Consider the following 53,360-nt stretch of genomic DNA (forward strand, 5'->3'; position numbering starts at 1 on the left):
AGCGCCCGGACGGCCGCCCGGATCGAGGGGCGGCGGTCGGCGTCGGCGCGCCAGACGACGTAGACATGGCGGGTGACCCGCTGTTTGAGCGGGACGGTGACAACGCCGTGCGGCATCGGGTGGCGGCCGAGCAGGGGGGCGATGCAGACGCCGAGCCCGGCCGAAACCAGGCCGAGCTGGGTGTGGGTCTCGGCGGCGCGATGGCCGAGGATCGGCTCGACACCGCGCGAGCGCAGGGTGAAGACCAGCCACTCATGGCAGAACTCGCCCTCCCCCCAGGTGATCCACTCGTCGTCCGGGAACTCGGCGAGATCCACCTCGTCCCGGTCGGCCAGCGGATGGTCGGCCGGGAGCGCCACATCCGCCGGGTCGTCCAGGATCGGCGCCTTGACCAGGCCGTCGGGCAGCGGCAGCGGCTTGTTGTACCAGTCGAGGACCACCGCGAGATCGAGGTCGCCGCGGACCACCGCGCGGATCCCGCCCTCGGGCTCCAGCTCGCAGGAGCGCAGCCGCAGCCCGGGGTGCTCGGCGCGCAGCGCGGACAGGGCGAGCGGGAACAGCCCGCGCGCGGCGGTCGGGAACGCGGACAGCCGCAGCTCCCCCACCACCTGCCCGCGCTGGGCCTCCAGATCGGACTGGGCGAGCTGCACCTGCGACAGGATGCGGGCCGCGTGTTCGGCGAGCAGCCGCCCGGCGTCAGTGAGCCGGACACCCCGGCCATGCTTGGCGAGAAGCTGCTGTCCGACCTCCCGCTCCAGCTTGGCCATCTGCTGGGAGACGGCCGAGGTGGTGATGTGCAGCCCTTCGGCGGCACCGCTGACGGAGCCGTGCCGGGCGAGCGCGTCGAGGGTCCGCAGCCGTTCGAGATTCAGCATGCCCCCAGCGTACGCACGATTAAGCGCTGCTACGAGATAAAGGGCATTAGATTTCGATTGTGCTACGAGGTTGTCCCGCGCGATCGTGGACGCCATGACCGCAGCCGCCCGCACCACCACCGCCGCCAATACCACCACCGCATCCGCGACCGTGGGCCCCTCGGCCCCGGCCCGCCGACGGCTGGACTGGCGGCTGCGTTTCGCCGCGCTGTCCCTGATCTGGGGCTTCAGCTTTCTGCTGATCAAGGTGGGGACGGAGGGCTACCCCCCGTTCCAGGTCACCCTCGGCCGGCTGGTGTTCGGTACGGCGGTGCTGGCGGTGGCGATGGCCGTGAAGCGGCAGCGGCTGCCGCGCGGGGCCCGCACCTGGGCGCATCTGACGGTCGCCGCCCTGCTGCTGAACGCGCTGCCGTTCTCGCTGTTCGCGTACGCGGAGCTGACCATCCCGTCGACCCTGGCCGGGATCTGCAACGCGACCTCACCCCTGTGGGGCATGGCGCTGTCGCTGGTGGCGCTCTCCGAGGACCGGCCGACGCGGGTCCGGGTCGCCGGGCTCGGCATCGGCTTCCTGGGGGTGCTGACCGTGCTCGGTGCGTGGCAGGGCTTCCAGGGGCTGGACGCCACGGGTACGGCGCTGGCGCTGCTGGCCTCGCTGAGCTATCCGATCGGCTGGATCTACGTCCGGCGCACACTGGCCGGGTCCGGCGCGTCGCATCTCTCGCTGACCGGGGCGCAGTTGCTGCTGGCGACCGTGCAGCTGGCGGTGGTGACACCGCTGTTCACCTCGGCGCCGGACGGGTTCCATCCGGTGCCGGTGCTGGCGATCGTGGCGCTGGGGGCGCTCGGCACGGGGTTCGCGGTGCTGGTGCAGTACGGGCTGGTGGCGGAGGTCGGTCCGACGACGGGTCAGATGGTCACGTACTTCATCCCGGTCGTCGCGACCGGGGCGGGGGTGCTGGTGCTCGGCGAGTCACTGACCTGGTCGACACCGGTGGGCGCGGTGATCGTGGTGGCGGGGGCGGCACTGACGCAGATACGGACCGGCGGCGCGGGTGCCCGCCGGGCCGACTGAACGCCGGACGGGGACACGCCCCCAGGTGAACACCGGGCCGAAGGGCGCCCCCATCTGAACGCCGGTCCGGGACACGCCCTTCAGGGGCGCGGGGAACTGCGCGACCAGCCACAACGCACCCGCCACGTGCTCCCGCACCCGCACCCGCCACCTGCTCCCGCCACCCGCTTCCGCCACCCGCTTCCGCACCCGCACCCGCACCCGCACCCGCACCCGCACCCGCCGCCAACCACCCGCCACTCACACCCGACACACACGCCCACCACTCACACCCGACACACACCCGCCCTAAGCCGAATGACGAGGCACCCCGGGACTGACCGCCCGCGCGATCGCATCCGCCAGCACCCCCACCTCCCCCGGCATCAGCGTCGTGATCGTGACCCGGACCCCCGGCGGAGCCGACATCCGGAACCGGGCCCCGGGCGCCACCGCCCACCCCGCGTGCAGCAGCCGCGCCACCGCCCCGGTCTCATCAGGCACCGGCACCCACACATTGAGCCCGCTGCGCCCGTACGCCGGGACCCCCCGCTCGGCGAGCGCGGCGATCAGCGCGCCGCGCCGCTCACCGTAGACCGCCGCGACCGTACGGGAGTCCACCGCGCCGCTGCTCCAAAGCCGGGCCACCGCCCGCTGGGTGAGCCGGCTGACCCAGCCGGGGCCGAGGCGCTGGCGTCCGCGCACCCGGTCGAGGGTGACGGCGTCGCCGGTGAGGACGGCGAGCCGCAGATCGGGACCGTACGCCTTGGCGGCCGAGCGGACGAATGCCCAGGAACGGGTGGCCCCGGCCAGCGGATGGAGCGGCAGATCGACGATGCGATGGCCGTGGTCGTCCTCGATGAGCAGGGTTCCGGGGTGGGCCGCGAGGATCTCGCGCAGGGCGCGGGCGCGCTGGGCGCCGAGGGCCGCGCCGGTCGGGTTCTGGGCGCGGTCGGTGACGATCAGGGCGTGGGCCCCGGCGGCGAGGGCGGCGCGCACGTCACCGGGGAGGGGGCCGTCGTCGTCGACGCCGACCGGGACCGTGCGCAGGCCCAGGGCCGGGATCAGATCGAGGAGGCTGCCCCAGCCGGGGTCCTCGACGGCGACCGTGTCACCGGGTTTGAGATGGACGGCGAGGACGCGTTCGACGGCGTCCAGGGAGCCGGAGGTGACGGCGGCGGGCCCGGCGGGAACGCCGTCGGCGTCCAGATCGGCGCGGGCCAGGCGGACCAGGTCGGGTTCCTCGGGGTCGGCGCCGTACAGCACCGGGTCGCGGTCGGCCTGCGCGGCGGCCTCGGCGAAGACCCCGGCGAGGGCGGGCAGCAGCGCGGGGTCGGGGTTGCCCGCGGACATGTCCCGGACGCCCTCCGGGACGTCCACCCGGAGTTGCTCGCGCCCGGTCGTGGCCGGTTTCGCCCGCACCCGGCTGCCGCGCCGCCCGGCGGTCTCGATGACGCCGCGCTCGCGCAGGACCCGGTACGCGGCGGCGACGGTGTTCGGGTTCACCCCCAGGAGCCCGGCCAGCTCCCGCATCGGGGGCAGCGACTGCCCCGGCCGCAGCTCGCCCGCCGCGACCGCGCGCTCCACGCTCGCGGAAATCTCCGCTGCGCCCCGTCCACTGATCGGATATTCTGCGTACTCTACTAGCACAAACGACATTATGCACTAGTGCAAGGGAGGGCGCCATGTCAGCCGCCAGTCCGGCCACGCCGGGAGCAACCACCCCGGGGACGACCACCCCGGGAACGACCCCGACACCACCGGGTACCGCCTCCGCCTACACCCCGACCGAGCGCACGGTCCCCACCCGTTCCGCCGACCGCGCCCGGTACGACCGGGAGATGGTCCACGCGATCCTCGACGAGGGCTATGTCTGCCATCTCGGCTTCGTCCGCGACGGCGCCCCGGTCGTGCTGCCCACGCTCTACGGCCGGGTCGGCGAGCGGCTCTACGTCCATGGCTCGACCGGTTCGCGTCCGCTGCGGATGACCGGCAAGGCCGAGCCGGGGCTCCCGGTCTGTCTCACGGTCACCCATGTCGACGGCCTGGTGCTGGCCCGCTCCGCCTTCCACCACTCCATCAACTACCGCTCGGTGGTGGTGCACGGCATCGCCCATGACGTCACCGACCCCGACGAGAAGCGCGCCGCCCTCGACGCCCTGGTCGACCATGTCGTACCGGGCCGCGCCGCCGACTCCCGCCCCGCCAACCGCAAGGAACTGGCCGCGACCGCCGTCATCCGCCTCGACCTCGACCAGGTCTCCGCCAAGCTCCGCACGGGCGGGGTGAACGACGAGCCCGAGGACCTCGACCTCCCCCACTGGGCGGGGGTGGTCCCGCTGTGCAAGGGCTACGAGGCCCCGCTCCCGGACGCGGATCTCGCCCCCGGCACGGCCCTGCCGGACTACCTGGCGGCGGTGCGGTGATGCTGATCCACCCTTGGGACACCGCTCACGACGACACCGAGTGGCGGACCTGGCTGGCCGCCCACGACTTCGGGCAGCTCGCCGTCAACGGCCTGCCCGGCGACCCCCCGTCCGTCCAGCCCCTGCACTTCGTCTACGACGCGGGCGCCGGACCCGGCGCGTACGGCGAGATCGTCACCCACCTCGCCCGCCCCAACCCGCTCTGGCCCGCCCTGGAGGCGGACCCGGGGGTGCTGCTGAGCGTGGTGGACGACTACGCCTTCGTCCCCGGCCCCTGGCAGGCGTCCCCCGGCGAGCCGCCCGAGCACGGCACCCCGACCAGCTTCTACGCCGCCGTGCAACTGCGCTGCCGGGCCGAGATCGTGGACGACCCGGCGGTCAAGGCCGCCCTCCTCAACCGGCAGATGGCCCATTTCCAGCCGGAGGGCGGCTCCGCCCCGGTGGCGGCGGGGGAGGCACCGTACGGCCGGATGCTGCCGGGGATCCGGGGCCTGAGGCTGGAAGTGATCGAGGTACGGGCGAAGTTCAAGTACGCCGGTCACCGGCCGACCGAGGTGCGGTCCCGGCTCGCGGACGGCCTGGCGGCCCGCGGCGGCCCCGGCGACCGGGCGGCACGGGAGCATCTGCTGCGACGGAACCCGGTGTAGAGCGGGAGCATCCACTGGGACGGATCCCGTGCAGCACGCGGAACCCGGTACGGCACGGGAGCACCCGCCGCGACGGAACCCCGTGCAGGCGCGGGCACAGGCACGGGCACTCACCCGCCCGTTCACCCCCCGGCCACGCCCCCGCTCCCCCGGGTCTCCGCCCACGCCAGGCCGGCCACCGAGCCCAGCATCAGCAGGGTGCCGGCGACGGTCGCCGCGGTGAGGTGCTCGCCGAGCAGGACGACCGCGAGGGCCGCCGCGCTGACCGGCTCCAGCAGCATGATCACCGACACCGTCGCGGACCGGACGACGGCCGCTCCGGCGAAGTACAGCGCGTAGGCGAGGGCGGTCGGGATCGCCGCGATGTAGACGACCAGCCAGACCAGCCGGACCGGGTCGGCGGTCTGCGGGACCAGCCCCTCGGCGAGGGCGAGCGGCAGCAGCAGCGCGGTCGTCACCCCGAACGCCCACACCGTCGTACCGGAGGCGTCGGTGTCGCCGTGGCGGCCCCACCAGCGGGTGAGCAGGGTCATCGCGCAGTACCCGGCCGCCGACAGCAGCGCGAGCCCCACGCCCCAGGGCCGTACGGAGGTGTCACCGCCGCCGAGGACCAGCACCCCGAGTCCGGCGAGGGCCCCGGCGACCGCGACCGCTCCCCCGCGGCCCAGCCGCTCGCCCAGGGTGAACCGGGCCCCGAGCGCGATGAGGACGGGCCCGGCGCCGAGGGTGACGACGGTCGCGACGGCCAGCCCGGTGGCGGAGACGGCGGCGAAGTAGGCGGTCTGGAACACCGCGAGGGCGAGGCCGACGGCTGAGGCACGCAGCACCTTGCGGCGCAGTGGCTCCGGCGCGGCGGGGACGGGCCGCGCGGTGCGGGGGCGGCGCAGGGCGCGCACGGCGAGCAGCAGGACCAGTCCGGCGGCGCAGCGCCAGAAGGACAGGGCGATCGAGCCCATGTCGCTGGTCCGGTAGACGAGGGAGGCGGCGGCACCGGCGGTGCCCCAGGCCACTCCGGCGACGATCAGCTGGAGCAGCCCGCGCCCGACGGACAGCCGCCCGGCCCGGCGCTCACCGGCACCCGCCGGGGAAAGGGAACGGGAACGGGGACCTGAACGGGAACCTGCACGGGAGCGGGGGTTCTCGACAGGGGAAGGAGGAAGGGACACGCGTTCTCTCCGCAGTCGCGCCCGGGGCGCGGAAGTTCGGGAAGGGACCACCGCTGGAGCGGGGTCCGCGGACTTCGTCTGCGGGCAGCACCGTCACGCCCGGCGGGTCACGCGGGGCGCGGGTTCCGGAGGGCCCGCCTCAGGCGGCCGGAGGCGGAAGGACGAGTGCGTTCGCATGCATGATCGATACCCTATGTCGTGGTTCCACGGGCCGACAACTCCCGTTCGGTTCCCGCACCGGCCACCGGCCGCGCCCCGGAGCCCTTGGCCGGGGTGGCGGACTGGGCGATGAACGCGCCGGTCAGCACGATCGCGCCGCCGATGAGCTGCGGGGCGGACAGCTGCTCGCCGAGCAGCACCCAGGCCAGCCCGGTCGCGATGACCGCCTCCAGACAGGCCACCACCCCGGCGACCTGCGGGGAGAGCCGCCGTACGGAGACCACGCCGGTGATGTACGCGATCACCGTGGCGACCAGCACGATCCAGCCGAGCAGGGCGAGGGCGGGGACGGCGGTGCCGTCCATGGCGGCGGTGCCGGCGAGGACGCCCCAGTCCATGCCCCAGGGGCGGGCGACGACGGTGAGGACGGCGGCGCCGATCAGCAGTCCGTAGGCGATCACCCCGAGCGGGTCGGGGGCGTCGGCGCCGGAGTCGCTGCCCTGGTCGGCGAGGACGAAGTAGCCGACCTGGCAGCAGGCGGCGCCGAGCGCGAGCAGCAGCCCCACGGCGTCGAAGCTCAGCCCGGCCCACACCTCGACCACACAGGCCAGCCCGCCGACCGCGAGCACCACCCCGACAGCCGCCGCCCGGGTCACCGCCCGCCGCTGCACGAACCGCACCCAGCCCAGCACCAGGGCGGGCGCGAGGTACTCCACGAGCAGGGCGACGCCGACCGGGATCCGGGAGATGGAGGCGAAGTAGAACGCCTGGACCCCGGCCACGGCGAGCAGCCCGAACCCGGCGAGCAGCGCGGGGCGGCGGCGCAGCAGGGCCCGGTGGCGCACGGCGAGCGGCAGCATCACCAGGGCGGCCCCGGCGACCCGCAGCCACACCACGTGCAGCGGGTCGAGGCCCGCCTCGATCAGCGGCTTGGCCGCGACGCCGGAACCGCCGAAGGCGACGGCGGAACCGAGCGCGAGGCCCAGTCCGACGCCCTTGCCACGGCTGCCGTGGCTGCTCTGTGTCGTGCGCACCGGCACATGATGACAGGGGAGGACATGAGCGTCACCCCCATTGACACCTGTCTCATCGAGTGGACGGACCCCCGTACCGGCCACCCGGGGGCTCAGCCGCCCTGGACGGACTCCAGCCGCTTGACGAGTTGGTGGTGGTCGATGCCCGCGCGGGTGAGGACCTCGACCGCGCGGGCCTCCGGGTCGGCGGTGAGCCCGGCGAGCAGATCGAGTCCCCGGGGCTGGTCCCGGCCCCGGCGGGCGGCGCGGTCCCCCGCGAGTTCCAGCGCGGCGGCGGCGAGCGGGGAGTAGCCGTCGGCCATGGTCACCACGGGGAGGGCGCCGGAGTCCTCGACGGTGCCCTGCCAGCGCAGTCCGTAGCCGATGCTCCGCTGTACGAGATAGCCGAACAGCCGGGCGAGCCGGGGCCCGTCGTCCTCGCAGGCCGCGCGGACCTCGGGGTCGGCCTCCAGCAGGGAGTGCAGCAGATGCGCGGTGTCGATCTGGCGGTCCCCGTCGCGGACCGCTCGCCGCCGCGCCCCCGCGAGCACCGTCGTCAACTCCGCGCCGGGCCCGGCCCCGTGGTCCGCGCGCCGGGCCGCGGAGGAGGCGGTGTCCTGGTCGGAGGCGGGTTGACGGGGGATTCGGTGGTGCACAACCCCTACCCCATCAGCCCCTTTGGCGTAAGTCATCCCCGGCGGGAAGCATCTTCGCGTCCCACGCAGAGGGGACGTCACCGGACGGAATCTCCTCCTTACGGATGAGATCACGCCGAAACCGGCACAGGGCGCACGCGTGCGCGGGCCGCGCCCCCGACCGCAACCATCACCCAGTGTCGCTCGTCCGACACAGACATGGACCACGATTGCTGGCTGGTGGCGCTGCCGGCGGTCGACGGCAGGGACTATGTGTACCGGGTGTACGCCCCGGTGGACGCCCTGCTGGCCGACCTGTTCTGGGAAGCCTGGCACTGCCACGACGAAGGACCGTATCCTCGCGCGTGGGATCTGTTCGACGCGGCGGAGATCCGCAGGATGGGCTGATCCGATGGTCCATCAGCACGGAGCGCCGCGCGCCGCGGTGGCCCATCAGTGCGGTTAGTGCCGTCAGTGCGGTCAGTACGGCCAGTACGAAGCGCCGCGCGCCGCGCTGTCCCTGACGGCGGGCCGAACGACTCGGCGACGGTGGCCCCGTACGCGTCCCCGCGCGAGCCGGAGGGCCCGGTCACCTGAGCCGGACAGGGCGGCGCCCCCGGGGGACCTGCCTCCCGGGGGCACCGCCGACCGCCGCGCGCCGACGGCCGGGCCTGACCGTCAGTCCTCATCGGCGAGAATCAGATACAGCTTCTTGCGCGCGTCGTTGACGATGGTGAGCGCCTTGTCCCGCTGCTCCTTGTTGCCGGTCTTCCAGACCTGGCCGAACGCCTCCAGCAGACCGAACCCGGCCGACCGGATCTCGTTCAGCGTGTCCCAGTCGACCCCGCGCGAGGCTTCCTCCCACGGGGCGTCCGGCCCCTCGTCGGCAGCCTGGCGCCCGGTGTCGGTGAGCGAGAACAGCTTCTTGCCGCCCTCACTGGCGCTGGCGATCAGCCCCTCGTCCTCCAGCAGCTGAAGGGTGGGGTACACCGAACCCGGGCTGGGCTTCCACGCCCCGCCGCTGCGCTCGGCGATCTCCTGGATCATCTCGTAGCCGTGCATCGGCCGGTCCTTCAGCAGGGCGAGGATCGAGGCGCGTACGTCACCGCGCCGCGCCCGTCCCCTGGGTCCGCCGCGTCCGCGGCCTCCCCAGGCTCCGGGGCCGAAGCCCTGTCCGCCGAATCCATGACCGCCGCCCGGCCCGAAGGGCCCGAAGGCGGCCCGGCGGCCGTCGTGTCCGCCCTTGCCGCGGCGGCGTCCGTGCTCGTGCTCATATCCATGCGTGTGCATTGTGATCACTCCATTTCGGATGTCTTCGTCGCGACTGCCATGACCTTCGCCGGTCATCTCATTGACTCAGTCGCGATGCGTCAACGATATATCGGAACCAGAAATGTGGCAAGCCCCGCCCGGCACGCGGCTCAGCCCGGCGCCAGGGACACCCACCCCGACACACCTCCGCACAGCCGTACGAGAGGTCACTCGTTGGTGGTTTCCCCCCGCTCGCCCGCCCTCCCCGCCGCGATCCTCGAAGCGGGCGGCGCACGACCGGCGCCGCCCGGACGCGTACCTGTGGGGGGACGACATGACGGACGGCACGACCTCGCGGCGCCCGGCACTGGATCAGCAGGCGGTTCTGCTGGCCGCCGGGCTCGCCGACCTCGCGCTCAGCACGGTGGGCACGGCCTTCGGCACGTTACGGGGCCTGCTGCGCCGCTCGGACGGAGCGGAACTCGCGGAACAGGCCGAGCAGGACCTCGTGGCGCGCGGACGCCTGGTCCTGGACCGGTACGCCACCGCGCCCCCGGCCCACCTGGAGATCCTGGCCCAGCACTCACGCCACACCACCGGCACCACACCCGCCTCCGCACCCTCACCCGCATCGCCACCCGCCTCCGCACCCGCCCCCGGCGTCCCCGCGTCCCGGCGGCCCGGTGCCCATGCCTGACCGCTGGGACCCCGCCGTCTTCCGCACCCGCGTCGACGAGGTGCTGCACGCCTTCGTCGCAGAGGAGGCCGACCGGTTCGCCGAGATCGATCCGCTGCTGGCGCCGGTCGCCGCACAGGTCGAGGCGGCCGTCGCGCACGGCAAGCGGCTGCGCGCGGCGTTCTGCTACTGGGGCTGGCGCGCGGTCGGCCAGCCGGACAGCGAGGCACTGCTGCGGGCCGCCGCCTCCATGGAACTGGTGCACGCCGCCGCCGTGGTGCACGACGACCTGATCGACGACAGCCCGCTGCGCCGCGGTCTGCCCACCGCCCATCGCGCCCTGCGCGGCGCGGTCCGGCGGCGTCCGCGCGCCGACGCCGCCGCCCGTTCACTGGCGATGCTGGTGGGCGATCTGCTGATGGCCCTGGCCGGGCAGCTCTTCGCGGCCAGCGGTCTGCCCGCCGCCTATCTCGCGCGGGCCCGCCCGCTGTGGACGGTGATGGCGCGGGAGCTGATCGCCGGCGAGTGCCTGGAGATCCTGCGCACCGGGACCGGCGCGGACACCGAGGCGTCCCTGAAGGTGATCCGGTACAAGACCGCCAAGTACACCGTCGAGCAGCCCCTGCTGATCGGCGGCGCGCTGGCCGGGGCGGGCGCCCGGCTGCGGGAGGGCTACTCGGCGTACGCGCTGCCGCTCGGCGAGGCGTTCCAGCTCCGGGACGATCTGCTGGGCCTGTTCGGCGACCCCGCGCACACCGGCAAGGCCAACGCCGACGATCTCTCCGGCCGCCGCCCCACCGCCCTGCTCGCCGAGACCCGGCGCCTCGCCGACGCCACCGAACGCGACGGGCTGGACGCCCTGCTGGGCCGCCGCGCCCTGGACGCCGGGGCGCTGGACACCGTCCGCGAGCTGATGGTCCGTCTCAAGGCGCCCGACCGGATCGAGGACATGATCGCCGTCCGCGTCGAGCAGTCCCTCGACGCCCTGCACGACCTGGACGTCCCGGCGTCCGCCACCGGCGCGCTGACCTCCCTCGCCCACTCGGCGACCGCCCGCACGTCCTGACCCCCGACTCCGCCCGCTCAGGACAAGCTCAGGACAAGGAGCCACCCCATGACCCCGGAACACCCCTCGTCCCCCGCCCCCGGCGCGACCCCCGGTACCGGCCCCGCCCCCCGCTACACCGACGCCACCCTCGACGCCCTGCGCCACCCCGGCGACGAACTCGCCGACGCCACCGTCGCCACCCTCTTCGAACGGGGCGAGGTCGGCACGTTCAACACCCTCATGCGGTACGTCTCCACCGCCGGGGCCCCGCTGCCGGACGGACTGCCCGAGGTGGCCCGGGAGTATCTGGCCGCGACCGCCGCGCCGCCGCCCTGGGTGGACTGGGCGGAGATGGAGAAGGCCCGGCTGTTCTTCATCGACAACAACGTCCACATCTCCACCGCGCTGTCCTTCGCCTCGATGCCGGCCTGCTATGTCGTCCCGCATGTGGCGAAGCTGCTGTCGGCGACGCACGGGCTGAAGTACCCGTCGAAGCGGATGGCGGAGACCGGTCAGTTCACCGTCTATCTGATGCAGCCCGGCGCGTTCGAGGCGGGCAGCCGGTTCATCCCGGCCGCGCAGAAGGTACGGCTGCTGCACGCCTCCATCCGGCACCATCTGCGCCGCGAGGGCCTCTGGGACACCGCCGCCCTCGGCACGCCGATCTGCCAGGAGGACATGATCGGCGGCCAGATGTTCTTCTCGATGCTGGTGCTGGACAGCCTGCACCGGCTCGGCATCCATATGTCCCAGAGCGGCGCGGAGGCGTACTACTACGCGTGGCGGGTCGTCGGCGCGATGCTCGGCGTCGACCAGGACGCGGTCCCGCGCACCCTGGACGAGGCCCGCCAGTTCCTGGACCTCTACATGATCCGGCACATGGGCCCGTCCCCGGAGGGATCCCAGCTCACCCGCCAGCTCATCGACCTCTACGAGGAGGTCGTGCCCGGCACCTTCTTCGACCCGATCGTCTCCGCGCTGATCCGCCATCTGGTCGGCGACACCAGCGCCGACTGGCTCGATGTGCCGCGCACCGCGTGGGACTCGGTCGTCAAGGCCGTACCGCATCTGCTGGGGGTGCTGGAGACCGTCGAGGACCGCTCGCCCCTCGGCGCCTGGGCGCTGGACCGGCTCGGCCAGCTGACCACGGTGCTGGAGCTGTCCTCACTGACCCGGGGCCGGGTCATGCACTACGCGATCCCGGAACAGCTCCGCAAGGACTACGGCGTCTCGGACGCCCTGCCGCCCCATCGCCGCTGGACGCCTCCGGCACCGACCGTCGTCTGACCACCGGCGCGGGGAGACCGACTCTCCAATATTCCATGGATATATGGATAATGGGCACTCGGCAACGCACCACCACCCCGACGCGCCCCGGAGACGGACATGCCCAGCCCCGGCACCCCGGCCGAGACCAAGCCAGAGAACGAGCCCGAGCCCGAACCCGAACCTGAGACCCAGCCCGCACCCGCACCCACTCCCACTCCCGCTCCCCCCGGCGGCAAGGCACGCCTCTACGACGCCTTCGCCGCCGGAGGCAAGGCCCTGGCCAGCGGAAAGCGGCTGGAGCTGCTCGATCTGCTGGCCCAGGGCGAGCGGACCGTCGACGCCCTGGCGAAGGCGGCCGGGCTGAACCTCACCACCGCCTCGGCCCATCTCCAGACCCTCAAGCAGGCCGGTTTCGTGGCCACCCGCCGGGAGGGCGTCCGCGTCCACTACCGGCTCGCGGGCGAGGACGTGGCCCGGCTGTTCGCGCTGCTGTGCAAGGTCACCGAGGCCCATCAGCCGAACGTACCGGCGGCGCGGGACGCGTATCTCGGCGCGCACGACCCGGCCGAGGTCAGCCATGAGGAGCTGGCGGCGCGGGTGGCGGCCGGGGAGGTGGTGCTGCTGGACGTCCGCCCGGCCGAGGAGTACCGGGCCGGGCACATCCCCGGCGCCCGTTCCCTGCCGGTCGACCTGCTGGCCGAGCGGATCGCCGAGGTGCCCGAGGAGACGGAGATCGTCGTGTACTGCCGGGGCGCGTACTGCGTGCTGGCGTACGACGCCGTACGGCTGCTCACCGAGCGGGGGCGGCGGGCGGTGCGGCTGCACGACGGGATGCTGGAGTGGCGGCTCGCCCAGCGGCCCGTGGCCGCCGGGGACCCGGCGTGACCGGGCCGGCCGAGGCGGCGGACACCCCCCTCATACCGGACGCCGAGCAGGCCCAGCGGCGCATCCTGCGGGCCCTCGTCATCTCACAGATCCTGAGCGGCGCCGGACTCGCCGCGGGCGTCACGGTCGGCGCGCTGCTCGCCCAGGACATGCTGGGCAGTACGAGTCTGGCGGGGCTGCCGAGCGCGCTGTTCACCGCCGGTTCGGCGCTCGCGGCCGTGATCGTCGGCCGGATCTCCCAGGCCCGGGGCCGGCGCCCCGGACTGACCGCCGGCTATCTCACCGGGGCGCTGGGCAGCGCGGGCGTGATCACCGCCGCGGTCCTCGACCACCCGGTGCTGCTCTTCTTCTCGCTGTTCGTGTACGGCGCGGGGACGGCGACCAATCTCCAGGCCCGGTACGCGGGCGCGGATCTCGCGCGGCCGGACCACCGGGCGCGGGCCGTGTCCCGGGTGCTGGTGGCCACCACGCTCGGCGGGGTCGCGGGCCCCAATCTCGCCGCGCCGATGGCGGATCTCGCCGAGGGGCTCGGGGTACCGGGACTCGCGGGGCCGTTCCTGCTGTCGGGGACGGCGTATGTGCTGGCCGCGCTGGTGCTGGCCGTCCGGCTGCGCCCCGACCCGCTGCTCACCGCCCGCGCGCTGGCGGACGCCGAGCAGCGCAGCGCCGCGGCGGCGGGCACCGGGAAGGAGCCGGAGGGGCGGCGCCCCGGAGTCGTCCTCGGCGCCCTGGTGATGATCGTCACGCAGTTGGTGATGGTCGCGGTGATGACCATGACGCCGGTCCATATGCACGACCACGGCCATGGCACCGCCGCCTCCGGGCTGGTCATCGCGCTGCACATCGCGGCGATGTATCTGCCGTCACCGCTGACCGGCTGGCTGGTGGACCGGTACGGACGGATCCGGATCGCCGGGGCGTCCGGGGTCACCCTGCTGGCCGCGGGCGTCCTGGCCGCCGTCGTGCCCGGCGACTCGATGGCGCTGCTCGCCCTGGCCCTGATCCTGCTCGGCCTCGGCTGGAACCTCGGTCTGATCTCCGGCACGGCCATCATCACGGACGCGCTGCCGCTCGCCACCCGGGCGAGGACCCAGGGCCTGGTGGACGTCTCCATCGCCATCGCCGGCACCACGGGCGGCCTCGCCTCCGGGGTGATCATGGCCACCACCAGCTATCCGATCCTCGCCCTGACCGGCGGAGTCCTCGCCCTGGCGATCCTCCCGGCCATCGCGGCGACGGCGGGCGGGGAAGGGGACGGGGAAGGGGAAGGGGACCGAGGCCGAGACAAGGGCTTTGCATGACCATGCGAGATGCTGCATACTCTTCCTATGTCCAAGGTCCTCACCTCCCTCCCCTCCGGCGAGCGCGTCGGCATCGCCTTCTCCGGCGGCCTCGACACCTCGGTCGCCGTCGCCTGGATGCGCGACAAGGGCGCCGTCCCGTGCACCTACACGGCCGACATCGGCCAGTACGACGAGCCCGACATCGCCTCGGTGCCCACCCGCGCGAAGGCCTACGGCGCCGAGGTGGCCCGGCTCGTCGACTGCCGGGCGGCACTGGTCGAAGAGGGCCTGGCGGCGCTGACCTGCGGCGCGTTCCACATCCGCTCGGGCGGGCGGGCGTACTTCAACACCACGCCGCTCGGCCGGGCCGTGACGGGCACCCTGCTGGTCCGGGCGATGCTGGAGGACGACGTCCAGATCTGGGGCGACGGCTCGACCTACAAGGGCAACGACATCGAGCGGTTCTACCGCTACGGTCTGCTCGCCAACCCCAACCTCCGGATCTACAAGCCGTGGCTGGACGCCGACTTCGTGACCGAGCTGGGCGGTCGCAAGGAGATGTCCGAGTGGCTGGTCGCGCATCAGCTGCCGTACCGGGACAGCACGGAGAAGGCGTACTCCACGGACGCCAACATCTGGGGCGCCACCCATGAGGCCAAGACCCTGGAGCACCTGGACACCGGGGTCGAGACCGTCGAGCCCATCATGGGCGTGCGGTTCTGGGACCCGTCGGTGGAGATCGCCGCCGAGGACGTGACGATCGGCTTCGACCAGGGCCGCCCGGTCACCGTCAACGGCAAGGAGTTCGCCACCGCCGTCGACCTGGTGATGGAGGCCAACGCCATCGGCGGGCGGCACGGCCTGGGCATGTCCGACCAGATCGAGAACCGGATCATCGAGGCCAAGAGCCGCGGCATCTACGAGGCCCCGGGCATGGCCCTGCTGCACGCGGCCTACGAGCGGCTGGTCAACGCCATCCACAACGAGGACACCCTCGCCCAGTACCACAACGAGGGCCGCCGTCTGGGCCGGCTGATGTACGAGGGGCGCTGGCTGGACCCGCAGGCGCTGATGATCCGTGAGTCCCTCCAGCGCTGGGTCGGCGCGGCCGTCACCGGCGAGGTGACCCTGCGGCTGCGGCGCGGCGAGGACTACTCGATCCTCGACACCACCGGCCCGGCGTTCAGCTACCACCCGGACAAGCTCTCCATGGAGCGCACCGAGGACTCCGCGTTCGGCCCGTCCGACCGGATCGGCCAGCTCACCATGCGCAACCTGGACATCGCCGACTCCCGCGCCAAGCTGGAGCAGTACGCCGGAATGGGCCTGATCGGTACGGCCCACCCCGCGATCGGTGCCGCGCAGGCCGCCGCGACCGGCCTCATCGGCGCGATGCGGGAGGGCGGCGCCGAGGCCATCGCCTCCCGGGGCGAGGTCTCCGAGGAGGACGAACTGCTGGACCGCGCGGCGATGGAGTCCGGCACGGACTGACTCCGCCGGCACCTCAGCCACAACACCCGGCGGCGACCACCCCGCCGCCCCGCACACGCACGAAGGCCGGCCCGGCCCCGAGGACCCCGGGCCGGCCTTCGCCGTACTCACCCCCGTACCCGTACCCACGCCCACGCCCACCCCCGCACCCACGCCCACGCCCACCCCCGCACCCGCACCCGCACCCGCACCCGCACCCACCGACCCCGTACCCCCACCCACCCGTGGCCCACTCCCGTGCCCACCCGCGGCCCCGCTGCCCCGGGGCCACCCGCCGCACCCCGTGCCCATCCGCCGCCGCCCCCACAGACACCCGGCTGCCACCCCCCGCGTCATCCTCTGCCGCACCGCGTCCACCCCCCGCCGCCCCATGTCCGCTCGCGGCCACCCGCCGCCACCCCGCGTCCGGAGGCCGCCGCCACCGAATCCACCCGCACCCGAACCCATCCCCACCCCCTCCAGGTCCACATCCCCGCCCCCTCCAGGTCCACATCCCCCGAATTGGCCTTGGCCCGCCCCACCCCCCGCCCCCTACCGTCGACGGCATGCGGATTCGAATCGTCGATGCCTTCACCGACCGTCCCTTCGCGGGGAACCCCGCCGGGGTGATGCTGCTGGACGCGTTCCCCGAGGACGCCTGGCTCCAGAGCGTGGCGCTGGAGGTGAATCACGCCGAGACGGCGTTCGCGCATCCGCTGCCGCCGGGCGGGGACGCGGACTGGGCGCTGCGCTGGTTCACACCGGTGACGGAGGTCGCCCTGTGCGGCCATGCCACCCTGGCCACCGCCCATGTGCTGCACAGCACCGGCGTCCACGAGGGACCCGTGCGCTTCGCGACCCGCGGCGGGACACTGACCGCCACTCCCCGGCCGGACGGCTCGATCACCCTGGACTTCCCGACCGCCCCGCTGACCCCCGTCGAACTGCCGGACGGGGTCGCCGAGGCGCTGGGCGCGAAGCCGCTGGCCGCGGTCGACACCGGCCCGGACGTGGGCGACCTGCTCCTCGAACTCGCCGACGAGCGCACCATCCACGCCCTGGCCCCCGACCACCGGGCACTCGCCCGCTACTCCGCCCGGGGCGTCATCGCCACCGCCCGCGCCGAGGACCCGTCCCGCGGCTACGACTATGTCTCGCGCTGTTTCTTCCCCAATGTCGGGATCGACGAGGACCCGGTCACCGGCAGCGCGCACACCGCCCTCGCCCCGTACTGGTCGCCCCGGCTGGGCGGCCCGGATCTGACCGGCCTCCAGGCGTCCCGCCGCCGGGGCCTGGTCCGCACCGGACTGCGCGGCGCGCGCACCCTGCTGACCGGCCACGCGGTGACCGTCATCGACGGGGAACTGCTCGCCCCCTGACGGTCGCCCCGCACCGCCACCCCGCACCGCCACCCCGTACCGCCGCCCCGCACCGCCGCCGCCCCGCTCAGGCCGTAGGCAGCCAGCTCACCTTGCCCGCCAGCAGCGCGTAGCCGACGAACGCGCCGATGTCGAGCAGGGTGTGGGCCACGACCAGCGGCCCCACCCGGCCCCAGCGGCGGTACAGGTAGACGAAGGCCACGCCCATCGCCATGTTGCCGATGAACCCGCCGATGCCCTGGTAGAGGTGGTACGAGCCGCGCAGTACCGAACTCGCGGCCATCGAGGCGCCGGGCGACCAGCCGAGCTGATCGAGCCGGCGCAGCAGATAGCCGACGACGATGACCTCTTCGACGATGGAGTTCTGCGCGGCGGACAGGATCAGCACCGGGAACTTCCACCACACGTCGGGCAGCGCCTCCGGCACCACGGTGAGGTTGAAGCCGAGGCCGCGCGCGGCGAGGTAGAAGGCGATGCCGGTGCTGCCGATCCCGGCGGCGATCACCGCGCCGCGCCCGAGGTCGGGCCAGGGGCGGGTGCGGTCGAAGCCGATGACGCGCAGGTTCGCGCCCTCGCGGATCAGCAGATGGGCGACCAGCGCGACCGGCACCAGCGCGGTGGTGATGCCGAACAGCTGCCAGGCCAGGTCCAGCCAGGGGCGGCCGGGCGCGGCGGAGGCGTTGAGGGTGGCGGCCTGGTCGCTGAGGCCGCCGGGCCGGGTGGCCGAGCCGATGAAGCTGATCAGCGCGGAGACCCCGCTCGCGCCCAGGGACAGGGCGAGGACGAGCAGCGTCTCGTCGCGCAGGGTCCGCCGCGAGAGCCGTTCCAGCGGCTGTGCCTGGGCCGCCGCGCTGTCCTCCGCCTGCACAGGTGCCTCCCGTGGGTGCCAGTGGGTAGAGCCGTGAAGGATCACAGCTTGCCCCATGAACCTGGGAGCGGGGATCCCAGGGTGCCCGCGGCCCGTGCGACGGAGGCGTCCGGCCGGGATCAGCGCGGGACGGGGTCCGGCAGGCCGGCCGGCCAGGTGTGGACGGGCTCGCCCAGCTGGGTCAGCTCGCAGTAGCGGCGGGTGGTCGCGGCCAGCGCCCGGTCGCGGCTCAGGCCGCTCTCCAGCGCCCGGTGGAAGGTCGCGACCTGCCAGGACGCCCCGTTGATCCGGCGCCGGCAGCGTTCCTCGACGACCCCGAGGTAGAAGTCCCGGTCGGCGGGTTCGATGCCCCAGGCGTCCAGTCCGGCGGCGGCCAGCGGCAGCAGTTCGTCCCGGACCAGGGTGACGGCGTCCACCTCGGACGTTCCCCCGTACCGGCCGCGGCGGGGCCAGCGGAAGCGGGCCTCGATGCCGTGGCGGCAGGCGGCGTCGAAGTTCTCCGCCGCCTGCTCGAAGGGCAGCCGGGTCCAGACCGGCCGGGACTCGTCGGCGAGGGCGCGGACGAGGCCGTAGTAGAAGGCCGCGTTGGCGAGGACGTCGGTGACGGTCGGTCCGGCGGGCAGCACCCGGTTCTCCACCCGCAGATGCGGGACGCCGTCGGCGATGCCGTAGACGGGCCGGTTCCAGCGGTAGACCGTGCCGTTGTGCAGGACGAGTTCGGCGAGGGCGGGGATACCGCCCGCGTCCAGGGTCTCCAGCGGCTCCTCGTCGTCGACGATGGGCAGCAGGGCCGGGAAGTAGCGCAGATTCTCCTCGAAGAGGTCATGGGCCGAGGAGATCCAGCGCTCACCGAACCAGGTGCGCGGGCGGACGCCCTGCGCCTGGAGTTCGGGCGGCCGGGTGTCGGTGGACTGCTGGAACAGCGGCGGCCTGGACTCCCGCCACAGCTCCCGCCCGAACAGGAAGGGCGAGTTGGCGCCGACCGCGATCTGCGCGGCCGAGGCGACCTGCGCCGCGTTCCACACATCGGCGAACCGCGCCGGGGTGACCTGGAGATGCAGCTGTACGGAGGTGCAGGCGGCCTCCGGGGCGATGGAGCGGGAGGTGCAGACCAGATGCTCCACCCCGTCGATGTCGAGGGTGAAGTCCTCGCCGCGGGCGGCCACTATCTGATCGTTGAGCAGGGTGTAGCGGTCCACCTCGGAGAGATTGGACGAGACCAGATGGTCCCGGTCCAGGGTCGGCAGAATCCCGATCATCACGATTCCGGCGTCGACCTCGACCGCTTTCCGGTGGGCATAGCCGAGAGAGGTGCGGACTTCCTCGGCGAGCCGGTCGAATACCCGGCCGCTCAAGCGGTGGGGGGCAATGTTCACTTCCAGATTGAACATGGCGAGTTCTGTTTGGAAATCCCGACTGGCGATGCGTTCCAGGACTTGCCCGTTCAGCATTCTCGGCAGACCGTCGGCACCGACCAGATTCAATTCGATCTCCAGGCCCATGAGGTTCCTGGGCCGGTCGAACCGCTGCTCCGCGAGCAGTCGCTCCAGGCCGGTCAGACAGCGCCGGAGCTTGTCCCGGTAGCTGTGCCGATCGGACAGGTCGATACCGCCTGCCACGACCTTCTCCCCCATCTAAGCGTCCCTCCTCGGATGGGCGGGCCCGGACCCGGGTCCGCCGGGGTGCGCGGACCGGGTACGGGCCCGGGTGGATGTCAGGGTGGATGATGCCCAGCCCGGACGATCCATAACGCCACCCGGCGACCCGTACGCCCGCTAATCTGGTCCGTGCCGGGCACTTTTGTCCGGGGGCACATACCCCTGGCATACGGCATTCGGGTTGCACCGCCTCCGCGTTACTCGTGAAAAACGCCGACGACAATTGGCCCACCACAGGACGCACACAACCCGAGGTCAGCACCGGGGCGCCAACGGGGAATCGGGATGTTTCACCCTGAATCCATGACCGAAATCGACCTTGTCCGGGTGCCCCGGAACGGCTAGCCGAAACACCGCCCGAACAGCGGTCGTATAAACTCCGCGAGCGAGGCTGAAGGCCGGCGCCGGCTCCCCGGGATATTCGCCGTCACGTTCATCCGCACGGGATCTGTCCCGTCGCGCCCCCCGGCACCCCGGCGGGTCTTCCCTCGACCGTGAGCAGACAGCGCCGTCCGCCCCCGCTCTCACGCACCCCTGCCTGTCTAATGAGAGGCGACCCACCATGCCGCTGCATGTCCCGCCGGCTCCCGCGCCCGCTCTTCGCACCGTTCTCACGGCCCTCGGTTCCCCCACCGCGGTCCGTGAGGCCCGAACACCCTCCCTGCGCACCGCCGACGGACCCGTCACCCCCGAACTCCCGCTGCCCGTCCACGTCCTGGACCGGGTGACGCCCGGGGGAGTCTTCGCCACCCGGCTGGCCGGCTGGCGCTTCCTGATCCACAGCGGCGGCCGTGCCGTGGCCGCCGCGGAGACCCGGCTGACCGCCGACGGCTGGGCCTTCTCGCACTTCTTCGAGGGCCCGTACATCGCCTCCACCGAACTCGCCCTGCGCCAGGCGGAAACGCTGCCCGGCCCGTACCAGCCGCGACTGCTGTCCGTACCCAGCCTCTACATGCTCACCCTGTGGCTGCACGGCGACCCCGGCGCGGACGCGACGGCCGGGCACCCCGCGGCGGCCGATCTGCTGGTCCCACTGGCCCCTGCCCCGCCCGGCATCCCCGCCCACCGCCCGCACCGGGCGGGCGAGTTGCTGCCGGTCCTCACCCAGCGGGTGCCCCCGGCCCCGCTGCTGGGCTCACCGGCCTGAGCCGCGCCCTCCCCCGTCGGGCACCCCCACCCCCGCCACGCCCCTCGTACCCCGCCGCCGGACCACCGGCCGCGGGGTACGGCGCTTTCTCCCGCCCCACCCTCACCCCTGCCGCGGCTCCCTTGTGGCATTTCCCGCTCATACGAGCCTCCCCCTCCGCTGAACCCGAGCGGACTAGCCCCATCCGGTCACTGCGAATCACCCGAAAGGGCAGCGCAGTTGAACTGAACCGTCCGGCCGGGTGATGCGTCCTCAACCTGTGAGAAGCGGTGCTGCGAAATCCCTGCGGATCGACGCCCGTGGGGCAACACTGGGTTCGGACCGACTCATCACAACGGGGGGCGGCCATGAACGACGCTTCGAGCCGCGGGACAGCCACACCGACCAGAACTGACACCCCATCCTTCACGACAGAGCGAAAGATCCCACCCATGTGCCAGCACACGCCTCCGTGCCCCACAGCCACCTCCGCCGACCGGGACTCCGCCCGCCTTGTGGCGCACCACCCGGAACAGGGCTGGAGCCTGCTGTGCAACGGGGTGCTGCTCTTCGAGGACACCGGCGAACTGCTGCCGGACGGCCAGATCATCGCCCCGCACCGCCCCCAGGTGGTGACGGCGGCCTGAGCCGGACCGGACGGCCGGACGACAGCACCGCCCGGGAACAACAGGGGCCGGACCGCGGACACACCGCGAACCGGCCCCGACGTGTCTCCAGGGACCGTCACCGCGTGTAGTCGACCGTGTCGGCGGCGGCGTCGGGCATCAGGGACACGCAAGGATCCGCCAGGCCCGCGCCAAGAAGCCGCTACTGCCCTTCATCGCGCGCCCGCGCACGGGTGAGATGGGACCGGCCCCCTCCCGGGCCCGGCCGTGGACACGAGGTCCGCCGCCGCGGGCGACGAACGGTGGAGCGATGTCCGGTAGCGGCGACGGCGGCACAGGTGTCCCTCGGGTCGTGGTGGGGGTGAGCGGTTCCCTCGGCAGCCGCACCGCGCTGTGCCGGGCGGCCGACGAGTCCCGCCGCCGGGGCGCGGAGCTGTGGCCGGTGCTGGCCTGGGAACCGCCGGGCGGCGAACTGGGCGTGGGCCGCAACCCGGCCCCCTGCGTGCTGCTGGACGAAGGGCGCCGGCTGGCCGGACAGCGACTGCTGGGCGTGCTCGCCGACGCGTTCGGCGCCGACGGGCCCGGCGTTCCGATGCGGGCCGTGGTCGCCCGGGGCACCCCCGGTGTCGCCCTGGTGGGGGCGGCCGACCGTGCGGACGACGTGCTGGTCGTCGGGGCGGGCCGACGCAGCCCCTGGCATCGCGCCTTCTCCCGCTCGGTCAGCCGCTACTGCCTGACCCACGCCCTCTGCCCGGTCCTCGCCATCCCGCCCTCACCCCTGGAGGCGGAGCTGACGGCGGTCCACCGCCGGAACACCTGGCGACTGCGGCTGGACACGGGCCGGTTCACCGGCGAACACGAGGACAGACACCAGCGGTCGTGACGCCGGAACCCCGAACGGGACCGGACCACGGCAACACCGTCGCTCCCAGCGGCGGCCCCCCTCGGCACCACGCCCCCAATCCGCCGCCACCCCCACCCCGCAACCCGACCCGCCGCCCCCTACGAAACCCCCGCCACCCGCCCCTCCGGCTCCCCCGGCTCATCCGGCACCCCCGCCGCCTCCCCGGCCACTCCCACCCCCACCGCACCCGAACCTCCCACAGTCCCGACAGTCCCCGCAGCCCCCGCACTCCCCCCGCTCCCCCCACCCCTCCCCACCGCCCGCCGCAGACTCAGCACCATCGTCAACCCACCCCCCGGCGTGTCCTCCGCCGTCAGCGTGCCCCCCATCGCGTCGGCGAAGCCGCGCGCCACCGCCAGCCCGAGACCGACCCCCGTACCGCGCGGGGCGTCACCATGGCGCTGGAACGGCTCGAAGATCCGCTCCTTCGCCTCGTCCGGCACTCCGGGCCCCCGGTCCACCACCCGTACCTCCACCCGCTCCCCCAGCGCACTGGCCGAGACCATGACCACCTCGCGGGTGCTGTACTTCACCGCGTTCTCGACCACATTGGCCACCACCCGCTCCAGCAGCCCCTTGTCCACGACGACCATCGGCAGGGTCTCCGGGATGTCCAGCTCGACGCTGTCCTCGGGCACCCCGCCGAGCGCCATCGGCACCACCTCGTCGAGGTCGATCTCCCGCACGATCGGCGTGACGGTCCCGGTCTGGAGCCGGGACATGTCGAGCAGATTCCCCACCAGATGGTCGAGCCGGTCGGCGCCCTCCTCGATGGCCGCCAGCAACTCCGCCTGATCCTCCTCCGACCAGGCCACGTCGTCCGACCTGAGCGACGAGACCGCCGCCTTGATCCCGGCGAGCGGGGTCCGCAGATCATGGCTGACAGCGGCCAGCAGCGCGGTGCGGATGCGGTTGCCCTCGGCCAGCGCGCGGGCCTGGTGGGCCTCCTCGCGCAGCCGGCGCCGGTCCAGGACCACCGCCGCCTGCGCGGCGAACGCGGCCAGTACCCGGCGGTCCTCGGCAGGCAGCACCCGCCCGGTGAGCGCGAGCGCCATGTGGTCGCCGACGGGGACGTCCACGTCGGCGTCCTCCGGGGACTGGCACGGCCCGCTGCCGACACTGCCCGCGCAGGTCCAGGGCGCGACCTCGCTCTCCCGCTCCAGCAGCGCCACGGACTCCATCGCGAAGGTCTCCCGGACCCGCTCCAGGAGCGCCTCCAGGCTGGTCTCCCCGCGCAGCACGTCCCCGGCGAGGAAGGAGAGTATCTCCGACTCGGCCCGCAGCCGGGCCGCCTGATGGGTGCGCCGGGCGGCGAGATCGACCACCGAGGCCACCGACACGGCGACCCCCACGAAGATCGCGATGGCGACGATGTTCTTGGGATCGGCGATGGTGAGGGTGTGCACGGGCGGGGTGAAGAACCAGTTGAGCAGCAGCGAGCCGGCCACCGCCGAGGCCAGCGCGGGCACCAGTCCGCCGAGCAGCGCCGCCGCCACCGTGAAGGTGAGGAAGAGCAGGACGTCGTTGGCGAGGCCGACGTCCGGGGCGAAGCCGTCGAGCAGGGCGGTGAGCAGCACCGGGCCGAGGACCCCGACGATCCAGCCCCACAGGATCCGGCCCCGCCCCAACCGGGCGCCCCGGGCCACGGGCAGCCCGCGCCCCTTGCCTGCCTCGCCGTGGGTGATCAGATGGACGTCGAGGTCGGGTCCGGACTCGCGGGCGACGGTCGCGCCGACACCCGGCCCGAACGCGTACTGCCAGGTCTTGCGGCGGGAGACGCCCAGCACGATCTGGGTGGCGTTGACGCCCCGCGCGAAGTCCAGGAGGGCGGCGGGGATGTCGTCGCCGACGACATGGTGGAAGGTGCCGCCGAGATCCTCGACCAGGGTGCGCTGGACGGCGAGTTCCTTCGGGGAGCCCCCGGAGAGGCCGTCGCTGCGGGAGATGTAGACGGCGAGGACCTCGCCCCCGGCGCCCTTCTCGGCGAGCCGGGCGGCCCGGCGGATCAGCGTCCGCCCTTCCGGGCCGCCGGTCAGCCCGACCACGATCCGCTCCCGCGAGCCCCATATCTTCGAGACCTGGTGCTCGCTGCGGTACTCGGTCAGATACTCGTCCACCCGGTCGGCGACCCAGAGCAGGGCCAGCTCCCGCAGCGCGGTCAGGTTTCCCGGGCGGAAGTAGTTCGACAGGGCCGCGTCGACCTTGTCCGGCTTGTAGATGTTGCCGTGGGCCATCCGGCGGCGCAGCGCCTCCGGCGACATGTCGACCAGCTCTATCTGATCGGCCCGCCGCACCACCTCGTCCGGCACGGTCTCCTGCTGCCGGACACCCGTGATGGACTCCACCACATCGCCCAGCGACTCCAGATGCTGGATGTTCACGGTCGAGACGACATCGATCCCGGCGGCGAGCAGCTCCCCCACGTCCTGCCACCGCTTGGCGTTGCGCGAGCCCGGGACATTGGTGTGCGCCAGCTCGTCCACGAGGGCCACCTTGGGATGGCGCGCGAGGACCGCGTCCACGTCCATCTCCGTGAACGTCGTGCCCCGGTACTCCAGCTCTCGGCGCGGGATCTGCTCCAGGCCGTGCAGCATCACCTCCGTACGGGGCCGCTCGTGGTGCTCCACGAAGGCGACCACGCAGTCCGTGCCCCGCTCGATGCGCCGATGGGCCTCCGACAGCATCGCGTACGTCTTGCCGACGCCGGGAGCGGCGCCGAGGTAGATCCGCAGCTTGCCGCGTGCCATGTTCATCCTTCGAAGCGGTAACCCATGCCGGGTTCGGTGACGAGATAGCGGGGATGGGAGGGGTCGCTCTCCAGTTTGCGCCGCAACTGGGCCATATAGACCCGCAGATAGTTGCTCTTGTTGCGCTGGGACATCCCCCAGACCTCCTGGAGCAGGAACTTCTGGCTGACCAGCCGCCCGGGGCGGGTCACCAGCAGCTCCAGCAGATGCCATTCGGTCGGGGTGAGCCGGATGTCCCGGCCGTCGCGGACCGCCCGTTTGGCGAGCAGATCGATGGTGAAGTCGGGGGTGGTGACCACGGTGGAACCGGGCGCGGGCACGGTGTCGTCGGTACGGCGGACGGCGGCGCGGAGCCGGGCCATCAGCTCGTCCATGCTGAACGGCTTGGTGACATAGTCGTCGGCCCCGGCGTCGAGGGCGGCCACCTTCTCGTCGGACGCCTGACGGGCCGACAGCACCAGGATCGGCACCCGGCTCCAGCCGCGCAGCGCCCGGATCACCTCGACGCCGTCCATGTCGGGCAGTCCGAGGTCGAGCATCACCACATCGGGCTGCCGGGCCGCCGCCAGCCGCAGCGCGGTCGCGCCGTCGGTGGCGGAGTCCACCCCGTACTGCCGTGCCTGCATATTGATCACGAGGGCCCGGACGAGCTGCGGGTCGTCCTCGACCACCAGCACGCGAGTCATGGGCGTGCGCCTTTCCTGTCGTACGGGAGGGGGTCGTCGTACGGGAACGGGTCGGACGGCGTCGCGCCGGAAGGAGCCGGACCCGGTCAGGTGGGGACGGCGGCGGGAGCCGGCGGGGCCGGGGTGTCCCGGGCCGCCGGCTCCCGTACCGGCCGGAGGGCGTCCTGCGCGGGTCCCGGGTCAGGTGCCCGCGACGAGTTCCCTGAGCGCGATGTTGAGTTCGAGGACATTGACCCGCGGCTCGCCGATGAAGCCGAGGGTGCGGCCCTCGGTGTGCGCGTCGACCAGGCGCTGCACCTCGTCCACCGGCAGCCCGTTGCGCTCGGCGACCCGGTGGACCTGGAGGTCGGCGTACGCGGGGGAGATGTCCGGGTCCAGTCCGGAGCCGGAGGAGGTCACCGCGTCCGCCGGGACCTCGGAGGGCCGGACGGTGTGGCCGGGCACGGAGTTGTCCTTGACGACGGCGGCCTTGGCGTCGGTCACCCACTGGATCAGCTCGGGGTTGTCGCCGGAGCGGTTGGTGGCCCCGGAGAGGATGAGCTGGTACTGGGTGTTGACGCTGTTGGCGCCGAGCCCGTTCTGCGGACGGCCCTGGAACCACTTGAGGTCCGGCTCCGGGGTCTCCTGGCCCTCCCCCAGCGGCAGGTTGTACGCCTGCCCGATCAGGGAGGAGCCGACGACCTCGCCGTCCGCCGTGACCTCCGAGCCGTTGGCCGAGTCGCGGAACAGGCCCTGGGCGATCCCGGTGACGGCGAGGGGGTAGATCACGCCGGTCACCAGGGTCAGCATGAGCAGGGCGCGCAGGCCGGCCCCGAGCAGCCGGGCGGTGTTGGTTACGGAGTTGTTCATGGCGATCACCACGCTTTCGAAAAGTTACAGCCCGGGGATGAGGGAGATGAGCAGGTCGATGAGCTTGATGCCGATGAAGGGCGCGATCAGCCCGCCGAGGCCGTAGATCCCGAGATTGCGGCGGAGCATCTTGTCGGCGCTGACCGGCCGGTACTGCACGCCCCGCAGGGACAGCGGCACCAGCGCGATGATGATCAGCGCGTTGAAGACGACGGCCGACAGGATCGCCGAGTCCGGTGAGGACAGCTGCATGATGTTCAGCTTGTCCAGGCCCGGGTAGACCGCCGCGAACAGCGCCGGGATGATCGCGAAGTACTTCGCGACGTCATTGGCGATGGAGAAGGTCGTCAGCGCGCCCCGGGTGATCAGGAGCTGCTTGCCGATCTCCACGATCTCGATGAGCTTGGTCGGGTTGGAGTCGAGGTCGACCATGTTGCCGGCCTCCTTGGCGGCCGACGTACCGGTGTTCATGGCGACACCGACGTCCGCCTGGGCCAGGGCCGGGGCGTCATTGGTGCCGTCACCGGTCATCGCGACCAGCTTGCCGCCGGCCTGCTCCCGCTTGATGAGGGCCATCTTGTCCTCGGGGGTGGCCTCGGCGAGGAAGTCGTCGACACCGGCCTCCTGGGCGATGGCCTTGGCGGTGAGCGGGTTGTCGCCGGTGATCATGACGGTCTTGATGCCCATCTGGCGCAGTTCCTCGAACCGCTCGCGCATCCCCTCCTTGACCACGTCCTTGAGGTGGATGACCCCGAGGACACGGGCGCCGTCGGTGTCCTCCACGGCGACCAGCAGCGGGGTGCCCCCGGCCCCGGAGATCTCGTCGACGATCCGGCCGGCGTCCTCGGCGGTCTCGCCGCCGTGCTCCCGCACCCAGGCGATCACCGAACCGGCGGCGCCCTTGCGGACCCTGCGGCCGTCGACGTCGACGCCGGACATCCGGGTCTGCGCGGTGAACGCGATCCACTCGGCCTGGGTCAGCTCGCCCTGGTGGCGTTCGCGCAGCCCGTACTTCTCCTTGGCGAGGACGACGATGGAGCGGCCCTCGGGGGTCTCGTCGGCCAGCGAGGAGAGCTGGGCGGCGTCCGCGAGTTCGGGCCCGGTGGTGCCCCGGACCGGGACGAACTCGGCGGCCTGGCGGTTGCCGAGGGTGATGGTGCCGGTCTTGTCGAGGAGCAGCGTGGAGACATCACCGGCCGCCTCGACCGCGCGCCCCGACATGGCCAGCACATTGCGCTGGACCAGCCGGTCCATGCCCGCGATGCCGATCGCGGAGAGCAGTGCGCCGATGGTGGTCGGGATGAGACAGACCAGCAGGGCGACCAGCACCACCATGGACAGTTCGGTGCCCGCGTAGGCGGCGAGCGGCGGGAGGGTGGCGACGGCGAGCAGGAAGACGATGGTCAGCGAGGCCAGCAGGATGTTCAGCGCGATCTCGTTGGGTGTCTTCTGCCGGGCGGCGCCCTCGACCAGGCTGATCATCCGGTCGATGAAGGTCTCGCCCGGCTTGGTGGTGATCTTGACGACGATCCGGTCGGAGAGCACCTTGGTGCCGCCGGTGACCGCGCTGCGGTCGCCGCCGGACTCCCGGATGACCGGGGCGGACTCGCCGGTGATGGCGGACTCGTCGACCGAGGCGACACCCTCGATGACATCGCCGTCGCCGGGGATGATGTCCCCGGCCTCGCACACCACCTGGTCGCCGATCCTCAGCTCGGTGCCGGGCACCTGCTCCTCGCGCGCGCCGGTCAGCCGACGGGCGACGGTGTCGGTCTTGGCCTTGCGCAGGGTGTCGGCCTGCGCCTTGCCGCGGCCCTCGGCGACCGCCTCCGCCAGATTGGCGAAGATCACGGTCAGCCAGAGCCAGGCACTGATGGCCCAGCCGAACCAGTCGCCGGGGTCGGTGAAGGTGAACACGGTGGTGAGGATCGAGCCGACCCAGACCACGAACATCACGGGCGACTTGACCATGATCCGCGGGTCGAGCTTGCGCAGGGCGTCCGGCAGCGACCTGACGAGCTGCCCGGCGTCGAAGAGGCCCGCGCCGACACGGCCCTCGGCGGACTTGCGCCCGGTGGGCACATCGCTGTGCGGCGCCCGGGTCGGGGTGGGTGTGGACATCGATGCCCCTTGCTGCTGCTTCTGCTGCTGCTTCTGCTCGGAAATCGCGGGATTCGCGGGGTTGGAAGGGTCCGCGGGGTTGGAGGGGTCCGCGGCGTCCGCGGAGTGAGCGGCGTCCGACGACCGGTCGTCCGGGCGGTGTATGGGCGCCGACATCACGCCAGCCCTTCGGCCAGCGGGCCCAGCGCGAGCGCCGGGAAGTACGTCAGGCCGGTGACGATGATGATCGTGCCGACCAGCAGCCCGGAGTACATCGGCTTGTCGGTGCGCAGGGTTCCGGCGGTCTCCGGGACCGGTTTCTGCTCGGCGAGCGACCCGGCCAGCGCCAGGACGAACACCATGGGCAGGAAGCGGCCCAGCAGCATGGCGACGCCGAGGGTGCTGTTGAACCACTGGGTGTCCGCGTTCAGCCCGGCGAAGGCCGAGCCGTTGTTGTTCGACGCGGAGGTGTAGGCGTACAGGATCTCGGAGAAGCCGTGCGCGCCGGAGTTGGTCATGGAGTTGCCCGGGGTGGGCAGGGCCAGGGCGAAGGCGGTGAAGACCAGGACCAGGGCCGGGGTGATCAGGATGTAGCAGGCGGCGAGCTTGATCTCGCGGGCGCCGATCTTCTTGCCCAGGTACTCGGGGGTGCGGCCGACCATCAGCCCGGCGATGAACACCGCGATGATCGCCATGATCAGCATGCCGTAGAGGCCGGAGCCGACACCGCCGGGCGCGATCTCGCCGAGCATCATGCCCAGCATGGCGATGCCGCCGCCGAGTCCGGTGTAGGAGGAGAGGAAGGCGTCCACCGCGCCGGTGGAGGTGAGGGTGGTGGCCACGCCGAAGATCGAGGAGGCGCCGACGCCGAAGCGGACCTCCTTGCCCTCGTAGGCACCCTGGGCGATCTCGAACGCCTCGCCGCTGTGGTGGAACTCGGTCCACATCATCAGGGCGGTGAAGCCGAGCCAGATGGTGGCCATGGTGGCGAGGATCGCGTAGCCCTGCTTGACCGAGCCGACCATCACACCGAAGGCGCGGGTCATGGCGAACGGGATGACCAGGATCAGGAAGATCTCGAAGAGGTTGGAGAACGGCGTCGGGTTCTCGAAGGGGTGGGCGCTGTTGGCGTTGAAGTAACCGCCGCCGTTGGTGCCCAGTTCCTTGATGGCCTCCTGGGAGGCGACCGCGCCGCCGTTCCACTCCTGCGAGCCGCCCATGAACTGGCCGACCTCGTGGATCCCGGAGAAGTTCTGGATCGCCCCGCAGGCGACCAGCACGACGGCCCCGACGAACGCCAGCGGCACCAGGATGCGGACGGTGCCGCGCACCAGGTCGGCCCAGAAGTTCCCCAGGTCACCGGTCCGCGACCGGGCGAAGCCGCGCACCAGGGCGACGGCGACGGCCATACCGACGGCGGCGGAGACGAAGTTCTGCACCGCGAGACCGCCGGTCTGCACGAGCGGGCCCATGGCCTGTTCGCCGTAGTACGACTGCCAGTTGGTGTTGGTGACGAAGGAGACGGCGGTGTTGAACGCCTGGTCCGGGTCGATGGAGGCGAAGCCCAGCGAGCCGGGCAGCACCCCCTGGAGCCGCTGGAGGAGGTAGAGGAAGAGAACGCCGGCGGCGGAGAAGGCGAGAACTCCGCGCAGATAGGCGGGCCAGCGCATCTCGGCGTCGGGGTTGGCGCCGACGCCCTTGTAGATCCACTTCTCCACCCGCAGATGCCGGTCGGAGGAGTAGACCCTGGCGATGTAGTTGCCGAGCGGTACGTAGACCACCGCGAGCGCGCCGATCAGCGCGAGCAGCTGAAGGACGCCGGCGAGTACGGGACCCATGTGCGGCTCAGAACCTCTCCGGGAAGATCAGCGCGAGGACGAGATAGCCCAGCAGGGCGACGGCGACGATGAGGCCGACGATGTTTTCGACGCTCACAGCTTCGTCACCCCCTTGGCGACGAGAGCCACCAGCGCGAAGAGCGCGAGCGTGGCGACGACGAAGGCCACATCGGCCATCGTGAGCTCCTGGAGTCGAGGTGCGAGCGGGACGGTGGGACAAGAACGGTGGGACAGAACGGTGGGACGGGAACGGTGGGACAGGAACGACTGGACCGGACGTCGGACGGGAGCCGCCGAACGGGAACGGTTTGAGGAAACAGCCTGTTTGGCCGGTTCCGACCGCCGTTGACGGGTCCCATACGGAGCCCCGCACCCCTTTGACGGGACCCATACGGCGGACGGGCGCAGGCACCGACCGGCCCTGACCCCGCGCCGCTGCTCCACCACAAGAGTCCACCACGGAGTGTTAGCTCAGCGTTACGTTACGCAAGCGGGCCTCGCCCGAGCCGGAACCGCAACCGGCAGATCACCGCGTCGGTGTCGCGGCGCACGGCATGGGCGACGATCGCGCCCCGCTGGTTCTGGAGCAGCCGCTGCCACAGCCGTTCGGGCTCGGTCTCCGCGACCAGCACGGTGACCCGGGTGCCGGGCGCGGCGGACAGCTCCCGGACATAGGCGGCGATCGGGCGGCCCAGGGTGCGCCGCTCGCTGCTCAGCCGGACCAGGGGCACCCCGGGGTCCCAGTCGGCCCAGGCGCGCTCCAGGGCGTGGCTGTGGGCCCGGTCCTCGGGGTCCGGGTAGCAGACGGTCACCGCGCGGACCTCGTCGCCGAGCGAGCGGGCCGCGGTGAGCGCCTCGGAGGTGAGCCGGGACAGGGTGGACACCGGCACGACCACGATGGACCGGTCCCGGCGCGGCGGCTCGGGCACCCGGCCGAGGCCGAGCCGCTCCCCGATCCGGGTGTACGCCCGGTGCACGGCCCGGAAGGCCACCACCAGCACCGGCAGCGCGACCACCACCAGCCAGGCGCCCTCGTCGAACTTGGTGGCGGTGACGACGATCGCGGCGACCCCGGTGAGGGTGCCGCCGAACCCGTTCAGCAGCGCCTTGCCCCGCCAGCGCGGACCGCGCTCCAGCCGCCAGTGCCGGACCATGCCGATCTGGGCGATGGTGAAGCCGATGAAGACGCCGATGGCGAAGAGCGGCACCAGGGTGTTGGTGTCGCCGCCGGAGAACAGCAGCAGCGCGGCGGAGACCAGGGCGAGGGCGAGCACCCCGTGCCGGTGGACCTGGCGGTCGGCCTTCAGCGCGAAGACATGCGGGAGGTAGTTGTCCCGGGCGAGCAGCTTCAGCAGCACCGGCAGCCCGCCGAAGGAGGTGTTGGCGGAGAGCGCCAGCAGCACCATCGTCGCGAACTGAACCACGTAGAAGGCCCAGTTGTGGCCGAGGGAGGCGTCGGCGAGCTGGGCGAGGACGGTGACGCCCTCGACCGGCTGGAGGCCGAACCGTGAGATCAGCACCGACAGCCCGATCAGCATCACGCCGAGCACCGCGCCGAGGGCGACCTCCGCGTGCTGCGCCCGCTTGGCGCGCGGCGCCCGGAAGGACGGCACGGCGTTGGCGATGGCCTCGACGCCGGTGAGGGCGGAGCAGCCGGAGGCGAAGGCCTTCAGCAGCAGCAGCGCGCCGACGGTGGTCGCGTTGTCGGAGAGCACGGAGGCATGCCCGGCGGCGGCTTCGGTACTGACCGGCTCCGACCGGAACAGACCGACCCCGATCAGCACCAGGATCGACCCGACGAACACGACGGTCGGCACGATGAACGCCCGCGCCGAGTCCACGATCCCGCGCAGATTCACCGCCGTGATCAGCACCAGCACGGCCAGGCACAGCCACAGCCGGTCGGCGTAGAGGGAGGGGAAGGCGGAGGTCAGCGCGGCCACCCCGGCGGTGACGGCGACGGCCACATTGAGCACGTAGTCCAGCACCAGCGACCCGGCGGCGACGAGGCTGGTCCGCACCCCCAGATGCCGCCGGGCCACCGCGTACGACCCTCCCCCGTCCGGAAAGGCCGCGATGACCTGCCGGTACGAGGCGACGAGCACGGCCAGCAGTCCGGCGATGGCGAGGGTCACCGGCAGGGTGAACCCGAGGCCGTGCGCCCCGGCGGCGGCCAGCACCAGCACGATCGCCTCGGGCCCGTACGCCACCGACGCCATGGCGTCCAGCGACAGTGCGGCAAGGCCCGTGACGGCGGTGAGGCGGTGCCGCTCACCGGTATCGGGCGGTTCCTCCCCGACGGGGGCGGCGCCCGGTGCGGCGGTCAGTACGGACATGGGGTGGGTGCTCCTTCGGGCGGTGGGTGGGGGGTGCCCTCAGCGTGGGACCCGTTCCGGCCGCCGCCGAGGGACCCTTGCGCGTTCTTCGCGCGGCAGGCCCGGACCCTGACGGGGTCTTGACGGGACCTCGCTCCCGCGGTGCCGTCTCCCCGGCGTCAAGAAGGCACCGGGTCCCGTCAAAGTGCCGTCAAGCCACCCGGCGCCCGACCCCGGGATCCCTACCGTCGGTCCTATGGGACACCGAGGCGACGCACGTCGTGAACGGCCCGGCCCACCCGCGCGACCGCCCGGCCCGGTGGTGTACGACCACTGCTGGCGGCGCGCGTCACGTGGTGCGGTGCGCTGCTCGGCCGCGCTGCTCGCCCTGCTCCTGGCCGTCGACGGACTCGCCGGAACACTGGACGCGGAACGCGCCCTCCTCTGGACCGGGCTGGCCCTGCTCCTGTTCGTGATCCTGCTGCCGCCCCGGCTGTCGGCGGGCGAGGGCTGGCTCGCCTCCCGCACCCTCCTGGGCACCCGTCAGATCCGTACGGATCTCCTGGTCTCGGTCCGGTGCCGGGACGGCGTCTCCCAGCGGCTCATCCTGCGCGACACCCTCGGCAACCGCGTCGAGATCGACCCGCGCGCCCTCACCGCCGACCCGGCCCTGTGGCACCACATCGACACGGGCGCGCGCCGCTCGGTGGCCAGGGGAACCCTCCACTACGGCACACCGGACCTACGACGCCTGTCGACCCGGATCGACGGGGAGACGGCGCGGGGAGTGTTCAGGGTGTCGGGGCTGGACTGAACGGCGTGCTGCGCCAGCCCGCCCGGCCCCGGCGCCATGCCCCGCCCCCGGCCCCGGCCCGGCCCCACCCCCGGCCCGGCCCCGGCGTCACGCTCCGCTCCCGGCCCCACCTCCAACACGTCGGCCCCGTCAGCCCGTCGAACCCCCCGGCCCCTCAGCCCCCTAAGCCCCCTCAGCCCCCTCCCCCACCACCGGCAACCCGACCGGCTCCCCCACCCGCCCCGCCAACGGCAACGACACCACCATCGTCAGCCCACCCCCCGGCGTGTCCTCCGGCATCACCGTGCCGTTCATCGCCTCCGTCAGCCCCCGGGCGAGGGCCAGCCCCAGCCCGAGACCGGTCGTGTTGTCCGTGTCGCCGAACCGCTGGAACGGCTCGAACAGCCGCTCCCGTCCCGCCACCGGCAGCCCCGGCCCCCGGTCCACCACCCGTACCTCCACCCGCCCCGCCAGCACACTCGCCGTCACCAGCACCACCCCGCCCGCCGGAGTGTGCCGGACGGCGTTCTCGGCGAGGTTGGCGAGCACCCGCTCCAGCAGCGGCGGATCGACCAGCACCTGCGGCACCCGCTCCACCTCCCGCACCTCGACCGACCCCAGCTCCGCGAGCGCCGCCGGCAGCACCTCCTCCAGCGCGGTCGGCCGCAGCTTCAGGGTCAGCACCCCCGCCTCCAGCCGGCTGAGATCGAGCAGGTTCTCCACCAGCCGGCTCAGCTTGGCCATGGACTCGTCGGCGGTGGCGAGCAGCTCGTCCCGGTCCTCCTCGCTCCAGCGCACCTCCTGGCTGCGCAGCGAGGTGACCGCCGCCCAGCCCGCCGCGAGCGGGGTCCGCAGATCGTGCCCGACGGCCCGCAGCAGCGCCGTACGCATCCGGTCGGCGGCCCGTACCGGCTCCACCTCGGCCGCCGCCTCCGCCAGCCGCGCCCGCTCCACCGCCGATCCGACATGCGCGGCGAACGCGGCCAGCACCCGCCGCTCCGACGACGACCGCGCTCCCCCACGCAGCACCAGAAATCCCCCGGGCCCGGCCGGTACGACAGTGGCTCCGCCGGTGTCCACCGGGTCCTCGACCAGTTCCACCGAGTCCGCCCCGAAGGTCTCCCGGGTCCGTTCCAGCAGGGCGGGTATCGTCTGCCCGCCCCGGACGATGCTGCCGGCCAGCGACGACATGGTCTCCGCCTCGGCGGTCGCCCGCGCGGCCCGCCGGGACAGCCGCAGCGACCGGTCGACGACCCCCGCCACCACCGCCGCGACCAGCGCGAACACCCCCAGCGCGAGCAGCGCATCGGGGTCGTCCAGGGTGAAGTGTCCGATGGGCGGGATGAACCAGTAGTTGAGGAGCAGGGACGCGGTGACGGACGCGATCACCGCCGAGACCACACCCCCTATGCAGGCCACCCCCACCACCATCAGCAGGAACAGCAGCGCCTCGCTGGTCAGACTGACCGAACCGCGGAGCTGCGCCAGCACCAGCGTCAGCAGCACCGGCAGCACCAGCCCCGCGACCGGCCCGGCGATCATCCGGGCCCGCGAGAGGGTGCGCCGCCGCGACGGCAGCGGCGTGCCGCGCCCGGCCCGCTCATGGGTGACCTGGTGGACGTCGATGTCCCCGGACAGCGCCACCACCCGCTCCCCGGTGCCGAGCCCGGTCAGAAACCGCTCCAGCCGCCCCCGTCGGCTGGATCCGAGGACGAGCTGGGTGGCGTTCTCGGTCCGCGCGAACTCCACCAGCGCCGCCGCCGCATCGTGCCCCACCACCGAGTGGTAGCTGCCGCCGAGGTCCTCCACCAGCCGCCGCTGCCGGGCGAGCGAGGCGTGCGACACCCCGGCCGCGAGCCCGTCGCTGCGCGCCACATGGACGGCGAGCAGTTCCCCGCCGCCCGACCGGGCCGCGATCCGGGCCGCCCGCCGCACCAGGGTGTCCCCCTCGGGCCCGCCGGTCAGCGCGACCACCACCCGCTCCCGGGTCTCCCACACCCCGCCGATGGCGTGCTCGGCGCGGTAGCGCTGAAGGGCCTCGTCCACCCGGTCGGCGGTCCACAGCAGCGCGAGCTGCCGCAGCGCGGCCAGATTCCCGGGCCGGAAGTAGCTGGCGAGCGCCGCGTCGACGCGCTCCGGCGGCCAGATGTCCCCGTGCGCCATCCGCCGCCGCAACCGCTCCGGCGGCACATCCACCAACTCGACCTCCGCCGCCCGCCGTACGACGTCATCGGGGACCGTCTCGTGCTGCGGCACCCCGGTGATCTTCTCGACCACGTCCTTGAGCGACTCCAGCTGGTGCACATCGACGGCGGTGATCACATCGATCCCGGCGTCGAGCAGCGCCTCCACGTCCTGCCACCGCTTGGCGTGCGCCGCGCCCCGCCCGTTGCTGTGGGCCAGCTCGTCCACCACCACGACCCGGGGCGCCCGCGTCAGCACGGCGCCGAGATCCAGCGCCGCATCCACCGCCCCACCCCGAACGCCCCACCCCACACCCACACTCCCGCCCCCGCTCCCCACCACTTCCAGCCCATCGAGCAGCCTCTCCACCGCCGCCCGGCCATGGCAGGCGGCGGCCCCCACCACCACATCCGCACCCCGCGCCGCCCGGCTCCCGGCCTCGTCGAGCATGCGAGTGGTCTTGCCCACCCCGGGAGCGGCCCCGAGGTACACCTTCAGTCGTCCACGCCGTACGTCGTCCATCACTCCTCAATGAACCGCCGCCCGGACCGTCCGACGGCCCTCTTGACGCGTTACTGGCGCCACCTCCGAGGACGTTGACATCGTCTTGACGACCGTCCCCTGGCCCTCCGCCTCGCGGACCGCCCCCCATCCGGCCCAACCCCCACCCCCCAGCAACCGCCCCCACCCGCACCCGCCCCCACCTCACACCCTCCCTCCCCCTCCCCCACGCCCCTGCCGCCCCCACCCCTCACACCCCGAAGCCAACCGATCACCCTCCGCCTACCCTGAACCCACCGCCCGCGTGATGGCCGAAAACCCTCGCCGCCCCACCCCAGGAGCACGCCGATGGCCGCCGCCAAGCCCCCACCGCCCGGCCGACTGCGCCGGTGGCTGCTGGAGGGCCTGTCCGACATCAGCAAGAACCACGGCCCCAACGGCACAGGCGACGGCGGCACGAGCGAGCGAACCGGCCAACCGGACCAACCAGACCGGGACCAAGACCAGAACCAGGACCGGAGCAAAGGCGGGACCCAGCCCACGGACGGCCGCCCCTGGTACCGCGTCATGTGCCTGACCGGCGTCGACTACTTCTCGACCCTCGGCTACCAGCCCGGCATCGCCGCCCTCGCCGCCGGCCTGCTCTCCCCGGTCGCCACCGTCGTGCTGGTGCTGGTCACCCTCGCGGGCGCGCTGCCGGTCTACCGCCGGGTCGCCGAGGAGAGCCCGCACGGCCAGGGCTCGATCGCGATGCTGGAACGTCTGCTGTCCTTCTGGAAGGGCAAGCTGTTCGTCCTCACCCTGCTCGGCTTCGCCGCGACGGACTTCCTGATCACCATCACCCTCTCCGCCGCCGACGCCGCCACCCATCTCATCGAGAACCCGCATCTGAACAGCGCCCTGCAACACCAGCAGCTGCTGATCACCCTGATCCTGATCGCCCTGCTCGGCGCGGTGTTCCTGAAGGGCTTCCTCCAGGCGATCGGTGTCGCCGTCGCCCTGGTCGGTATCTATCTCACCCTGAACGCGGTCGTGGTCGTCAGCGGTCTGTGGCATGTCCTGACCGAGGGCCATGTGGTGACCGACTGGGTGACCGCCCTCACCGCCGAGCACGGCAATGTCCTGGCGATGATCGGCGTCGCCCTGATCGTCTTCCCCAAACTGGCCCTGGGCCTGTCCGGCTTCGAGACCGGCGTCGCGGTGATGCCGCATGTCAGGGGCGACCCCGGCGAGACCGAGGAGAACCCCCGGGGCCGTATCCGCGACACCAAGAGGCTGCTCACCACCGCCGCCGTGATCATGAGCTGCTTCCTGATCACCACCAGTTTCATCACCACGCTCCTGATCCCCGCCCCGGAGTTCGAGCCGGGCGGCCAGGCCAACGGCCGTGCCCTCGCCTATCTGGCCCACGCGTATCTGGGCAGCGCCTTCGGCACGGTCTACGACATCTCCACCATCGCCATCCTCTGGTTCGCCGGCGCCTCCGCCATGGCAGGTCTGCTCAACCTCATGCCCCGCTATCTCCCCCGCTACGGCATGGCCCCGCACTGGGCGGGCGCGGTCCGCCCGATGGTCCTCGTCTTCACCCTGATCGCCTTCCTGGTGACCTGGCTCTTCGACGCCAGCGTGGACGCCCAGGGCGGCGCCTACGCCACCGGTGTCCTGGTGCTGATCAGCTCGGCCGCCATCGCCGTCACCATCGCCGCCCACCGGGCCGGCCAGCGCAGATGGTTCCTGAGCTTCGCCGTGATCGCGGCGGTCTTCCTCTACACGACCGTGCTGAACGTCATCGAACGCCCGGACGGTGTGAAGATCGGCGCCTGCTTCATCGCCGGGATCATGATCCTCTCGTTCGCCTCCCGGCTGACCCGCGCCTTCGAGCTACGGGTGACCGGCGTGACCCTCGATCCGATGGCGGCGCGCTTCGTACGGGATGTGGCCAGCCGCAAGATCCGGCTGATCGCCAACGAGCCCGACCGGCGCGATCTCGCCGAGTACCGGGACAAGATCGAGCAGATCCGCCAGGACAACGATGTGACGGGCCCGGAGGACTTCGTCTTCGTGGAGGTGACGGTCACCGACCCCTCCGAGTTCGAGGCCGTCCTGACGGTCCACGGCGAGGTCCTGCACCACCGCTACCGCGTACTGACCCTGGAGTCCTCGTCCGTCCCCAACGCGCTGGCCGCCCTGCTGCTACACATCCGGGACACCACCGGCCGGATCCCGCACATCTACTTCGAGTGGACCGAGGGCACCCCGTTCGCCAACTTCCTGCGCTTCTTCCTCTTCGGCCAGGGCGAGGTGGCCCCCGTCACCCGAGAGGTCCTCCGCGAAGCGGAACCCGACCGCACCCGCCGCCCAAAGGTCCACGCGGGCTGACCCCGCCTCTCTCCCCCGAACGACTGAACGAGAAAGGGCCCCGCGCCACCCGACGCAGGACCCTCCCCCACACCCCACCTACCCGAGCGGCGGCTCCCCGCAGCCGCCCCTCACCCGCACCTCAGTCCTCGTACGCGTCCAGCGGCGGGCAGGAGCACACCAGGTTCCGGTCACCGAACGCCTGGTCGATCCGGCGTACCGGCGGCCAGTACTTGTCGGCGGCCGACACCCCGGCCGGGAACACCGCGTCCTCCCGCGGGTACGCGTGCGCCCACTCGCCGCCCAGCGCGGCGGCGGTGTGCGGCGCGTTGCGCAGCGGGTTGTCCTCGGCGGGCCACTCGCCCGCGCCGACCTTGTCGATCTCGGCGCGGATGGCGATCATCGCCTCGCAGAACCGGTCGATCTCCGCCAGGTCCTCGGACTCGGTGGGCTCGATCATCAGCGTCCCGGCGACCGGGAACGACATGGTCGGCGCGTGGAACCCGTAGTCGATGAGCCGCTTGGCCACATCGTCCACGCTCACACCCGTCGCCTTGGTCAGCGGGCGCAGATCGATGATGCACTCGTGCGCGACCAGCCCGCCGGGGCCGGTGTAGAGCACGGGGTAGTGCGGTTCCAGCCGCTTGGCGATGTAGTTCGCGGACAGCACGGCCACCTGGGTGGCCCGCTTCAGCCCCTCGCCACCCATCAGCCGGACATACGCCCAGGAGATCGGCAGGATGCCCGCCGACCCCCAGGGCGCGGCCGAGATCGGGCCGACCCCGGTCGCCGGACCGGCCTCCGGCTGGAGCGGGTGGTTCGGCAGATGCGGCGCCAGATGCGAGCGCACCGCCACCGGGCCGACACCGGGACCACCGCCGCCGTGCGGGATGCAGAACGTCTTGTGCAGGTTCAGATGCGAGACATCGCCACCGAAGTGCCCCGGCTTGGCCAGCCCCACCAGCGCGTTCAGATTGGCCCCGTCGACATACACCTGCCCGCCCGCCTCGTGCACCTGGGCGCAGATATCGGCGACATGCTCCTCGAACACCCCGTGCGTCGAGGGGTAGGTGATCATCAGCACGGCGAGCCGGTCGCGGTGCTGCTCTATCTTGGCGCGCAGATCGGCGACGTCGATCTCGCCGTCCTCGGCGGTCTTGACGACGACGACCTTCATCCCGGCCATCACCGCGCTCGCGGCGTTGGTGCCGTGCGCCGAGGACGGGATCAGACACACCGTCCGCTGCTCGTCCCCGTTGGCCCGGTGGTACCCGCGCACGGCGAGCAGCCCGGCCAGCTCCCCCTGCGACCCGGCGTTGGGCTGGAGGGACACCTTGTCGTAGCCGGTGACCTCGGCGAGCCGCTCCTCCAGCTCCCGGATCAGCGTCAGATAGCCCTGTGCCTGCGCGGCGGGCGCGAACGGGTGCAACTGCCCGAACTCGGGCCAGGTCACCGGCTCCATCTCGGTCGTGGCGTTGAGCTTCATGGTGCAGGACCCGAGCGGGATCATCCCGCGGTCGAGCGCGTAGTCGCGGTCGGCCAGCCGGCGCAGATAGCGCAGCATCGCCGTCTCGGATCGGTGCTGGTGGAACACGGGGTGGGCGAGGAACTCGTCACTGCGCAGCGCCCCCTCCGTCAGCCCCTCCTCCGTCCCGGCGTCCAGCGCCTCGACATCGGCCTCGACCCCGAACGCGTGCCACACCGCGCTGAGCTGCGCCCTGGTGGTCGTCTCGTCGCAGGCGAGGGAGAGATGATCGGCGTCCACGACCCGCAGATTGACCCCGTTGTCCCGCGCGGCGGCGGCGATCCGCTCGGCCCGCCCCTCGGCGCGGACGGTCAGGGTGTCGAAGTAGGACCCGTGCACGACCTCGACGCCCCCGGCCCGCAGCCCGGCGGCCAGGACGGTGGCGTACCGGTGGGTCCGCCAGGCGATCGTCCGCAGCCCCTCGGGCCCGTGGTGGACGGCGTACATCCCGGCCATCACGGCGAGCAGCACCTGCGCGGTGCAGATGTTGCTGGTCGCCTTCTCGCGCCGGATGTGCTGCTCCCGCGTCTGGAGCGCGAGCCGGTACGCCCGGTTGCCGTCGGCGTCCACCGAGACACCGACGAGCCGCCCCGGCAGACTGCGCGCGAAGCTCTCCCGCACCGCCATGTAACCGGCGTGCGGCCCGCCGAAGCCCATCGGCACCCCGAACCGCTGGGTGGTGCCGACCGCGATGTCCGCGCCCAGCTCCCCGGGCGACCTCAGCAGCGTCAGCGCCAGCAGATCGGCGGCCACGGTGACCAGCGCACCCCGCTCGTGCGCCTGGTCGACGACCACCTTGATGTCCCGTACGGCCCCGGAGGCGCCGGGGTACTGGACGAGCACCCCGTTGATCTCCCGCCCGCCGACCTCCTCCGGAATCCCGGCGCTCAGATCGGCGACGACGACCTCGACCCCGGTCGGCTCCGCCCGCGTCCGGATCACCGCGATGGTCTGCGGCAGCGCGTCCGCGTCGACGAGGAAGAGCCCCTTCTTGTTCTTCCCCATCCGCAGGGACAGCGCCATCGCCTCGGCGGCGGCCGTCCCCTCGTCCAGCAGCGAGGCACCGGAGGTGGGCAGCCCGGTGAGGTCGGCGACCATGGTCTGGAAGTTCAGCAGCGCCTCCAGCCGGCCCTGCGAGATCTCCGGCTGATAGGGCGTGTAGGCCGTGTACCAGGCCGGATTCTCCATGACATTGCGCAGGATCACCGGCGGCGTGAACGTCCCGTAGTACCCGAGCCCGATCATCGAGCCGAGCACCTGGTTGCGGTCGGCCAGCGCGCGCAGCTCGGCCAGCACCTCGGCCTCGGTACGCGCCCCCGGCAGTTCCAGCGCCTCGGCGTTCTTGATCACATCGGGGACGGCGGCGGCGGTCAGCTCGTCCAGCGAGCCGTAACCGACCTGGGCGAGCATCTTGGCCCGCGCCTCCTGGTCGGGGCCGATGTGCCGCTGCTCGAAGGGGATCCCCTGCTCAAGCTCGGAGAGCGGAATGCGGTGGGCGGTCATTGCGGAGGGCCTCCTGGTCTGACACGACCTTCGGGGGGCACCCCGGCACGGGTACCCCGACGGCCTCCCCCTCTGTCATCTCAACCTGAGAGCTTCACCGGGCGCCGGCCCGGCTTTCACCGTCGGTGAGAGCGAACGCCGTCGGCGCCGCCCTGCTTTCCAGAGTGACCTCGTCCGTGCGGTACGGGGGCCTGAGAGATTCCGGGGAGGATTTGCTCCTTCGGCGCCTCCGGATCTTCCCGGAGGACTCTCCCGCACGGGGTCAGCAGCCGCTGTCAGCCTACCAGCGCGGTCCACGAACGGGCCTTCGAGTGGCCGCCTGCCCCAATGTGCTCTTTCGTAGTGCTTACGGATGAGTTGCGACCATGTGGAGGGACCGTGCAGACCGATATCGATCCGCGCAACCTGATCGGCCGCAAGGCGTTCGACCGCAACGGCACGAAGATCGGCACGATCGACGAGGTCTATCTCGACGACGCGACCGGCGTCCCGGAGTGGGCGGCCATACGGACGGGCCTCTTCAGCCGGGACGCCTTCGTCCCGCTGGAGCCCAGCGAACTGATCGAGGGCACCCTGCACGTCCCCTTCGACCGCGCCCTGATCAAGGACGCCCCCGACTTCGGTGTCGGCCGCCATCTCTCCCCAGAACAGGAGCTCCAGCTCTACCACCACTACGGCCTGGACGTCACCGCCCCGCCCCCACCGGACCACGACTTCGGCAAAATGGCAGGCCAGGACGACAGCTAGCCCAAGAACCACGAAAACCCAGCCCCCACCGCGCACCCTGCTCCCCGAAGCTCCCGCCCCGTACGACTCCCACCCGCACCCGACCCACCCCATTCCGTCCACGCCCTCCGCATACCTCGCCTCCCGCCGAAAGGGCCGCGCCCCCGCCACCAACCGCCCCCGGACGCACGCCACCCTCCGGGACCAGACCCGAACACCGGACACCGAACACCGGCACCCGCCCGCACCGCCCCGAACCGGCCCGATCCCCTCCCCCCGCTCAGCGCCATACGGGCCAGGCAAGCCGACCGCCAAAACTCACCCGCGGAGCGAGCCGGACACCCCACCCACGCCTCCCCCTCCCCCTGTTCCCGTACCCCCAGGTCTTCGCTCCTCCGCCTCCCCGAGCGCACCCCCCACCTCGGTCAGCGGCAGCGGCTCCGCCGGCTCCAGCTCCGGATCCTCGACACGGAACGTCCGCACCCTCCCCGCCCCCTCCGACCGCGGTGTCTCGAACCGCACGGTCACCCGCCCGAGCCCGCTCCCCTGCACCCACCCGTGCCCGTACTCGGCGTGCCGTACGTCGTGCCCCGCGGGCCAGCGCCGCTCGCCGTGCCCCTCCGTGTCCTCGCGCTCCCCCTCCTCGGGGTGCTCCTCGGGATGCTCGTCCCGCAACTCCCCGGCGGCCTGGGCGAAGAGATCCTCCTGGGTGTAGTCGGCGAGCCCGCTCACCCCGACCCCCAGCAGCCGCACCCCGCCCGTGGTGTCCACGGAGTCCAGCAGCCGGGCCGCCGCCTCCCGCACCACCGCGGGATCGTCGGTCGGCCCCCGCAGGGTCTCGGACCGGGTCAGCGTGGAGAAGTCGTACCGCCGCACCTTCAGCACGATCGTCCGCCCCGACAGCCCCGCCCCGCGCAGCCGCCGCACACACCGGTCCGCGAGCCGCTGCACCTCCAGCTCGACCCGCACCCGGTCATGGATGTCCACGTCGTAGGTGTCCTCCACCGACACCGACTTCGTCTCCCGCTCGGCGACCACGGGCCGGTCGTCGTGCGCCAGCGCCATCGCGTACAGCGCATGCCCATGCGCCTTTCCCAGCAGCCGGACGAGTTCGTCCTCACCGGCCTCGGCCAGTTCCTCGACCGTGGTGATCCCGGCCCGCCGCAGCTGGTCGCCGGTGGCCGGCCCCACCCCCGGCAGGGTCCGCACCGGCATCGGCGCGAGCAGCGCCCGCTCGGTCCCCGGCTCGATCAGCACCAGCCCGTCCGGCTTGGCCTGCTCGGAGGCGATCTTGGCCAGCATCTTGGACGCGGCCAGCCCCACGGATCCCGTCAGCCCGGTGACCGCCCGTATGTCCGCGCGCAGCTTGATCCCCGCCAGCCGCGCCGACTCCGGGTCCCAGGCCGCTCCCCCGGCCTCCAGATCCACGAACGCCTCATCCAGGCTCAGCGGCTCCACCAGGGGCGACAGCGCCCGCAGCAACGCCATCACCTGCTCGCTGATCGACCGGTACAGCCCGAACCGCGGCACCAGATACGCGGCATTCGGCGCCAGCCGCCGCGCCTGGGCCATCGGCATCGCCGAGTGCACCCCGAACACCCTGGCCTCGTAGGAGCAGGTCGCCACCACCCCGCGCGGGCCCAGGCCGCCCACGATCACCGCTTTCCCGCGCAGGCTCGGCTTGGACGCCTGCTCCACCGAGGCGAAGAAGGCATCCATGTCGAGATGCAGGATCGTGGGCGTTCTCCTCACACCTACGATGCTGCACCACGGCACTGACAATGCCCCTAGGAAGACCCCCGACCATCACCTGTGCCGCCGGGAAACGCCGACCGCTGCCCACGCCCCCGAAAATCCCCGCGGCGCGACGGACGAACGCCCCTCAGAAACCACCTTCAAAGAGCCCTCAGACAGCCCTCAAACCGCCCGACTACGCCGTCGCGCCAGCTCATCCGCAGGATTGTGGCCGACGAGCGTCTCCCCCGTGTCGATCCGCTCCCCGTGCAGCTGCGACAGCGCGCTCTCCACATCCCGCCACACCACGCCCACGGCGATCCCGAAGATCCCCTGACCGCCCTGGAGCAGCGCGTGCACCTCGTCCGGCGAGGTGCACTCGTAGACCGTGGCGCCATCGCTCATCAGCGTCATCCGCTCCAGATTGCGAAAGCCCTGCTCACGCAGATGCTGCACGGTGGTCCGGATGTTCTGGAGCGACACCCCGGTGTCCAGGAACCGCTTGACGATCTTCAGGACGACGACGTCCCGGAAGCTGTACAGCCGCTGCGTCCCCGACCCGTGAGCGGGCCGTACGCTGGGCTCGACCAGCCCAGTGCGCGCCCAGTAGTCCAGTTGCCGGTAGGTGATGCCGGCGGCCGCGCAGGCCGTCGGCCCGCGGTAGCCGATCTGCTCGGACGTCATCGACGTCGCCCCTCCGCTGCTGGGCACGGCCGTCGGTCGCTGCGGAGCGTGACCGGTCGTGCTCCCGTGAAGCGGGTACGGACCGCTCTCCCCGAGACTGCGCCCGGGGGCACCCCCAGCCGTACCGTCGCCGCTGCTTCTCACGCCGACCTCCGTCCTTGACCTGCCTTCTCGACGGTAGGCAGTCACCGAGGGTGCGTCAACGATCGCCACACTCGGCACGCCGAGTGATAATCACCCTAGGAGTGGTTTCCCGTGCCCCACCGCGGGGAAAGGCTAGCCGAATGCGCCGACGGGGAGCCGCAGGACGCTCTCACGCGCCCCTGGCAATTGCCGGACCGAGGCGATACGGGACGATACGTTCCCTCACTCGGCTACTCAGCCCGGCGTACACCCCGTGCCCGCCGGGCCGCACCCCGTCTCACCGGCCCACCGGGTCACTGACTGCTGGTGCCGAAGTCCTCGGGCGAGATCTGGTCGAGGAACTCGCGGAACTTCTCCACCTCGTCCTCCTGCTCATCGGGGATCGCGATACCGGCGTCGTCGAGCACCCCGTCACTGCCGTAGATCGGCGTTCCGGTGCGCAGGGCCAGCGCTATGGCATCGGACGGCCGGGCGCTCACCTCCACCCCGCTGGCGAAGACCAGCTCGGCGTAGAAGACGCCCTCACGCAGATCCGTGATGCGTACTTCGGTCAGCTCCTGGCCGACGGCCTCCAGCACGTCCTTGAACAGGTCGTGGGTCAGCGGTCGGGCGGGCGCCATGCCCTGCTGGGCGAAGGCGATGGCCGTGGCCTCCCCCGGCCCGATCCAGATGGGGAGGTAGCGGTCGCCTCCCACTTCGCGCAGGAGCACGATCGGTTGGTTGGAGGGCATTTCGACCCGGACACCTACGACATCGAGCTCGTTCACACAGCAACCCTAGGCCGTGCCCGGGATGTTTGGGTAGTCGGGACGGCCACAGGTCCGGATCCGGACCTGCCCCGGCCGCAGGTCTGCCCCTCAGGGCAGCCGCACCCCGAGCGCGGACTGCACCAGCGCCGCGTGCAGCCGCACGGCGAGTCCCGCCAGCTCCTTCGTCCGGGCCTCGGCATGGGCTCTGGTCTGCGGATTGCGGTGCCGGCGCAGCGGTGCCACCACCTGGTCGACCAGCCCCGCCTCGCGGTCGGCGGCGGCCTTCATCACCCGCAGATGCCGCGGCTCGATCCCCGATCGCCCCAGCTCCACCACCAGCGAGGCCACCGTGGCCGCCTCCGCGTCGTACACCCCGTCCTCGACCGGCATGATCAGCCCGTACGACTCCCACTCCGCGAGTTCCTCGGCGCCGATCCCGGCGGCGGCCAGCAGCTCGGCACGGCCGATCCGGGCGACCGTGGGCACCCCGGACGGCTCGCGGGCGCCCTCACCGTCCCGGGACCTCCCCAGCACCGGCAGCCGGACATCCTCACCGCGCTCGACGGCCGCCAGATGCTCGCGGATCACCTTGAGCGGCAGATAGTGGTCGCGCTGCATCCGCAGCACCTGGCCGAGACGCTCGACATCGTCCGCGGTGAATTTGCGGTACCCGGAGGGGGTCCGCTGCGGCTCGATCAGCCCCTCCGCCTCCAGGAACCGGATCTTGGAGATGGTGACCTCGGGGAATTCCTCGCGCAGCACGTTCAGCACCGTGCCGATGCTCATCAGCCCGCTGTCCGTGGCGGCGGCGCCGTGCCCGGCACCGCCGCTCGGTGTATGCAGCATGGACCTTCCCTGGGATCCCCGGACCGTGTCCGGTGAGGTCAGACGACCTGCCTGCTCGCGTAGAAGACCAGCCGGTACTTGCCGATCTGCACCTCGTCGCCGTTGTGCAGCGCGACCTGGTCGATCCGCTCCCGGTTGACATAGGTGCCGTTCAGGCTGCCGACATCGGCGACCGTGAACGATCCGTCGGGTGCGCGCCGGAACTCCACATGGCGGCGCGAGACCGTCACGTCATCCAGGAAGATGTCGCTCTGCGGGTGGCGCCCGGCCGTGGTCAGATCGCTGTCCAGCAGGAAGCGGCTGCCGGAGTTCGGCCCGCGGCGCACCACCAGCAGGGCGGAGCCCAGCGGCAGGGCGTCCACCGCGGCCTGCGCCTCGGGCGACAGGGCCGGGATCTGGGTCTGACCGGTGACCTCGGCGTCGTACGCCTCCAGGCCGCTGATCGAGATCGTGGACGTCGTCTCGGAGGCCCGCTCCGGGATCACCCCGGGACGCAGCGGGGCACCACAGTTGGAACAGAAGCGGCTGTTCTCCGCATTGCGGTTGCCGCACCTCGAACACACCAGGGCCGACATCGACGGATCCTCCTGCCGCGGCTGCCCCGCCGGGGCATTGGACGCGTACGGATCGGGGGAAAACCCTCCACCCGTACTTGAGGTTGACGGTTGCCCGAAACCTATGCCTCCGGCCTGGGCAGGGTCAACCGACGGCGCGCCCGGACCACCCACCTGGTCCCGGAACAGCGGGCGCTGCCCCTCCGCGTCAGGCTGTGCGCGATGACGGGCGGTCGCGTTGGCGCCGCCCTCTCGCGAGCTCTTGCCGAACAACTTCGCAAACAACTTCACGGGCGATTCCCCTTGACCGAAACAGACCCGCCCGTGGGGCAGGACGAACCCTGATTGCACAATCCGGCTGACCCGGACAACCTCACAACGTCCGTAGCCACCGGACAGTTTCCACCACGCACCACCCGTTCGGTGCGCCGACCCCCCGCAACCTCATGCCCTGGTCGGACGTCCCCCATGCACCCCCGGTTCATGGGGAGGACGACCGAGCGTAGTCAGGCTGCTCCGCGGCCCGCAAGGCATCCACGATGATCTTGTCCGACCGCTCGACACTCACCGTGGCGTGCTCCTTCTCCAGCGTCTGCACCACACCCCCCGGGATGTTGAGCGCCGGTTCGAGGTCCTGCGACTTGCCGATGACCTGGAAACGATAGGGAGCGTTGATCTTGTTCCCGTCGACGGCGACTCCGTTCCCGGAATCCGTCAGATAGGTGCTCGCCACCACGCGCACGCCGTTCACCTGGATCGCCTCCGCACCCGCGGCGCGCAGCTCCTGGATGGCGTCGAGCAGCATGTCCGCCTCGACCGTTCCCTTCGAGTCCTCGATCGTCATGGTGATCCCGGGCCCCTGGGCGGCCACCGTGCCCGCCAGGATGCCGAGTTGCCGCTCCTTCTCGACCGTCTGCCTACGGGCCTCCTCCGCCTGGTTCGAACTGTTCTCCAGTTCGTCCCGCTGCTTCTCAAGACCCTGCTTCTCGTCCTCAAGACGCTCAGTACGGTCGTCCAGTTCATCGAGAATCCGGACAAGATCTTCCTGCCGCGCGCCACGCAGCGCACTGTCCCCGTCACTGTGCGAAGCCACCTGCACCGCGAGCCCGAATCCGAGCCCGAACAGCAGCAGCGCCACGATCAGTTGCGCCCGCGACACGCGCGGCGGCCACAGCCCCTGCGCCAGCCGCTGCCGCCCGGTCAGCTCCGGCTGCACCGGCCCCGCGGGCTCCTCGGCGGGCCCCGGCTGCGCGGGCACCTCCTGCGGCAGTTCCTTGCGCAGCGGACTGCGGTGCGCCCCGTGATGGTTGCTCATCGCCCTCACGCCCGGAACACATGGCGGCGGATCGCCGCGGCATTGGAGAAGATCCGGATACCGAGCACGACCACCACACCCGTCGACAACTGGGCGCCCACACCCAGCTTGTCGCCGAGGAACACGATCAGCGCGGCCACCACCACGTTCGACAGGAACGACACCACGAAGACCTTGTCGTCGAAGATGCCGTCGAGCATGGCCCGCAGTCCCCCGAAGACGGCATCCAGCGCCGCCACCACGGCGATCGGCAGGTAAGGCTCGACGACGGCCGGAACCTCGGGCCGGACCAGAAGTCCGGCCACGACTCCGACGACGAGGCCCAGTACGGCGATCACGATGTGCCTTTCTCAGTCTCGGTATTCGGCTGCCCGGCCCCGGTCCCCGGCCGCGCGGTCCGCACCATCACACTCGGCGCGGCCGGCAGCCGGAGATCCTCCTGAACGGAAATCGCCGTCCGGACCCCGAAGTTCTCCTGGAGGGCATGCAGATACAGCCCGTCCGCACTGTTCTGGAACCGGCTGCTCATCCGGTCCCCGTCCCCCACCGCCAGCACCGTGTACGGCGGTACGAGTGGCCGATTGTCGACCAGTATGGCGTCACCCGCGGCCCTGATCGCGGACAGCGCCGTCAGCCGCTGCCCGTTGATCGACACGGCCTCCGCGCCCGACTCCCACAGCCCGTTGACCACCCGCTGCATGTCCCGGTCACGCACCCGGCCCGTGTCGGAGAACCCCGACGTCCCGCGCGGATTCGCGTCCCCCTCGCCGGACGCCTCCTTGGCGTCGTTCACGACCAGCTTCACCCCGGGCCCGCGCACCTCGACGGCACCGGCGAGCACACCCACCAGGTCATCGCCGTCATCGCCGCCGCTCTCCCGGAGCGCCTCACGCTGCCGCGCCTCCACATCGTCCCGGAGCCCGTCGACGGCCCGCTCCAGATCGTCGGCCGCGGAGGTCTCCCGGTCGATACGGTCGATCAGTTCCTCGCGCTCCTTGGCCACCACCGGAGCCGAGACCCTCGCCTGCGCCGCCCCCACCGTCACCACCAGCGCCGCCAGCACCAGCCCCGCCGCAAGGCCCAGCTTCGCCCTCAGCGTCCTCGGCATGCCCCGGTCACCAGCAGCCTCCCGACGCGCCGCCGCCTCCGCGTAGCCGTCGTCCAGACTGTGGTCCATCACATTGGTGAGCAGCGACATGGACGCGTCCGGGCGGGACGCGGGGGCACGCGCGGGTGTGCTCCGAATGGGGGGCTGCTGCGGCATGGGGCACATCGTCGCACGTCGCGGCCCCTACCTCCGAATGGCCCCACCCGCGTGCCGGACAGGCCCCCTTGGGGGCACTTGTCCGGCACGCGGGCACGCCCCGGGACTACCGCCCGGCGCTGTCCACCACGGCGGACCACTCGTCCAGCAGGGCCTGCGCGGAGGCGTCGTCCGGCCCCTCCGCCCACAGATGCGTCACGGCCTCCGCCGGGTCCGGCAGCACCATCACCCAGCGCCCGTCGGTCTCCACCACCCGCACCCCGTCAGTGGTGTCCACGAAGCGCTCTCCGGCCGCCTCGACGACCCGGCGCATCACCAGCCCCTTGACCGCCCACGGAGTCGCCAGATCCCGCTTCAGGACATGCGCCCGCGGAATCCGCGCATCGATCTGGCTCAGCGTGAGCTGCGTCCGCGCCACCAGCCCGATCAGCCGTACGAACGCCGCCGTACCGTCGAAGACACTGCTGAACTCCGGGACGATGAACCCGCCCCGCCCATCACCGCCGAAGATCGTGGACTCGTCCCGCCCGACCCGCGTGAGGTCGTCGGGCGAGGTGGTCGTCCACTCCACCTGCGTCCCGTGGTACGCCGCCACCTGCTCGGCGATCCGGGTCGTCGTCACCGGCAGCGCCACCCGCCCGCTGCGCCGCTCCGCGGCCACCAGGTCGAGCATCACCAGCAGCGCGCGATCGTCCTCGACGATCCGCCCCTTCTCGTCCACCAGCGACAACCGCTCACCGACCGGGTCGAACCGCACCCCGAACGCCGCACGAGCCGAGGCCACGATCTCCCCGAGCCGCACCATCCCCGACCGCCGGGTCTCCGCCGACTCCGTCGGCCGCGACTCGTCCAGCCCCGGATTGATCGTCAGCGAGTCGACACCGAGCTTCCCCAGCAGACTCGGCAGCACCAGGCCCGCACTGCCGTTCGACGCGTCGACCACGACCTTCAGCCCGGCCTCCGAGATCCCGCTCGTATCCACATTCCGCAGCAGCGACCCCGTGTACGAATCGAAGACACTGGCCGGAAAATGCAGATCCCCGATCTCCCCGGGAAACGCCCGCCGGTACTCCTGCCGCGCGAACACCCGGTCCAGCTTCCGCTGACTGCCCTGCGACAGATCGGCACCCTGCCCGTCGAAGAACATGATGTCCACAGAATCCGGCACCCCGGGCGTGGTCCGAATCATGATCCCCCCGGCACTCCCCCGCCCCGTCTGCTGCCGAGCCACCGGCAGCGGCACGTTCTCCAGATCCCGTACGTCGATGGCACTGGCCTGCAACGCCGAGATCACCGCCCGCTTCAGCGCCCGCGCACCACGCGAGTGATCCCGCGCGGTCGTGACCGTCGACCCCTTCTTCAGGGTCGTCGCATAGGCACCGGCGAGACGCACGGCCAGCTCGGGCGTGATCTCCACATTCAGGATCCCGGACACACCCCGGGCCCCGAACAGATGCGCCTGGCCCCGCGACTCCCAGATCACCGAGGTGTTGACAAAGGCGCCGGCCTCGATGGTCTTGAAGGGATAGACCCGCACATTGCCCTGAACGATCGATTCTTCACCGATCAGGCACTCGTCCCCGATGACCGCCCCGTCCTCGATCCGGGCCGCCCGCATGATGTCGGTGTTCTTCCCGACGACACAGCCCCGAAGGTTGCTGTGCTGCCCCACATACACGTTGTCGTGCACCACAGCCCGGTGCAGAAAGGCCCCGGACTTCACAACGACGTTCGACCCCACGACGGTGTGCTCACGGATCTCGGCCCCGGCCTCGACCTTCGCGTAGTCCCCGATATAGAGCGGCCCCCGCAGCACCGCGTCCGGATGCACCTCCGCACCCTCGGCGACCCAGACCCCGGGCGAGATCTCGAACCCGTCGATCTCGACGTCGACCTTGCCCTCCAGGACATCGGCCTGCGCCTTCACATAACTCTCGTGCGTGCCGACATCCTCCCAGTAGCCCTCGGCGACAAACCCATAGATGGGCTTGCCCTCCTTCATCAACTGCGGGAAGACATCGCCCGACCAGTCGACGGGAACATCGGCCTCGACATAGTCGAAGACCTCGGGCTCCATCACATAGATGCCGGTGTTCACGGTGTCCGAGAAGACCTGCCCCCAGGTCGGCTTCTCCAGGAACCGCTCGACCTGGCCCTCCTCGTCCACGATCGTGATACCGAATTCCAGCGGATTGGGCACACGCGTCAGACAGACGGTGACGAGCGCGCCCTTCTCCTTGTGGAAATTGATCAGCTCGGTCAGATCGAAGTCGGTCAGCGCATCGCCGGAGATGACAAGGAAGGTGTCGTCCTTCAACGCCTCCTCGGCGTTCTTGACACTTCCGGCGGTACCGAGTGGCTTCTCCTCGTTGGCATAGGTGAGCTCCATTCCGAGCTCTTCACCGTCACCGAAGTAATTCTTGACGAGCGATGCCAGGAACTGGACGGTTACTACTGTCTCATTGAGCCCACGCCTTTTGAGCAGCCGCAGAACGTGCTCCATGATCGGCCGGTTGACGACCGGCAGGAGCGGCTTGGGCATGCTTGAGGTCATGGGGCGAAGGCGTGTGCCCTCGCCACCGGCCATCACGACGGCCTTCATGTCGGAAGCGTCCTCCTCGAAGAGACGACGGTCTAGCCGACTTCACCCGTCCGAATTGTCCCGCACTTTTCCTCTGCGGGCCATCGCGCCGTTGTGGCCGCACCTATCGGCGAGCTCCATCGGCCGTGGCGTCCGCACGAACCAGGCGGCGGACCTGCACCACATACAGCACTCCTGCCCACCAGTACAGCGTTGTACCCCAAACAGCGAACGCCCATCCGAAAATAGCAGCCAGTGACGAGATCCATCCGCTTCCGTCACTGAGCAGCAAGAGGGGGAACGCGTACATCAAGTTGAAGGTAGCCGCCTTCCCGAGGAAGTTCACCTGGGGCGGCGGATAGCCGTGCCGGCGGAGGATACCCACCATCACCAGCAGAACCAGCTCCCGCGCCAGCAGTACAGCGGTCAACCAGAGGGGCAGGATCTCACGCCAGGTCAGCCCGACCAGGGTGGACAGAATGTAGAGCCGATCAGCCGCGGGATCGAGAAGCCGGCCAAGGCTGCTGACCTGATTCCAGCGCCGCGCCAGTTTGCCGTCCAGGTAGTCACTGATACCACTCAGGGCCAGTACCAACAGCGCCCAGCCATCGCTCTTGGGACCACCGAACTCGGGCCGCAGAATCAGCCACAGGAAGAGCGGCACACCAACGAGCCGCGCCATGCTGAGGATGTTGGGGATGGTGAGCACCCGGTCCGTCTGGACACGAGTCTCCTGGACCTCCACCCGGGGGCCTCCTGTGAAAAAAGAGCCAACGATGCCCCCCGACCCTACCTCAACGCAAAAAAGCGCTGGCTCTCGGGCTGCATGCCCAAGAGCCAGCGCTCTAAAAGAAGTTCGGCGGCGTCCTACTCTCCCACCGGGTCCCCCCAGCAGTACCATCGGCGCTGTAAGGCTTAGCTTCCGGGTTCGGAATGTAACCGGGCGTTT

General features: G+C 71.8%; 44 protein-coding genes, 1 rRNA gene and 1 riboswitch (1 of these 46 running past the window's edge). Of the genes, 17 read left to right on the plus strand and 28 right to left on the minus strand.

Annotated features, from left to right (window positions below; genetic code table 11):
- A protein-coding gene (locus tag ABZX40_RS26230) for a LysR family transcriptional regulator (RefSeq protein WP_355743314.1) crosses the window boundary here: on the minus strand, positions 1–875 show its 5' portion. It extends 103 nt beyond the left edge of the window; 875 of the gene's 978 nt are visible here — the first part of the coding sequence; the start codon lies at positions 873–875; its stop codon lies beyond the left edge, outside the window.
- Positions 876–969: 94 nt separating this feature from the next.
- Here ABZX40_RS26230 and ABZX40_RS26235 point away from each other — a divergent pair, with 94 nt between their 5' ends.
- Positions 970–1,947 carry a DMT family transporter gene (locus ABZX40_RS26235; protein ID WP_355743317.1) on the plus strand — a complete coding sequence of 326 codons (978 nt, stop codon included), beginning with the start codon at positions 970–972 and terminating at the stop codon, positions 1,945–1,947.
- 288 nt (positions 1,948–2,235) lie between these two features.
- Here the strand turns inward: ABZX40_RS26235 and ABZX40_RS26240 are convergent, their stop codons facing one another.
- Positions 2,236–3,585: an aminotransferase class I/II-fold pyridoxal phosphate-dependent enzyme gene (locus ABZX40_RS26240; RefSeq protein WP_355743320.1), complete on the minus strand. Its 1,350-nt coding sequence runs from the start codon at positions 3,583–3,585 to the stop codon at positions 2,236–2,238.
- 26 nt (positions 3,586–3,611) lie between these two features.
- On the opposite strand from ABZX40_RS26240, the gene ABZX40_RS26245 reads away from it, so the two are divergent.
- A complete protein-coding gene (locus tag ABZX40_RS26245; protein WP_355743323.1) occupies positions 3,612–4,352 on the plus strand; it encodes a pyridoxamine 5'-phosphate oxidase family protein in 741 nt (246 codons plus the stop codon).
- Positions 4,352–4,999, plus strand: a complete 648-nt coding sequence (locus tag ABZX40_RS26250) for an FMN-binding negative transcriptional regulator (RefSeq protein ID WP_355743326.1) — start codon at positions 4,352–4,354, stop codon at positions 4,997–4,999. Before ABZX40_RS26245 ends, ABZX40_RS26250 begins: the two co-directional genes overlap by 1 nt.
- Positions 5,000–5,121: 122 nt before the next feature.
- Here the strand turns inward: ABZX40_RS26250 and ABZX40_RS26255 are convergent, their stop codons facing one another.
- The 3 genes from ABZX40_RS26255 to ABZX40_RS26265 all read right to left on the minus strand — a co-directional run bounded on the left by ABZX40_RS26255 (position 5,122) and on the right by ABZX40_RS26265 (position 7,993).
- Positions 5,122–6,051, minus strand: coding sequence for a DMT family transporter (locus ABZX40_RS26255; RefSeq protein ID WP_355743452.1), 930 nt, complete (start codon positions 6,049–6,051; stop codon positions 5,122–5,124).
- A 305-nt stretch (positions 6,052–6,356) separates the two neighbouring features.
- Entirely contained in the window at positions 6,357–7,364 is a 1,008-nt protein-coding gene (locus ABZX40_RS26260; protein ID WP_355743329.1) for an EamA family transporter, read from the minus strand.
- 86 nt (positions 7,365–7,450) lie between these two features.
- Positions 7,451–7,993 carry a Clp protease N-terminal domain-containing protein gene (locus ABZX40_RS26265; protein ID WP_355743332.1) on the minus strand — a complete coding sequence of 181 codons (543 nt, stop codon included), beginning with the start codon at positions 7,991–7,993 and terminating at the stop codon, positions 7,451–7,453.
- Positions 7,994–8,191: 198 nt separating this feature from the next.
- On the opposite strand from ABZX40_RS26265, the gene ABZX40_RS26270 reads away from it, so the two are divergent.
- Complete coding sequence (locus tag ABZX40_RS26270) at positions 8,192–8,380, plus strand: hypothetical protein (protein WP_355743335.1); 189 nt, start codon at positions 8,192–8,194, stop codon at positions 8,378–8,380.
- 270 nt (positions 8,381–8,650) lie between these two features.
- Here ABZX40_RS26270 and ABZX40_RS26275 read toward each other — a convergent pair whose 3' ends face one another.
- On the minus strand, positions 8,651–9,262 hold the full coding sequence (locus ABZX40_RS26275) for a PadR family transcriptional regulator (RefSeq protein WP_355743338.1): 612 nt from the start codon (positions 9,260–9,262) through the stop codon (positions 8,651–8,653).
- Between the two features lie 295 nt (positions 9,263–9,557).
- Here ABZX40_RS26275 and ABZX40_RS26280 point away from each other — a divergent pair, with 295 nt between their 5' ends.
- The 7 genes from ABZX40_RS26280 to ABZX40_RS26310 all read left to right on the plus strand — a co-directional run bounded on the left by ABZX40_RS26280 (position 9,558) and on the right by ABZX40_RS26310 (position 17,233).
- The gene (locus ABZX40_RS26280) at positions 9,558–9,920 is read left to right on the plus strand and encodes a hypothetical protein (RefSeq protein WP_355743341.1); all 363 of its coding nucleotides are present in this window, start codon (positions 9,558–9,560) and stop codon (positions 9,918–9,920) included.
- Complete coding sequence (locus ABZX40_RS26285) at positions 9,913–10,965, plus strand: polyprenyl synthetase family protein (RefSeq protein ID WP_355743342.1); 1,053 nt, start codon at positions 9,913–9,915, stop codon at positions 10,963–10,965. Before ABZX40_RS26280 ends, ABZX40_RS26285 begins: the two co-directional genes overlap by 8 nt.
- A 48-nt stretch (positions 10,966–11,013) precedes the next feature.
- Positions 11,014–12,234: an oxygenase MpaB family protein gene (locus tag ABZX40_RS26290; RefSeq protein ID WP_355743345.1), complete on the plus strand. Its 1,221-nt coding sequence runs from the start codon at positions 11,014–11,016 to the stop codon at positions 12,232–12,234.
- Positions 12,235–12,333: 99 nt separating this feature from the next.
- A complete protein-coding gene (locus tag ABZX40_RS26295; RefSeq protein ID WP_355743348.1) occupies positions 12,334–13,101 on the plus strand; it encodes a metalloregulator ArsR/SmtB family transcription factor in 768 nt (255 codons plus the stop codon).
- Entirely contained in the window at positions 13,098–14,402 is a 1,305-nt protein-coding gene (locus ABZX40_RS26300) for an MFS transporter (RefSeq protein WP_355743351.1), read from the plus strand. The genes ABZX40_RS26295 and ABZX40_RS26300 overlap by 4 nt, the downstream gene beginning before the upstream one ends.
- A 27-nt stretch (positions 14,403–14,429) precedes the next feature.
- Positions 14,430–15,875, plus strand: a complete 1,446-nt coding sequence (gene argG / locus ABZX40_RS26305) for an argininosuccinate synthase (RefSeq protein WP_355743354.1) — start codon at positions 14,430–14,432, stop codon at positions 15,873–15,875.
- 545 nt (positions 15,876–16,420) lie between these two features.
- Positions 16,421–17,233: a PhzF family phenazine biosynthesis protein gene (locus ABZX40_RS26310; protein WP_355743357.1), complete on the plus strand. Its 813-nt coding sequence runs from the start codon at positions 16,421–16,423 to the stop codon at positions 17,231–17,233.
- Between the two features lie 67 nt (positions 17,234–17,300).
- Here ABZX40_RS26310 and ABZX40_RS26315 read toward each other — a convergent pair whose 3' ends face one another.
- Positions 17,301–18,101 carry a type II CAAX endopeptidase family protein gene (locus ABZX40_RS26315; RefSeq protein ID WP_355743360.1) on the minus strand — a complete coding sequence of 267 codons (801 nt, stop codon included), beginning with the start codon at positions 18,099–18,101 and terminating at the stop codon, positions 17,301–17,303.
- A gap of 119 nt (positions 18,102–18,220) precedes the next feature.
- Entirely contained in the window at positions 18,221–19,735 is a 1,515-nt protein-coding gene (locus tag ABZX40_RS26320) for a glutamate--cysteine ligase (RefSeq protein ID WP_355743363.1), read from the minus strand.
- A 586-nt stretch (positions 19,736–20,321) separates the two neighbouring features.
- Here ABZX40_RS26320 and ABZX40_RS26325 point away from each other — a divergent pair.
- The 3 genes from ABZX40_RS26325 (at position 20,322) to ABZX40_RS26335 (ending at position 22,394) form a co-directional block, all read left to right on the plus strand.
- Positions 20,322–20,906 carry a hypothetical protein gene (locus ABZX40_RS26325; protein ID WP_355743366.1) on the plus strand — a complete coding sequence of 195 codons (585 nt, stop codon included), beginning with the start codon at positions 20,322–20,324 and terminating at the stop codon, positions 20,904–20,906.
- Between the two features lie 431 nt (positions 20,907–21,337).
- The gene (locus ABZX40_RS26330; RefSeq protein ID WP_355743369.1) at positions 21,338–21,532 is read left to right on the plus strand and encodes a DUF5999 family protein; all 195 of its coding nucleotides are present in this window, start codon (positions 21,338–21,340) and stop codon (positions 21,530–21,532) included.
- Positions 21,533–21,821: 289 nt separating this feature from the next.
- Positions 21,822–22,394 (plus strand): universal stress protein, encoded by a 573-nt coding sequence (locus ABZX40_RS26335; RefSeq protein WP_355743372.1) that lies wholly within the window; start codon positions 21,822–21,824, stop codon positions 22,392–22,394.
- 119 nt (positions 22,395–22,513) lie between these two features.
- On the opposite strand, the gene ABZX40_RS26340 is transcribed toward ABZX40_RS26335, so the two are convergent.
- From ABZX40_RS26340 to ABZX40_RS26370, 7 genes are all read right to left on the minus strand, one after another.
- Complete coding sequence (locus ABZX40_RS26340) at positions 22,514–25,162, minus strand: sensor histidine kinase KdpD (RefSeq protein ID WP_355743375.1); 2,649 nt, start codon at positions 25,160–25,162, stop codon at positions 22,514–22,516.
- Between the two features lie 2 nt (positions 25,163–25,164).
- Positions 25,165–25,848, minus strand: a complete 684-nt coding sequence (locus ABZX40_RS26345; protein ID WP_355743378.1) for a response regulator transcription factor — start codon at positions 25,846–25,848, stop codon at positions 25,165–25,167.
- Between the two features lie 180 nt (positions 25,849–26,028).
- Entirely contained in the window at positions 26,029–26,697 is a 669-nt protein-coding gene (locus ABZX40_RS26350) for a potassium-transporting ATPase subunit C (protein WP_355743381.1), read from the minus strand.
- A 24-nt stretch (positions 26,698–26,721) separates the two neighbouring features.
- Complete coding sequence (kdpB, locus tag ABZX40_RS26355; RefSeq protein ID WP_355743384.1) at positions 26,722–28,818, minus strand: potassium-transporting ATPase subunit KdpB; 2,097 nt, start codon at positions 28,816–28,818, stop codon at positions 26,722–26,724.
- A gap of 155 nt (positions 28,819–28,973) precedes the next feature.
- Positions 28,974–30,635: a potassium-transporting ATPase subunit KdpA gene (gene kdpA / locus ABZX40_RS26360; RefSeq protein ID WP_355743387.1), complete on the minus strand. Its 1,662-nt coding sequence runs from the start codon at positions 30,633–30,635 to the stop codon at positions 28,974–28,976.
- Positions 30,636–30,642: 7 nt separating this feature from the next.
- The gene (gene kdpF, locus ABZX40_RS26365) at positions 30,643–30,732 is read right to left on the minus strand and encodes a K(+)-transporting ATPase subunit F (protein ID WP_171151403.1); all 90 of its coding nucleotides are present in this window, start codon (positions 30,730–30,732) and stop codon (positions 30,643–30,645) included.
- Between the two features lie 385 nt (positions 30,733–31,117).
- Positions 31,118–32,971 carry an APC family permease gene (locus ABZX40_RS26370; protein ID WP_355743391.1) on the minus strand — a complete coding sequence of 618 codons (1,854 nt, stop codon included), beginning with the start codon at positions 32,969–32,971 and terminating at the stop codon, positions 31,118–31,120.
- Positions 32,972–33,206: 235 nt separating this feature from the next.
- Between ABZX40_RS26370 and ABZX40_RS26375 the strand changes: the two genes are divergently transcribed.
- Positions 33,207–33,764 (plus strand): hypothetical protein, encoded by a 558-nt coding sequence (locus ABZX40_RS26375; protein WP_355743394.1) that lies wholly within the window; start codon positions 33,207–33,209, stop codon positions 33,762–33,764.
- Between the two features lie 162 nt (positions 33,765–33,926).
- Here the strand turns inward: ABZX40_RS26375 and ABZX40_RS26380 are convergent, their stop codons facing one another.
- A complete protein-coding gene (locus tag ABZX40_RS26380) occupies positions 33,927–36,449 on the minus strand; it encodes an ATP-binding protein (protein ID WP_355743397.1) in 2,523 nt (840 codons plus the stop codon).
- A gap of 327 nt (positions 36,450–36,776) precedes the next feature.
- On the opposite strand from ABZX40_RS26380, the gene ABZX40_RS26385 reads away from it, so the two are divergent.
- The gene (locus tag ABZX40_RS26385) at positions 36,777–38,807 is read left to right on the plus strand and encodes an amino acid transporter (RefSeq protein WP_355743400.1); all 2,031 of its coding nucleotides are present in this window, start codon (positions 36,777–36,779) and stop codon (positions 38,805–38,807) included.
- Positions 38,808–38,928: 121 nt separating this feature from the next.
- Here ABZX40_RS26385 and gcvP read toward each other — a convergent pair whose 3' ends face one another.
- Positions 38,929–41,814, minus strand: a complete 2,886-nt coding sequence (gene gcvP / locus ABZX40_RS26390) for an aminomethyl-transferring glycine dehydrogenase (protein WP_355743403.1) — start codon at positions 41,812–41,814, stop codon at positions 38,929–38,931.
- A 169-nt stretch (positions 41,815–41,983) separates the two neighbouring features.
- A riboswitch (glycine riboswitch) is annotated at positions 41,984–42,079 on the minus strand.
- A 113-nt stretch (positions 42,080–42,192) separates the two neighbouring features.
- Here gcvP and ABZX40_RS26395 point away from each other — a divergent pair.
- Positions 42,193–42,561 carry a PRC-barrel domain-containing protein gene (locus ABZX40_RS26395; RefSeq protein WP_355743406.1) on the plus strand — a complete coding sequence of 123 codons (369 nt, stop codon included), beginning with the start codon at positions 42,193–42,195 and terminating at the stop codon, positions 42,559–42,561.
- A gap of 297 nt (positions 42,562–42,858) precedes the next feature.
- Here ABZX40_RS26395 and ABZX40_RS26400 read toward each other — a convergent pair whose 3' ends face one another.
- From ABZX40_RS26400 to rrf, 11 genes are all read right to left on the minus strand, one after another.
- Positions 42,859–44,316, minus strand: a complete 1,458-nt coding sequence (locus tag ABZX40_RS26400) for a DNA polymerase IV (protein WP_355743408.1) — start codon at positions 44,314–44,316, stop codon at positions 42,859–42,861.
- Between the two features lie 141 nt (positions 44,317–44,457).
- Entirely contained in the window at positions 44,458–45,102 is a 645-nt protein-coding gene (locus tag ABZX40_RS26405) for a MerR family transcriptional regulator (RefSeq protein ID WP_355743411.1), read from the minus strand.
- 293 nt (positions 45,103–45,395) lie between these two features.
- On the minus strand, positions 45,396–45,869 hold the full coding sequence (locus tag ABZX40_RS26410) for a bifunctional nuclease family protein (protein WP_004002801.1): 474 nt from the start codon (positions 45,867–45,869) through the stop codon (positions 45,396–45,398).
- Between the two features lie 90 nt (positions 45,870–45,959).
- Positions 45,960–46,697 carry a MerR family transcriptional regulator gene (locus ABZX40_RS26415; protein WP_355743414.1) on the minus strand — a complete coding sequence of 246 codons (738 nt, stop codon included), beginning with the start codon at positions 46,695–46,697 and terminating at the stop codon, positions 45,960–45,962.
- 38 nt (positions 46,698–46,735) lie between these two features.
- The gene (locus ABZX40_RS26420; protein ID WP_355743417.1) at positions 46,736–47,542 is read right to left on the minus strand and encodes an FHA domain-containing protein; all 807 of its coding nucleotides are present in this window, start codon (positions 47,540–47,542) and stop codon (positions 46,736–46,738) included.
- 190 nt (positions 47,543–47,732) lie between these two features.
- Entirely contained in the window at positions 47,733–48,566 is an 834-nt protein-coding gene (locus tag ABZX40_RS26425; RefSeq protein WP_355743420.1) for a DUF881 domain-containing protein, read from the minus strand.
- 5 nt (positions 48,567–48,571) lie between these two features.
- Positions 48,572–48,904 (minus strand): small basic family protein, encoded by a 333-nt coding sequence (locus tag ABZX40_RS26430; protein WP_003988855.1) that lies wholly within the window; start codon positions 48,902–48,904, stop codon positions 48,572–48,574.
- Complete coding sequence (locus ABZX40_RS26435) at positions 48,901–49,839, minus strand: DUF881 domain-containing protein (protein ID WP_355743424.1); 939 nt, start codon at positions 49,837–49,839, stop codon at positions 48,901–48,903. Before ABZX40_RS26435 ends, ABZX40_RS26430 begins: the two co-directional genes overlap by 4 nt.
- Before the next feature lie 97 nt (positions 49,840–49,936).
- A complete protein-coding gene (locus ABZX40_RS26440) occupies positions 49,937–52,432 on the minus strand; it encodes a mannose-1-phosphate guanyltransferase (RefSeq protein WP_355743427.1) in 2,496 nt (831 codons plus the stop codon).
- Positions 52,433–52,535: 103 nt separating this feature from the next.
- Positions 52,536–53,156, minus strand: a complete 621-nt coding sequence (locus ABZX40_RS26445; RefSeq protein WP_355743430.1) for a CDP-alcohol phosphatidyltransferase family protein — start codon at positions 53,154–53,156, stop codon at positions 52,536–52,538.
- Positions 53,157–53,265: 109 nt separating this feature from the next.
- A 5S ribosomal RNA gene (rrf, locus tag ABZX40_RS26450) occupies positions 53,266–53,360 on the minus strand; the annotation flags it as partial.

The organism is Streptomyces sp. NPDC004610, from assembly GCF_040609715.1.
In the GTDB taxonomy this organism is placed as follows: domain Bacteria; phylum Actinomycetota; class Actinomycetes; order Streptomycetales; family Streptomycetaceae; genus Streptomyces.

Coding starts and splice junctions, on each gene's coding strand:
- ABZX40_RS26385 (WP_355743400.1), top strand. CDS start 36,777: ATGGCCGCCGCCAAGCCCCCACCGCCCGGCCGACTGCGCCGGTGGCTG.
- ABZX40_RS26285 (WP_355743342.1), top strand. CDS start 9,913: ATGCCTGACCGCTGGGACCCCGCCGTCTTCCGCACCCGCGTCGACGAG.
- ABZX40_RS26275 (WP_355743338.1), bottom strand. CDS start 9,262: ATGCACACGCATGGATATGAGCACGAGCACGGACGCCGCCGCGGCAAG.
- ABZX40_RS26440 (WP_355743427.1), bottom strand. CDS start 52,432: ATGAAGGCCGTCGTGATGGCCGGTGGCGAGGGCACACGCCTTCGCCCC.
- ABZX40_RS26245 (WP_355743323.1), top strand. CDS start 3,612: ATGTCAGCCGCCAGTCCGGCCACGCCGGGAGCAACCACCCCGGGGACG.
- argG (WP_355743354.1), top strand. CDS start 14,430: ATGTCCAAGGTCCTCACCTCCCTCCCCTCCGGCGAGCGCGTCGGCATC.
- ABZX40_RS26280 (WP_355743341.1), top strand. CDS start 9,558: ATGACGGACGGCACGACCTCGCGGCGCCCGGCACTGGATCAGCAGGCG.
- ABZX40_RS26295 (WP_355743348.1), top strand. CDS start 12,334: ATGCCCAGCCCCGGCACCCCGGCCGAGACCAAGCCAGAGAACGAGCCC.
- kdpB (WP_355743384.1), bottom strand. CDS start 28,818: ATGTCCACACCCACCCCGACCCGGGCGCCGCACAGCGATGTGCCCACC.
- ABZX40_RS26325 (WP_355743366.1), top strand. CDS start 20,322: ATGCCGCTGCATGTCCCGCCGGCTCCCGCGCCCGCTCTTCGCACCGTT.
- ABZX40_RS26290 (WP_355743345.1), top strand. CDS start 11,014: ATGACCCCGGAACACCCCTCGTCCCCCGCCCCCGGCGCGACCCCCGGT.
- ABZX40_RS26435 (WP_355743424.1), bottom strand. CDS start 49,839: ATGTGCCCCATGCCGCAGCAGCCCCCCATTCGGAGCACACCCGCGCGT.
- ABZX40_RS26330 (WP_355743369.1), top strand. CDS start 21,338: ATGTGCCAGCACACGCCTCCGTGCCCCACAGCCACCTCCGCCGACCGG.
- kdpA (WP_355743387.1), bottom strand. CDS start 30,635: ATGGGTCCCGTACTCGCCGGCGTCCTTCAGCTGCTCGCGCTGATCGGC.
- ABZX40_RS26375 (WP_355743394.1), top strand. CDS start 33,207: ATGGGACACCGAGGCGACGCACGTCGTGAACGGCCCGGCCCACCCGCG.
- ABZX40_RS26425 (WP_355743420.1), bottom strand. CDS start 48,566: ATGAGCAACCATCACGGGGCGCACCGCAGTCCGCTGCGCAAGGAACTG.
- ABZX40_RS26320 (WP_355743363.1), bottom strand. CDS start 19,735: ATGGGGGAGAAGGTCGTGGCAGGCGGTATCGACCTGTCCGATCGGCAC.
- ABZX40_RS26335 (WP_355743372.1), top strand. CDS start 21,822: ATGTCCGGTAGCGGCGACGGCGGCACAGGTGTCCCTCGGGTCGTGGTG.
- ABZX40_RS26370 (WP_355743391.1), bottom strand. CDS start 32,971: ATGTCCGTACTGACCGCCGCACCGGGCGCCGCCCCCGTCGGGGAGGAA.
- ABZX40_RS26240 (WP_355743320.1), bottom strand. CDS start 3,585: ATGTCGTTTGTGCTAGTAGAGTACGCAGAATATCCGATCAGTGGACGG.
- ABZX40_RS26235 (WP_355743317.1), top strand. CDS start 970: ATGACCGCAGCCGCCCGCACCACCACCGCCGCCAATACCACCACCGCA.
- gcvP (WP_355743403.1), bottom strand. CDS start 41,814: ATGACCGCCCACCGCATTCCGCTCTCCGAGCTTGAGCAGGGGATCCCC.
- ABZX40_RS26380 (WP_355743397.1), bottom strand. CDS start 36,449: ATGGACGACGTACGGCGTGGACGACTGAAGGTGTACCTCGGGGCCGCT.
- ABZX40_RS26270 (WP_355743335.1), top strand. CDS start 8,192: ATGGACCACGATTGCTGGCTGGTGGCGCTGCCGGCGGTCGACGGCAGG.
- ABZX40_RS26250 (WP_355743326.1), top strand. CDS start 4,352: ATGCTGATCCACCCTTGGGACACCGCTCACGACGACACCGAGTGGCGG.
- ABZX40_RS26350 (WP_355743381.1), bottom strand. CDS start 26,697: ATGAACAACTCCGTAACCAACACCGCCCGGCTGCTCGGGGCCGGCCTG.
- ABZX40_RS26310 (WP_355743357.1), top strand. CDS start 16,421: ATGCGGATTCGAATCGTCGATGCCTTCACCGACCGTCCCTTCGCGGGG.
- ABZX40_RS26345 (WP_355743378.1), bottom strand. CDS start 25,848: ATGACTCGCGTGCTGGTGGTCGAGGACGACCCGCAGCTCGTCCGGGCC.
- ABZX40_RS26340 (WP_355743375.1), bottom strand. CDS start 25,162: ATGGCACGCGGCAAGCTGCGGATCTACCTCGGCGCCGCTCCCGGCGTC.
- ABZX40_RS26415 (WP_355743414.1), bottom strand. CDS start 46,697: ATGCTGCATACACCGAGCGGCGGTGCCGGGCACGGCGCCGCCGCCACG.